The organism is Petralouisia muris, assembly GCF_004793545.1.
Taxonomy (GTDB): domain Bacteria; phylum Bacillota; class Clostridia; order Lachnospirales; family Lachnospiraceae; genus Petralouisia; species Petralouisia muris.
This window is the reverse complement of the sequence record NZ_SRYA01000007.1, coordinates 1-57,671: the sequence shown is the minus strand read 5'-3', so window position 1 is coordinate 57,671 and position 57,671 is coordinate 1. Positions and strand designations below refer to the sequence as shown.

51 protein-coding genes and 1 pseudogene (1 of these 52 running past the window's edge) are annotated in these 57,671 nt (G+C 44.4%); 12 read left to right on the top strand and 40 right to left on the bottom strand.

What is annotated here, in order from left to right; genetic code table 11:
* The 4 genes from E5329_RS04685 to E5329_RS04670 all read left to right on the top strand — a co-directional run.
* On the top strand, positions 1-1,266 hold the 3' portion of the coding sequence (locus tag E5329_RS04685) for a relaxase/mobilization nuclease domain-containing protein (RefSeq protein WP_135988437.1). Its footprint begins 99 nt before the window's first position; the window shows 1,266 of its 1,365 coding nt (coding positions 100-1,365); the start codon falls outside the window, past its left edge; the stop codon is at positions 1,264-1,266.
* A complete protein-coding gene (locus E5329_RS04680; RefSeq protein ID WP_016306767.1) occupies positions 1,263-1,565 on the top strand; it encodes a hypothetical protein in 303 nt (100 codons plus the stop codon). The genes E5329_RS04685 and E5329_RS04680 overlap by 4 nt, the downstream gene beginning before the upstream one ends.
* A 108-nt stretch (positions 1,566-1,673) precedes the next feature.
* Positions 1,674-3,332 (top strand): DUF4368 domain-containing protein, encoded by a 1,659-nt coding sequence (locus E5329_RS04675; RefSeq protein WP_168356521.1) that lies wholly within the window; start codon positions 1,674-1,676, stop codon positions 3,330-3,332.
* Positions 3,333-3,480: 148 nt separating this feature from the next.
* Positions 3,481-4,848 (top strand): ribonuclease H-like domain-containing protein, encoded by a 1,368-nt coding sequence (locus E5329_RS04670; protein WP_135988435.1) that lies wholly within the window; start codon positions 3,481-3,483, stop codon positions 4,846-4,848.
* 219 nt (positions 4,849-5,067) lie between these two features.
* On the opposite strand, the gene E5329_RS32515 is transcribed toward E5329_RS04670, so the two are convergent.
* From E5329_RS32515 to E5329_RS32790, 17 genes are all read right to left on the bottom strand, one after another.
* The gene (locus E5329_RS32515) at positions 5,068-5,334 is read right to left on the bottom strand and encodes a type IV toxin-antitoxin system AbiEi family antitoxin domain-containing protein (RefSeq protein ID WP_408634640.1); all 267 of its coding nucleotides are present in this window, start codon (positions 5,332-5,334) and stop codon (positions 5,068-5,070) included.
* A gap of 255 nt (positions 5,335-5,589) precedes the next feature.
* On the bottom strand, positions 5,590-8,028 hold the full coding sequence (locus E5329_RS04660) for a DUF262 domain-containing protein (RefSeq protein WP_135988434.1): 2,439 nt from the start codon (positions 8,026-8,028) through the stop codon (positions 5,590-5,592).
* On the bottom strand, positions 8,021-10,678 hold the full coding sequence (locus E5329_RS04655; RefSeq protein WP_168356520.1) for a DUF262 domain-containing protein: 2,658 nt from the start codon (positions 10,676-10,678) through the stop codon (positions 8,021-8,023). The genes E5329_RS04660 and E5329_RS04655 overlap by 8 nt, the downstream gene beginning before the upstream one ends.
* 577 nt (positions 10,679-11,255) lie before the next feature.
* Entirely contained in the window at positions 11,256-12,029 is a 774-nt protein-coding gene (locus E5329_RS04650) for a CheR family methyltransferase (RefSeq protein WP_135988432.1), read from the bottom strand.
* A gap of 11 nt (positions 12,030-12,040) precedes the next feature.
* A complete protein-coding gene (gene rpsA / locus E5329_RS04645; RefSeq protein ID WP_135988431.1) occupies positions 12,041-13,138 on the bottom strand; it encodes a 30S ribosomal protein S1 in 1,098 nt (365 codons plus the stop codon).
* On the bottom strand, positions 13,119-13,976 hold the full coding sequence (gene ispH, locus E5329_RS04640; protein WP_135988430.1) for a 4-hydroxy-3-methylbut-2-enyl diphosphate reductase: 858 nt from the start codon (positions 13,974-13,976) through the stop codon (positions 13,119-13,121). Before ispH ends, rpsA begins: the two co-directional genes overlap by 20 nt.
* A 114-nt stretch (positions 13,977-14,090) precedes the next feature.
* Positions 14,091-14,756, bottom strand: a complete 666-nt coding sequence (cmk, locus tag E5329_RS04635; RefSeq protein ID WP_135988429.1) for a (d)CMP kinase — start codon at positions 14,754-14,756, stop codon at positions 14,091-14,093.
* Between the two features lie 14 nt (positions 14,757-14,770).
* Positions 14,771-16,114, bottom strand: coding sequence for a BaiN/RdsA family NAD(P)/FAD-dependent oxidoreductase (locus tag E5329_RS04630; RefSeq protein WP_135988428.1), 1,344 nt, complete (start codon positions 16,112-16,114; stop codon positions 14,771-14,773).
* A gap of 17 nt (positions 16,115-16,131) precedes the next feature.
* Positions 16,132-17,139: a MurR/RpiR family transcriptional regulator gene (locus tag E5329_RS04625; RefSeq protein WP_135988427.1), complete on the bottom strand. Its 1,008-nt coding sequence runs from the start codon at positions 17,137-17,139 to the stop codon at positions 16,132-16,134.
* Positions 17,140-17,294: 155 nt separating this feature from the next.
* Complete coding sequence (locus tag E5329_RS04620; RefSeq protein ID WP_135988426.1) at positions 17,295-18,710, bottom strand: oxaloacetate decarboxylase subunit alpha; 1,416 nt, start codon at positions 18,708-18,710, stop codon at positions 17,295-17,297.
* A 173-nt stretch (positions 18,711-18,883) separates the two neighbouring features.
* Complete coding sequence (locus tag E5329_RS04615; RefSeq protein ID WP_135988425.1) at positions 18,884-20,032, bottom strand: sodium ion-translocating decarboxylase subunit beta; 1,149 nt, start codon at positions 20,030-20,032, stop codon at positions 18,884-18,886.
* A 17-nt stretch (positions 20,033-20,049) separates the two neighbouring features.
* Entirely contained in the window at positions 20,050-20,430 is a 381-nt protein-coding gene (locus E5329_RS04610; RefSeq protein WP_135988424.1) for a biotin/lipoyl-containing protein, read from the bottom strand.
* A gap of 24 nt (positions 20,431-20,454) precedes the next feature.
* Positions 20,455-21,171, bottom strand: a complete 717-nt coding sequence (locus tag E5329_RS04605; RefSeq protein WP_135988423.1) for an OadG family protein — start codon at positions 21,169-21,171, stop codon at positions 20,455-20,457.
* A 13-nt stretch (positions 21,172-21,184) separates the two neighbouring features.
* Positions 21,185-22,618 carry an acyl-CoA carboxylase subunit beta gene (locus E5329_RS04600; RefSeq protein WP_135988422.1) on the bottom strand — a complete coding sequence of 478 codons (1,434 nt, stop codon included), beginning with the start codon at positions 22,616-22,618 and terminating at the stop codon, positions 21,185-21,187.
* Between the two features lie 280 nt (positions 22,619-22,898).
* The gene (locus tag E5329_RS04595; protein WP_135988421.1) at positions 22,899-24,239 is read right to left on the bottom strand and encodes a D-alanyl-D-alanine carboxypeptidase family protein; all 1,341 of its coding nucleotides are present in this window, start codon (positions 24,237-24,239) and stop codon (positions 22,899-22,901) included.
* A gap of 103 nt (positions 24,240-24,342) precedes the next feature.
* Positions 24,343-24,498: a WCX domain-containing protein gene (locus E5329_RS32795; RefSeq protein WP_456320026.1), complete on the bottom strand. Its 156-nt coding sequence runs from the start codon at positions 24,496-24,498 to the stop codon at positions 24,343-24,345.
* Between the two features lie 42 nt (positions 24,499-24,540).
* Positions 24,541-24,870, bottom strand: a complete 330-nt coding sequence (locus E5329_RS32790; protein WP_456320025.1) for a WYL domain-containing protein — start codon at positions 24,868-24,870, stop codon at positions 24,541-24,543.
* A gap of 256 nt (positions 24,871-25,126) precedes the next feature.
* On the opposite strand from E5329_RS32790, the gene E5329_RS04585 reads away from it, so the two are divergent.
* Positions 25,127-25,426, top strand: a complete 300-nt coding sequence (locus E5329_RS04585) for a YciI family protein (RefSeq protein WP_135988420.1) — start codon at positions 25,127-25,129, stop codon at positions 25,424-25,426.
* A 109-nt stretch (positions 25,427-25,535) separates the two neighbouring features.
* Here E5329_RS04585 and trpS read toward each other — a convergent pair whose 3' ends face one another.
* The 5 genes and pseudogenes from trpS to E5329_RS04560 all read right to left on the bottom strand — a co-directional run bounded on the left by trpS (position 25,536) and on the right by E5329_RS04560 (position 32,973).
* Entirely contained in the window at positions 25,536-26,618 is a 1,083-nt protein-coding gene (gene trpS, locus E5329_RS04580; protein WP_135988419.1) for a tryptophan--tRNA ligase, read from the bottom strand.
* 24 nt (positions 26,619-26,642) lie between these two features.
* Positions 26,643-26,921 (bottom strand): annotated as a pseudogene (locus tag E5329_RS04575) (type II toxin-antitoxin system YafQ family toxin).
* Positions 26,914-27,180, bottom strand: coding sequence for a type II toxin-antitoxin system RelB/DinJ family antitoxin (locus E5329_RS04570; protein ID WP_135988418.1), 267 nt, complete (start codon positions 27,178-27,180; stop codon positions 26,914-26,916). Before E5329_RS04570 ends, E5329_RS04575 begins: the two are co-directional and overlap by 8 nt.
* A 227-nt stretch (positions 27,181-27,407) precedes the next feature.
* Positions 27,408-30,011, bottom strand: a complete 2,604-nt coding sequence (locus E5329_RS04565) for a transglutaminase domain-containing protein (protein WP_168356519.1) — start codon at positions 30,009-30,011, stop codon at positions 27,408-27,410.
* A gap of 64 nt (positions 30,012-30,075) precedes the next feature.
* Positions 30,076-32,973, bottom strand: a complete 2,898-nt coding sequence (locus tag E5329_RS04560) for a transglutaminase domain-containing protein (RefSeq protein WP_168356518.1) — start codon at positions 32,971-32,973, stop codon at positions 30,076-30,078.
* Positions 32,974-33,179: 206 nt separating this feature from the next.
* On the opposite strand from E5329_RS04560, the gene E5329_RS04555 reads away from it, so the two are divergent.
* From E5329_RS04555 to E5329_RS04545, 3 genes are all read left to right on the top strand, one after another.
* On the top strand, positions 33,180-33,791 hold the full coding sequence (locus E5329_RS04555; protein WP_135988415.1) for a TetR/AcrR family transcriptional regulator: 612 nt from the start codon (positions 33,180-33,182) through the stop codon (positions 33,789-33,791).
* A 69-nt stretch (positions 33,792-33,860) separates the two neighbouring features.
* A complete protein-coding gene (locus E5329_RS04550) occupies positions 33,861-34,742 on the top strand; it encodes an ABC transporter ATP-binding protein (protein WP_135988414.1) in 882 nt (293 codons plus the stop codon).
* Positions 34,739-35,524 (top strand): ABC transporter permease subunit, encoded by a 786-nt coding sequence (locus E5329_RS04545; RefSeq protein WP_135988413.1) that lies wholly within the window; start codon positions 34,739-34,741, stop codon positions 35,522-35,524. Before E5329_RS04550 ends, E5329_RS04545 begins: the two co-directional genes overlap by 4 nt.
* Before the next feature lie 87 nt (positions 35,525-35,611).
* Here the strand turns inward: E5329_RS04545 and cdd are convergent, their stop codons facing one another.
* Together cdd and deoC are read right to left on the bottom strand one after the other, a co-directional pair.
* Positions 35,612-36,088 carry a cytidine deaminase gene (cdd, locus tag E5329_RS04540; protein WP_330571960.1) on the bottom strand — a complete coding sequence of 159 codons (477 nt, stop codon included), beginning with the start codon at positions 36,086-36,088 and terminating at the stop codon, positions 35,612-35,614.
* A gap of 22 nt (positions 36,089-36,110) precedes the next feature.
* Positions 36,111-36,776, bottom strand: coding sequence for a deoxyribose-phosphate aldolase (gene deoC, locus E5329_RS04535; protein ID WP_135988412.1), 666 nt, complete (start codon positions 36,774-36,776; stop codon positions 36,111-36,113).
* Positions 36,777-37,076: 300 nt separating this feature from the next.
* Here deoC and E5329_RS04530 point away from each other — a divergent pair, with 300 nt between their 5' ends.
* The 3 genes from E5329_RS04530 (at position 37,077) to E5329_RS04520 (ending at position 38,923) form a co-directional block, all read left to right on the top strand.
* A complete protein-coding gene (locus E5329_RS04530) occupies positions 37,077-37,664 on the top strand; it encodes a hypothetical protein (protein WP_135988411.1) in 588 nt (195 codons plus the stop codon).
* 23 nt (positions 37,665-37,687) lie between these two features.
* Positions 37,688-38,128, top strand: a complete 441-nt coding sequence (locus tag E5329_RS04525) for a hypothetical protein (RefSeq protein ID WP_135988410.1) — start codon at positions 37,688-37,690, stop codon at positions 38,126-38,128.
* Between the two features lie 132 nt (positions 38,129-38,260).
* Complete coding sequence (locus E5329_RS04520; RefSeq protein ID WP_135988409.1) at positions 38,261-38,923, top strand: hypothetical protein; 663 nt, start codon at positions 38,261-38,263, stop codon at positions 38,921-38,923.
* 221 nt (positions 38,924-39,144) lie between these two features.
* On the opposite strand, the gene E5329_RS04515 is transcribed toward E5329_RS04520, so the two are convergent.
* The 13 genes from E5329_RS04515 to E5329_RS04455 all read right to left on the bottom strand — a co-directional run bounded on the left by E5329_RS04515 (position 39,145) and on the right by E5329_RS04455 (position 54,254).
* A complete protein-coding gene (locus tag E5329_RS04515) occupies positions 39,145-39,627 on the bottom strand; it encodes a MarR family winged helix-turn-helix transcriptional regulator (RefSeq protein ID WP_135988408.1) in 483 nt (160 codons plus the stop codon).
* Between the two features lie 218 nt (positions 39,628-39,845).
* The gene (locus E5329_RS04510) at positions 39,846-41,168 is read right to left on the bottom strand and encodes an APC family permease (protein WP_135988407.1); all 1,323 of its coding nucleotides are present in this window, start codon (positions 41,166-41,168) and stop codon (positions 39,846-39,848) included.
* Positions 41,169-41,241: 73 nt separating this feature from the next.
* Positions 41,242-42,441 carry a MalY/PatB family protein gene (locus E5329_RS04505; RefSeq protein ID WP_135988496.1) on the bottom strand — a complete coding sequence of 400 codons (1,200 nt, stop codon included), beginning with the start codon at positions 42,439-42,441 and terminating at the stop codon, positions 41,242-41,244.
* Between the two features lie 197 nt (positions 42,442-42,638).
* Positions 42,639-43,271, bottom strand: a complete 633-nt coding sequence (locus E5329_RS29620) for a type II toxin-antitoxin system antitoxin SocA domain-containing protein (protein ID WP_168356517.1) — start codon at positions 43,269-43,271, stop codon at positions 42,639-42,641.
* A gap of 1 nt (position 43,272) precedes the next feature.
* Positions 43,273-43,533 (bottom strand): type II toxin-antitoxin system HicA family toxin, encoded by a 261-nt coding sequence (locus tag E5329_RS04495; protein WP_135988406.1) that lies wholly within the window; start codon positions 43,531-43,533, stop codon positions 43,273-43,275.
* A 192-nt stretch (positions 43,534-43,725) separates the two neighbouring features.
* Positions 43,726-44,907, bottom strand: a complete 1,182-nt coding sequence (gene dnaJ, locus E5329_RS04490) for a molecular chaperone DnaJ (protein ID WP_135988405.1) — start codon at positions 44,905-44,907, stop codon at positions 43,726-43,728.
* Positions 44,908-44,909: 2 nt separating this feature from the next.
* On the bottom strand, positions 44,910-46,775 hold the full coding sequence (gene dnaK, locus E5329_RS04485; RefSeq protein WP_135988404.1) for a molecular chaperone DnaK: 1,866 nt from the start codon (positions 46,773-46,775) through the stop codon (positions 44,910-44,912).
* Between the two features lie 95 nt (positions 46,776-46,870).
* Complete coding sequence (gene grpE / locus E5329_RS04480; protein ID WP_275442996.1) at positions 46,871-47,572, bottom strand: nucleotide exchange factor GrpE; 702 nt, start codon at positions 47,570-47,572, stop codon at positions 46,871-46,873.
* A gap of 20 nt (positions 47,573-47,592) precedes the next feature.
* Complete coding sequence (gene hrcA, locus E5329_RS04475) at positions 47,593-48,633, bottom strand: heat-inducible transcriptional repressor HrcA (RefSeq protein WP_275442995.1); 1,041 nt, start codon at positions 48,631-48,633, stop codon at positions 47,593-47,595.
* 196 nt (positions 48,634-48,829) lie between these two features.
* Positions 48,830-51,223 (bottom strand): ABC transporter permease, encoded by a 2,394-nt coding sequence (locus E5329_RS04470; protein WP_135988403.1) that lies wholly within the window; start codon positions 51,221-51,223, stop codon positions 48,830-48,832.
* Positions 51,224-51,225: 2 nt separating this feature from the next.
* Positions 51,226-51,984: an ABC transporter ATP-binding protein gene (locus tag E5329_RS04465; RefSeq protein WP_135988402.1), complete on the bottom strand. Its 759-nt coding sequence runs from the start codon at positions 51,982-51,984 to the stop codon at positions 51,226-51,228.
* A 276-nt stretch (positions 51,985-52,260) separates the two neighbouring features.
* Positions 52,261-53,577, bottom strand: coding sequence for a sensor histidine kinase (locus E5329_RS04460; RefSeq protein ID WP_135988401.1), 1,317 nt, complete (start codon positions 53,575-53,577; stop codon positions 52,261-52,263).
* On the bottom strand, positions 53,574-54,254 hold the full coding sequence (locus E5329_RS04455; RefSeq protein ID WP_135988400.1) for a response regulator transcription factor: 681 nt from the start codon (positions 54,252-54,254) through the stop codon (positions 53,574-53,576). Before E5329_RS04455 ends, E5329_RS04460 begins: the two co-directional genes overlap by 4 nt.
* Positions 54,255-54,928: 674 nt before the next feature.
* Here E5329_RS04455 and E5329_RS32505 point away from each other — a divergent pair.
* A complete protein-coding gene (locus E5329_RS32505; protein ID WP_330571959.1) occupies positions 54,929-55,153 on the top strand; it encodes a hypothetical protein in 225 nt (74 codons plus the stop codon).
* On the opposite strand, the gene E5329_RS04445 is transcribed toward E5329_RS32505, so the two are convergent.
* The 3 genes from E5329_RS04445 to E5329_RS04435 all read right to left on the bottom strand — a co-directional run bounded on the left by E5329_RS04445 (position 55,134) and on the right by E5329_RS04435 (position 57,523).
* The gene (locus E5329_RS04445; protein WP_135988399.1) at positions 55,134-56,774 is read right to left on the bottom strand and encodes a recombinase family protein; all 1,641 of its coding nucleotides are present in this window, start codon (positions 56,772-56,774) and stop codon (positions 55,134-55,136) included. The genes E5329_RS32505 and E5329_RS04445 overlap by 20 nt on opposite strands.
* Before the next feature lie 73 nt (positions 56,775-56,847).
* Positions 56,848-57,273, bottom strand: a complete 426-nt coding sequence (locus tag E5329_RS04440; protein WP_275442993.1) for a type II toxin-antitoxin system VapC family toxin — start codon at positions 57,271-57,273, stop codon at positions 56,848-56,850.
* The gene (locus E5329_RS04435) at positions 57,257-57,523 is read right to left on the bottom strand and encodes a hypothetical protein (RefSeq protein ID WP_135988398.1); all 267 of its coding nucleotides are present in this window, start codon (positions 57,521-57,523) and stop codon (positions 57,257-57,259) included. The genes E5329_RS04440 and E5329_RS04435 overlap by 17 nt, the downstream gene beginning before the upstream one ends.
* Positions 57,524-57,671 lie beyond the last annotated feature (148 nt).

Genomic DNA, 57,671 nt, shown 5'->3' with positions numbered 1-57,671 from the left:
GACTTCTTTGACGTGTTCTCCTATGTGAAGAATCCGTTAAAAACAAACGAGGGCGAGTATGTTTCCGCAATCAACGCTCTGAAAGAAACCGCCTTGCAACAGATGATTTTGACAAAGAAGCAGTACCAAAAGACAGGCGGATATATTGCATGGCACGGATACCAGAGCTTCAAACCAGACGAGGTAACGCCCGAACATTGCCACGAAATCGGATTAAAATTAGCAGGGGAAATGTGGGGCGATAAATACCAGATAATTGTTGCCACTCATCTTGACAAAGGGCATCTGCACAATCATTTTTGTTTCAACTCTGTTTCTTTCATAGACGGACAGAAATATAATTACTCAAAATCAGAACAGAAAAGGTTGAGGGAAGCGTCCGACCGCTTATGCCGAGAGTACGGTTTATCGGTGATTGAAAACCCCAAGAAAGCACCATCCAGACCGCTTTATCTGGACGAAAAGAACGGAAAACCCACACGGTACAATGTCTATCGGGAGGATTTAAGGGAGGCAATCAATGGGAGCAGGGATTTACAGCACATGATGAAATACCTTGCCGATAAGGGATATGAGGTTGATTTTTCGGGCAGCCATTGGAAAATGAAGCTGCCGAAATACAAACATTTCACGAGATTAGACACGCTTGACGAGCGGCTAACCCCCAATTTCATACAGTCATGTTTAGGCGGGGCTTCCCGATATGGGAACTACAAAGCAAAGATTTCCTACTCTCCCCATATGCCAGAACAGTATAAAAATGCATGGAAACCACATCAAAAAACCACGGGGATTTTAGCGTTGTATTACTACTGGTGCTATCAGTTGGGGATATTCCCCAAAGGCACGGACTACAAGCCGACAAGCCCGCTGATGAAAGAGGAATTGCGGAAGTTAGATGCAATCACCACACAGGTACGGTATATGTCCAAGCATAACATTTCCACCCTCTCCGACTTACACGCCGACAGGGAGAAAAACCAGACCGAAATGAATAAACTGATTGACTACCGCCAGCACGTGCGGAACAAGGTACGCCGTGCCACACCAGCCGAAAAAGAAAAAATTCGGGAAGAAAAACGGTGCGTGACGGAGCGGATAACGGAGCTTAGGAAGCGGCTGAAATATGCAGACAGGATTGAAAAACGCTCCGCACACATTGATGACTGCTTAAACCAAATCTACGACACGATTGAAAATCAGCGGTCAAACCGACAGAAACAGCCAGTTAAAACAGCACGCAGGAGGGAGGAACCATTGCGATGAGCAGACTGTCCGAGGAAGAAATACAGGCGATTATGGAGGAATACAAGGACGTCCCTATGGTAAATCCAGACAAAATATATCCCCCTCTGCCGCCTGTCCAGAACGTCACGCCCCTTGTCCGCATCCCAGAGCCGATGAGCCTTACCGAGAAAATCGGCGGCACGGAATACACCGTCAACGCCCATTTCCGAAAAGACGGGCGGGACTTGCTTGTAATGCTTACGGATATTTTTCGGCGCAGCGCACAGGGATATGGATTTTATGATAATGAGAATTGGGGTGATGACGACGGGGAATAACAGGCAGCGGAAGAATTATCACTTTAAAGCGTTGAAGTTTAAGGGCAGATGTGGTATACTGTACCTACACTTCACAATACCGTGTCTGCTGTCGGAAAGGAGAGCTTTATGAAAAGACAGCAGGAAGAATTCACGGCATTATATTGTAGATTAAGCCAAGATGATGGGCGGGAAGGTGAAAGCAACAGCATTGTAAACCAGAAAGAATATCTGATGAAATACGCAAAAGAACACGGTTTCCCTAACCCGAAATTCTACGTGGACGACGGCTATACGGGTACGAATTTTGACCGCCCAAGCTTTAAGGAAATGTCGTCGGACATTGAAAAAGGGTTTGTAAAGACCGTCATTGTCAAAGACTTATCACGCTTCGGCAGGAACTATATCGAGGTCGGCTCATACTCCGAAATCATCTACCCCGAAGCGGGCGTGAGGTTCATCGCCATCATGGACAACGTGGACACGGGCAGCCTTGAGAGCAACGAATTTGCCGCCTTTACCAACCTTTTTAACGAATGGTATCCCAAAAGCACGAGCAAAAAGGTAAAGGAAGTCAAGAAAGCGAAAGGGCTTGCAGGCGAGCATTTGGGCGCACCGCCTTATGGGTATTTGCGGAATCCAGACGATAAAACACGTTGGCTTGTGGACGAGGAAGCGGCGGCAGTTGTCCGCAGGATATTCTCACTCTGTATACAGGGAAAAGGCGTGTCAGCCATTGCCACAGCCCTCTGGGAAGACAAGGTGCTTACCCCGTCAGCCTACAAGGTGTCAAAGGGAATCGGCGTTGCAAAAAAATCGGAACATCCCTATAACTGGGAAACGTCTATGATTGCATCCATTCTGGAAAATGTGGCATATATCGGCGTGACGGAAAGCTTTAAATCCACCCGTTTAGGCTTCAAGAGCAAAAAACGCATCCCAACCGCAAAGGACAGGCGGACGTATATCGAGGACGCCCATACGCCCATCATTGACAGGGATATGTGGGAAAAAGTGCAGATGATACGGGCGAACAAACGCAGACCGACCAAAAGCGGAACGACAAGTATCTTTTCGGGGCTGCTCTATTGTGCCGACTGCGGGGCGAAACTCAGCTTAGCCACAGCAAACGGATATGAGCATTTCCGTTGTTCCATGTATAAAAGGACGAGCAGGGCAAAGGAATGTACACAGCACTATATCCGAGAGGACGCATTAAAACAATTAGTTCTGAAACAGCTCCAGCAGTTCCTCTCCTATTTACAGCAGTTTGAGCGTGTGTTTATCCGACAGCAGATTGACGCCACCCTTGCAGAACGCAGATACGAGTTATCCGCAAAGCAGAAACAGATAGAAAAGGACGAAAAGCGGATAAAGGAGCTTGACCGCCTGTTCCGCAAAATCTATGAGGATAATGTCAACGGAAAGCTGAATGACGAACGCTTTTACAAGCTGTCGGACGGATATGAAGCCGAGCAGGAACAGCTAAAGCAGGAAATCGAAACCTTGACAGCCGAGGTCAGCGAAGCCGACACGGAAGCGACCAATGTCACCAAGCTGATAGCCGTCACCAAGAAATACACCCGCATCGACGAGCTGACGCCCGAAGTCCTAAACGCATTTGTGGATAAAATCGTAGTCCATGAGCGTGAGAAAAAAGACGGGAAACGGACACAGCAAATCGACATCTACTATTCCTATGTCGGGATTGTGGACATCCCCACGGATGCGGAAATGCGGCAAATGGAACGAGAATATACGCAGCGTACCAAACGTCAAACCGCCTAAATACAGGCGTGGCAGGAGAAAATCTATGCTCCTGCCGATACATATCTATTTTTTATCCCTATCTGGTTTAACCCATATTTGAAAATTCAAGAAATTAATCATATAATAACGACAGATATTCGATAGATTTATAGAACGGAGGCCCCAAATGAAAACCTGGCAGACAACATTCACTCCCACAATCGGGAATCCCTATATAAAAGAATACTTCACCCCAACCTCAATTTTTTTCGACATTGAAACCACCGGCTTTTCCGCCGCCCGCAATCAGGTATACATGATCGGATATGCTTTGCAGACAGACGGCAGGATATGCATCACGCAGCTCTTTGCGGAATGCCCTGATCAGGAACAGGAAATCCTCTCTGCATTCCTGGAATTATTGTCCCAATACGATACCCTGATTTCTTTTAACGGGACAGGATTCGATGTGCCTTTCCTGAAAGGCCGCTGTGCCTATCATCAAATACCGGAACAACTGGATTCTTTCTGTCATCTTGATATTTACAAACAGCTCTCCAAATATAAAACCATCCTGAACCTGGATAACTTAAAGCAGAAAACTCTGGAAGAATTTCTCGGCATTGCACGGGATGATTTATATTCCGGAGGAGATTTGATTTCCATCTATTTGGAATATGCAAAACTCTCTTCCGGGGAAAACTACAACTTTATAGAACCGCATCGCAACAATCACAAAAAAGTTGAAAATCCCGCAGATTCTACGGATACCTGTACTCTCCCAAAAGCGCACAGGAATCATGGGAACAGCAAAAATGCCGCATTATCTCCCCAAGACGCCTGTGCCCTTTTAAAACTGCATAATTATGAAGATATAAAAGGAATGATACAACTCCTTTCTTTGCTCTCCTATTCCCGTTTCTTTGGAGGGCATTTCCAGGTCTCTTCCTGGGAAACACGCAGCTGGAACACCTATGAGGGAACCAAAGGCTGGGAACTGATTCTATATTTAAAGCCGGATCTTCCCTTTCCCAAGCCTTTTACCTGTACGCTTGGGAAACTCTACATTTCTGTCTCCCGCAACCAGGCTGAATCTTGCACTTCTGGCTCCTGCAATCAGGCTGAATCTTGCACTTCCGCCTCCCGTAATCGGGCCGAATCTTGCACTTCCGCCTCCTGTAATCAGGTTGAGCCCTATGCCTCCGGCTTATGCCATCAAGTTACGCTGCGCATTGAACTTTTTACAGGGGAATTAAAATATTTTTATCCCAATTACAAAGATTATTACTATCTTCCGGCAGAAGATACAGCCCTGCACAAAAGCGTCGCCGCATACGTTGACAGGAATTACCGCACTCAGGCAACTGCCGCCACCTGTTACTGTAAAAAATCGGGCCGATTCCTGCCCCAATACCAGGATTTATTTTCTCCCGCTTTTAAGCAGAATTATAATGATAAAACATCCTGGTTCGAACTGACAGAAGCCTTTACCGAAAATAAAGAAAACCTGAATAAATACGCAATGCATTTTATAAATTATTCCTTTTCCTTATAGGGATAATTTTCTTGCGGAATTACTTACTTTCTGGCAATAAAGCGCTAATAATTTCCATGCCCCGTGCCCTGCCACACTAAATCTGCCTTTGAAATGGTCTGCTTCCATTTATTCCAATCACAAATAGAAGCAGACCATTGTCTAATGTATTCTTTGTTTTCTGCTACCGCTGAAAACGGCTTCGCAAGAAATGTATTTATTTTAAGCACTATGCTGAAATCATCCATTTTGGTGCCAATGTTCTTGGAACAGCGATAGAACATTGTCTTGGTGCAAAATCACTGTATCCATAATAAAACAGCGCAGACTCAACGCAAACAACGCCTTCTGGAAGAAGTGAGCAAATATTTGCTCCTCTTTTATATCTTCTTTTTTGACAAGCTGATAATAGCCGTGTCGTATACGCTCGATATATCCGACATTGCACAAATTGGCTACATCAAAATTCGAAAGACCTGCTGAAGCAAATTCAGAGACTTTAGCAATACCGCCTGAATTACTTATTTAAGTTCTCATCTTCCCTCTGCTAGAGCATTATGCAACCAATTGCGCTGTGTATTCTTTAGAGGCAATTATCGTACGAATTTCCTTTACGGCTAAGGGAATGCATGATTTCTTTACTGCTCAGGCAATCTTTAAACACCTAGCTCATGTACTGGCTTCCAAGGCTGCTGTGCAAATAAAAGCCGTGCAGGTACTTAAACCTTACACGGCTGTTTGTTAGTCTCTCCTCACTAAAAACTACAATATAAACTCCTTGGCAACCATTCCTCCTTCAAAATGAACTTCTCGAACTGTCTTTTTCCACACAAACTTGCGTCCTTCCCTAATCCATATTTGGTTCTTCCCTTCATAGATTTTCAAAAAATCCTGCCCCTTCATATCATCCAATTCCTGCTGTTCATAATTCCAGATTTTATCCCTCCTGTCTAATTCATTTTCTATTAAATAGCACACCTCTTCAAACTTGTATGGGGTTGTTGCCCGATATACCGTATACTTACCTTGATTCTTTTGGGAAACATGCAGACATTCATCTTTATTATAATTCTCATTAATATTCGTAATGGCAACTGGTACGCGCAATCTTATAACAAGTTTCCTGTCCCCGGCAGTAAATACATAAGTTCCATCACTATATGCGTATCTTGTATTTGCCTCAAAATCATATTGGGAACTGGCAAATACAGTCAGAGTTTCATCTAAACCATACTTCAATTTAGGATTAACAACCTTCATCACATACACATCATACCGATACTTTCTCGAGTACGAATAACCACTGTATTCGGTTACTGTTACAATATCTGTATGTTCATCCCATGTCAGCTCTTTATCTAATAATTCTTTCTTATGGTATTTTACTGCATATTTCAACCAACACCTGTCATAATCCGGATTTTCAGGCAATGTTTTTATAATATTTTCAATCTCCAGCTGATTCTCATATGCCGTCTTTATGATTTCCAGCGGCTCTAACGTAGAGAGTTTACCATCTCCTTCATCATCCCAAAAATAATATTCCTCATTCCAAACATGCGACTTGCCGCACTTTCGATTGATATTCTCTGCTGGCATAAGACAATTTCTGTCGCCAAACCCTGACGCAACCGCATAACATTCCCGCCATGTCGAATCATTATTTGAAATCATAAAATATTCCTTTGCAATCTCTATGTATTCCTGGAGCTTTTGGAAACTGCCAGAACCTTCCCAATATCCTGAAAGGTAGAGCAGATACTGTATTTTTCTCCTGCGGGACTGCTCTTCCAATTGATCAAAATATTTCCAAGAAAGATTCTCTGTCTTCACAATATCTGCCTTTATTTTCTGTTCTTTAAATCTGACGCCAAGGTCTGTTAAAATCCCAGAATATTTATCTCTTATCTTCTCTATATCTTTAAAGTCCAGATTGTTAAAATACTCAAATACATCCTCACAGGCTGCAGAAGTTTCTGCAAAATGACGGATACATTCCAAATAATTCCCTGTCCAGTTCCCATGCCCCAGATTTCTGAGCACATAATCATATTTCTGTACATGTTCTTTTGTTATACTGAAACCTTTCTTTGCAATATACAGTACTGCTGCAACTACAGATTTATTATTTTCCGCATAAAAATAACCTCCGGGGGCAAATACCCTTTTTATAGGCTCATATCCGCATTCCTTTTGGAAGTAACAGAACACCGCCCTCACCATATGAAAATACTGTTGGAAGAACTCCTTCTCATCGTCGTCAAGTTCTTTTTGACTATACTCATACATTTTATTTACAAAATCAGCGTCAGCCTCCATTGTCGCTCTGTTTTCATGAAGCTGCAAATTTAAATTATATAAATTTTTAAAACAATCCAGGCTTTTCTGGTTGATTTCCTCTGTTTTCCTTTTCAAACTAACGCTGCCGCAGTCATCATATAACAAATCCATATATACACTGTCATATTCTTTTACTATATCGAGGGACTCGTCCAATTGCTCCTCAATACTGTCAATCATAGCTTTCAGGTTTTCAAACGGCTCTAAAGATTTACCCCTGGCATTCATCCGTATATAGCTTTTTGCCGCCTTTTCTTCTGCGCTGTTTCCCTCCTCCACAATATGGTGAAATGTAATTGCTCCGCATTCCAGCCTGTCATAATACCTTGCTGCATTTTTCCTAAAATCCTGATCCACAGATAAATCATCAAGAAATGTCAATACACTGTCTACAGTGGGATCATACCCCCATTCCGCCTGGAACCAGGGCTGCTTTTCAACCTCTTCCCTAAAATTTACACTTTCTTTCACAAAATCTTTTAACTTTGTATTGGACTGCTTCATCAATGCAAAGAATTCTGCTGCTGAATTCCTGGTCATATAGCTAAATCCCTTTAACTTAGAAAATTCATGGAATCTGCCGCAATTACAAGCCAAAAACCAATGCAATAGATAGAGTGTTGTCAAACGCTGCTGTCCATCCACAGGATAAAAAATACCATCTGCAACCGTTCCATAGACGAAATTGAAATCAATCGCTGAGTCCCCTTCTAAACAGATCTTGATGTCTTTGATTAGATTTCTCCTTATCTCATTGGATTTTCCGTCCTTCCTCCCATGGGCATAATCCCTCTGTATGATTGGTATTCGGATCTCATATATTTCCAACAGCTTAAGCAATGTATCTATTTTATTATTCATTTCCTACTCCCTCACTTTCCCCCAAAAAATCTGAAATGGTTTTGACCATATCCTTAAGATATTTCAATCTGCTGTTAGGCAGCCAATATTTCGCCGCATTTCTTTCCTGAGTGTATTGATCTGTAAATACAAGCAGTGTTCCAATTGGTACGAACTGGCCGCTTTTATAAAATTCATAAACAATTTTTTTCTTTTCACAGTACGCTTTATCACTGACCGCTTGGTTTTGCCCTCTGCTGCTTATATTGTTTTCAATTCCGTCTCTCTGCTTATTCCCAGTTAAGAGAGTCATATTCCCCATGCTGTTATCCTTCATCAGTTCCTGAAAACTTCCCTTGAAAAATTTATCTATCTTTTTCTCAAGTGTGATCTTATTTAACATTAGCCCCGCATAGATAAACCTGTCATTTACGCCATCAAAAATATCTGATATATCCTTTAATCTCCTTATATTATCTGTTGCCTGCTTATAAACTGCCCTTTCCAACTTGCTTTGGTAATGGTTCTTTATTGTTTCCAACAGAACTATATAATTTGTTCTTCCTTCTTCGTCCCTCTCGTACAGCCATCCTGGCCAATGATCTTTATTTTCCTGATACTCTTTACAGGTATAGGTAAATTCTGCCGATGTAAATTCAATATCTGGTAAAACTGCTGTTTTTATTGTTTCCTCACAATTTTCCAGAGAAGCAAAATCTATATTTTCAACAAAATGAAAATTCCCTTCAAAGCTGCTGATATATTGATATGCAAGTAATTTCTTTAATTCCCCTTCTTCCCTGAAGATTCTTCCAATCTCATTGATTTTCCTGCAGCACTCTCTCAAATACCCTGCCTCTCTTTTAGCCCTGAGCGCACGAGCAAAACTCACATTCTTTCCATTTCCATCTGAAGAACGGCTTGCATCAATAAACAAATCCCTGATTTCTTCATCCATGGTATCTAATGACAGATCCAGTTCATATCCATTGCCTTCATGGGTAAATTCAATCCTATCGCCAGTATCAAATAAATATTTCACATAACCAATATAACCGTCTCCGCAAAGGATATTCAAAACCTCATCACAGTCTAACATATCCTGCAGTCCTTCTATATTTACGTCGGTCTTAACATTGCTGGCAAAAATATGCTCCCTTTCCCATTTATTTCTGGCATTTTCCAGGAAATTGAATCTCTCTCCCGTCCCTTTAGAGGAAGAAAGCAGCGCTATATTGTACACCAATAAAACTTTTATGATATCAGAAGATTTCCCTTCATTATACCTAATACCTTTTATCATCCTCTCAATGCCACTTTCTTTTTGAAAGACTTTGTACCGCACAAGTTTTTTTAATGCATTCTCCCTTTCATCCCTTGGCAAATTCAGCACATTGCTAAGCTCATGGTAAACATATAGATACGTGTCATAATTATTTTCTTCATATTCATCTACATTTTCTGGTCTTCTATTGCACAAATTTATGTATAACCCTGCCGTATTATAAACCCTGCTGTCCCCAAAATACAGTTCTTTTAAACCAGAGAATATTTTTCCTATCCTGCGCCAGCACTGATCCATAACGGCTTCTGTTTCGGATAAATCACCCAACTTGCTATTTATCCATGATTCTACTTCATTAAAAATATACTTATCGGAAGCGTTTAAATTTCTAAAACTAATATAATCCTCTACGCATTTATCCTGATGGGTTTCCAGCCAAAGCTCCATAATAAAAAACTCAAAGATAACATCAATCCGTGTGCTATATTGCCTGGAAGCAGTCTCATACTGATTAATATGGGGAACAAATGCCCAAAACTCCGGTTCATGCAGTTTATTCTCAATTTCATCCCATTTTTCCGATATCACAATCTGCTTGTCCTTCACAACAGAGTGATTGTAATTAGACGGATTCATAAAGAGAGCCTTTATAAGCTCCGCATTAGTCAATTCTATCTTACCCGTATTAAAGTTTGCAAACACCTTTTGCGGATCAACATGATCCTTTACTTCATACCAGATAAACTGCGTATTCTTACACAGAACATCATCAAGATAATCTGCATATTTTTTTCTGACTTTATCATCCTCAAATTTCTTCAATAGTTCATCAAAATAACATTTAGAAACCTCAAATGCCTGCAGCATATGATCATAATCTATATTCTCACCTTGCGGCTTTTCCCGCATTCCATAGAGATATTGGCGGAATTCCCTGCTTGTCTGCCTTGACTCATAAGAAATTTCAACGATTTCTTTTCTTACTAAGGTCAATACTTCTTGGCTGTTTTTTGAGACCAATGTTTCCAGGCTTCTCTTTAACGCCGCACGGATAATTGCAATTGTTGTTAAACGCTGTTGTCCATCAATCACATCATAGACACCCTTAGTCTCCATTACAACCAATGGCTGAATGCAATAGGTACATTTGGGAATAGAAAACACGAATAACCCTTCCTGCATATCAAACACTTTGGGATAAAAAATATTGTATGCATTATTTTCATTCAGGCAATCATCTTTACCAGGTTCATACAGCCTGCCTTCATATATATCTTCCAACAATTTTATAACATTGTCTTCGGTCCAGCGGTAACCTCTCTGGTATTTCGGAATGCGGTATTTCTCCTTTAAAACCTCTTCTACATATTGATGTCCATTCTCCATATTTTTTCTCTCCTCTATTTGTAATATTATGATCATAACCCCTGATTTCTATTTTTATGTATTCATATTCCTGCCGCCCTTGCCCTAAGATTTTTACATTATTCTGCTTTCCAGTATAGAGAATTTTCTTTGATAACGCATATGTTTTTGCCTCACACCCTTATATGAATAATTTACTTGCAGTATTACTTATTCTTTTGCAAAAAAGCACTAATAATTTCCATTCCACGCTCCCTGCCCGGCAAATAAATATACTGAGAATAATTGAAATAATAAAATCCACAACAGGTTGAAACTCAACAATTCTCGACAATGCAGCAACGTATTCCTGCTCTTTATCTGTAAGGAAGTAATATTCTCACAGCGGCAAGCCTTCTGCTCCTTACTGAAAAAAAGAGGAAATGCATTCCTCTTTTTATTTGTGATTTCCAATCATTCATATTCATCGACTGCACCTACTTGAAATACAAGGCACTACACAGTATATCTATTGTCAATAGTAAATCAAAAAAATGAAAAACAAATCATAATCAAACAAGCGCACAGACATTATCCATGCACTTGTCTTCTTACAGCCTTAAACCTTCTGGAAAAAGAAAGACTGCTTCCTCTGATAATTCAATTCTCTGTAGTTCATAATCTGCTCTGTGCTGCCGATAAACAGAATTCCATCTTTGGTCAGGGCAGCATTGAACTTCTTGTAAATCTCTTCTTTGGCGTCCTCCGTAAAATAAATCAGCACATTTCTGCACACAATCAAATGGCATCCCGTAGGATAGGGATCTTTCAGCAGATTATGCTCCTTAAATTCTACCTGACGCTTGATTTCATCTGCAATCTTATAAGAGTTGCCTACTTTGGTGAAATATTTCTTCTTAAATTCCGGCGGGACAGCGGCAATGCTCTTCTCGTTATAGAGACCCATTCTCGCTTTATCCAGCACCTGCTTATCAATATCCGTCGCTGTAATCTTAATCTGATTTAACGGAATATGCTTTGACAGAGCCATCACCAGAGAATATGGCTCATCCCCGGTGGAGCAGGCTGCGCTCCAGATTTTCAGGCTCTTCCCAAACCGCTGAACCAGCGCGGGAAAAACTTCTTTGTCCAAAATTCCCCACTGTTCCGGATTCCTGTAAAATTCTGATACATTAATGGTAAGGAAATTCACAAACTGCTCAAATTTCTCCGCATCCTTCTTAATTAATGCCACATAATCTTTGTAACTTGTGATATTGTTCTTAGAGATCAGCGTCTCAATTCTGCGCTTCATCTGTTTCTCTTTGTAAGCATTCAGATCAATCTTGGTTAATGTAAAAATATCCTTTTTGAAATCCTCATATCCTACCATGCCAGATTCCCCTATTCTTCTACAGATTCTTCTGCATCTTCCTGCACTTCTTCTGTGGAAGACAGCAGCGCCTTGATGCTCAGGCTGATTTTCTTATCTTCTTCATTGAAATCTACAATCTTAGCTTCGATTTCCTGTCCGATGTTCAGGACATCGGAAGGTTTCTCCACATGCTCCCTGGAAATCTGAGAAACGTGCAGCAATGCGTCAACGCCGGGAGCCAGTTCCACAAATGCTCCGAAATCTGTCATTCTGGCAACCACGCCTGTTACAATATTGCCCACAGCATATTTGGATGACGCATCTTTCCATGGATTCTCGTCTTCAAATTTCATACTCAATGCTATCTTATTCTCATTGATATCTTTGATGAATACTCTCGCAACATCGCCTACTTTAAATACCTTCCTTGGATTCTCCACTCTTCCCCAGGACATCTCAGAAATATGCAGCAGGCCGTCAGCCCCGCCTAAATCAATAAATGCACCGAAATCTGTCACATTCTTAACGGTTCCTTCCAGAACGTCTCCTACATTGATTCTCTCAAAGAGGGCCTTCTGCAGTTCTGCTTTTTTAGCGAGAAGCAATTGCTTTCTGTCTCCGATAATTCTTCTTCTGCGGGGATTGAATTCTGTAATCACGAATTCGATTTCCTGATCTTTGTATTTGCCCAGATCCTTCTCATATGTATCGGACACCAAGCTTGCAGGAATAAAGATTCTTGCTTCATCAATCACAACGCCAAGGCCGCCGTCTAACACCTGCGCTACCTTTGCAGTCAGCACTTCCTGTGCATTAAATGCCTCTTCCAGACGTTTGCTTCCCTTTTCAGCAGCAAGCCGTTTGTAGGTCAGCATAACCTGACCCTCACCATCATTTACTTTCAAAACCTTGGCTTCCATGGTATCACCCACGGATACAACGGTAGTCAAGTCAACATTCGATTCGTTTGTATACTCATTACGGGTAATAATTCCATCGGATTTGTAACCAATATTTAAGATGATCTCGTCTGGTTTCACATCAATAACGGTACCTTCGACTACCTCTCCATTCCTTATTGTTTTAAATGATTCTTCCAGCATTTGTTCAAAACTCATTTCTGACATTTTTTTGAACCTCCTCAATAATTTTGTTTGGGGTAGAAGCCCCTGCGGTAATACCTACGCTATTAATGGACCGTAATTTAGACAAATCCAAATCTTCCAGTGTCTGTATATAGCAAGTATTTTCACATTCTTTTTTACATATTTCAAATAGTTTTTGCGTATTGGAACTGTTCTTCCCTCCCACCACAATCATGGCATCTACATTCCGGGAAATTTCTTTCGCCTCTGCCTGCCGCTCCTGGGTGGCATTGCAAATCGTATTTAAAACAATTATATCATAACCTTTTTTTTGAATAATTTCAACTAGTTCTTTAAATTTCTTGTTGTTAAATGTCGTTTGAGACACAATACACACCCTTTTTTTCTCTTTCAGGGTAAATTTTTCCGCTTCCTCCTTTGTAAAAATCACCGTAGTCTCCGCTGCATCGCTGCTCCAGCCTTTGATTCCCTCCACTTCCGGATGGCTGCCGCTGCCAATAATTACTATATGGCATCCTTCTTTGCTGTTCTGCTCCACAATCCGGTGTATCTTCCGCACAAAGGGGCATGTAGCGTCCACATAGGAAATCCCTTCCTGTTCCAGCAGATCATAAATTTCTTTTTCCACTCCGTGAGAACGGATAATCACAGTTCCGTCCCTGCATTCCCGAAGCTCCTCAGGCGTTTCCACCACCCAAACACCTTTCTGTTCCAGATCATTTACCACTTCTTCATTGTGTATTATCGGACCGTAGGTATAGATTCTGCCGCTACTTTTCTTTGCCTGCTCATATACCGTATCCACCGCGCGTTTCACACCGAAACAGAACCCGGCGCTTTTTGCGAGAATTACTTCCATACTGCTATTTCCTTTCACAGCTCTGCCCTTTTCCTTGAGCCATTTATTCTCTTATAAAGCGGCCCGGCGACCCGACTTCTATTTTCTTCCGGATCCAACCCGGCAGCATGCCTTCTATCTTCTCTCCCGGACCAGTTTCAGAATCTTCTCCGTTACTTCCTGAATGCTCATATCAGAGCTGTCTATCAGCACAGCATCCTCTGCCTGGCGCAGCGGGGAAATCTCCCGGTTCATATCCTGTTCATCCCGTTTTGCTATATCCGCGCAGATGGTTTCCAGACTGCAGTCTATGCCTTTTTCCTGTAATTCCAGGAACCTGCGTTTTCCCCTGGTTTCCACGCTGGCCGTCAGATAAATTTTTACCTGGGCCTTTGGCAGCACGCTTGTCCCGATATCTCTGCCGTCCATAATCAAATCCGTAGTCTGGGCCATCGAACGCTGAAGATCTGTCAGTTTTTCCCGAACCTTCCGGTAAATACTGGTGGCGGAAGTCATCTTTCCCACTTCTTCGGTGCGAATCAAACCGTTAACATTTTCCCCGTTTAAAAATACCTGCTGTTCTCCGTTTTCCATGGAAATTGAAACCGTAATTTCCTCACAGGCAGCGTTGACAGACGCTTCGTCATCCGCTGCAATGCCTTTCCTCAGAAAATACAATGCCATGGCCCGGTACATAGCCCCGGTATCCACATAAATATAAGATAATGCCTCTGCCGCCTTTTTGGCAATTGTGCTTTTACCCGCCCCGGCGGGGCCGTCAATTGCGATATTAAATGCCATAATTTCCTCCATTTTCAAATGATACTGCTTCCTGCCAGATATCCGGTGGACCAGGCAATCTGCAGATTGAATCCGCCAGTCAGCGCATCCAGATCCAGCACTTCTCCGGCAAAGTACAAGCCCTGGGCCAGTTTCGATTCCATGGTAGAGGGGTTGACCTCTTTCAGGGAAATGCCGCCTCTGGTAATAATCGCTTCATTGAAATCCCGAAACCGGGTCAGCGTCACCGGAAATGCCTTAATCAATTCCGCAAATTCTATACGTTCCCCTCTGGTGATTTCATTTACCTTTTTATCGGGATGAATCCCGCTTAACCTGAGAATTACCGGGATTAATTTTGCCGGAAACAGCTTCCCCACCGCATTTTTAAACTGCCGATTCTGATTCTCTTCAAAATCCCGCAGAATCCGCCTGTCCAACTGCTCCTTTGTCAATGCCGGCTTCAAGTCAATTTCCATAGATAAAGGCATCCTGTCCATATAATCATTCACAATGCCGCTGGCGCTCAAAATCAGCGGGCCGCTGACTCCATAGTGGGTAAACAGCATTTCCCCAAACTCTTCATATAAGACTTTTTTCTCTTTCCGAATGCGCACCTTGATATTCCGAAGAGACAGCCCCTGCAGATCTTTGATCCAGGGTTCCGCCGCCTCAAACGGCACCAGTGATGGCTTAAGTTCTGTCACAGTATGTCCCAACTTTTCGGCAAAACGGTAGCCGTCGCCGGTGGAGCCTGTGGAAACATAGGAACAGCCTCCGGTGGCAATAATCACTGCGTCTGCTTCCAGTAAAGTTCCATCTTCAAGCCTGACTCCTGAAACTTGGAACTTGCGCAATTTCCACTCTTTTGCTCCTGTTTTTCCTGCCCTTTTGGTGTTTTCCGGAAATTCTGCCTGACTGCCGTTTTCTGGATCATCCAGCGCCTTTTCTTCGTTTTTTTTCAAACATGCCGTAATTTCTTTCACCTGGGTATTCAGGCGCACTTCCACCTTTTCTTTTTTTAATATCTGCTGGAGAGTCCGTATCACATCGGAAGAGTGATCTGACTGGGGAAATACCCGCTCTCCCCGCTCTGTTTTCGTGGCAAGCCCGTAAGACTCAAAGAATTCAATCACCTGCTGATTGGTAAAGCTGTAAAATGAGCTGTAGAGAAATTTGCTGCCCCGCAGCACCTGTTTGAATAACGCTTCTGTTTCACAGGCATTTGTCAGATTGCATCTGCCCTTTCCGGTAATATAAATTTTCTTTCCAAGCTTTTCATTCTTTTCCAACAGCAGAACCCTATGCCCTCCCCTGGCTGCCCAGACTGCCGCCATCATGCCTGCCGCCCCGCCGCCAATTACAATTACTTTACTCATATGCGCCCTGTACTTTCTCAATTATTTTCGCATGCCTGATTATCTCTTCCGGCATACCTGAATTTCACGGAATCATCCATCGTATCAATTTCGTCATTTCCATATGCCCGATTTTTCTCTCCGGCATATCGGAGTTTCACGGAATCGTCAATATAATCAATCTCGTCATTTCCGTATACCTGATAGTCTTCCCAGACCTGCTCCAACAATTCCAGATTTTCCACCACGTCTTTCTGCCGTCTCATACAGACTGCCATAATCAGCGCATTTATCAGGCTTAAAGGCGCCACTAAGGAATCCACGATAGAGGACATATCGCTTTTTGCAATCAGATTGCAGGAGGAATAGAGGTTCATGGGAGAATGCACGCTGTCCGTCAGCGTAATTACGCCGGCGCTTCTGCTGTTGGCAAGCTCCATTGCCTTTAACGTCCGCAGAGAATATCTGGGAAAGCTGATTCCAATCATCACGTCTTCTTTGCTGATACGCACCATCTGTTCTAACAATTCGCTGGAACTGCTGGTATGTATCAGCCGTACATTGTCAAACATGAGGTTCAGATAAAAAACCAGAAATTCTGCCAAAGCGCTGCAGCTTCTCACTCCCAGCACATAGATATGCCTGGCCTTTAAAATCATCTCCACAGCCTGCTCAAATGCCTGCTCATCAATGTGCTCCAGAGTATGCCTAATTCGCTCCATATCTGATTTCAACACCGTTTCCAAAATCTCAGACTGGGCAATTCTTCCATAGGTATCTTCCATCCGATGCGCCGCGTGAAGCTTGCTGCGCACCAGTTCCTCCAACGCCCGCTGAAATTCCGGATATCCTTTGTATCCCAAATGTGCGGCAAAGCGGACCACCGTAGACTCACTGACGCCTACCGTCTGTCCAAGCCTTGCGGCAGTGAGAAAAACCGCTTTGTCATAATTATCTGTAATGTAAGCAGCCAGAAGCCTCTGTCCTTTGCTCAGGCTTCCATACCGTTCATTGATCCGGTTCAATAACCCGCCTGTGCTGCCCATCTTCTTACCCTCATGATTCAAAAATTTCGAAAATTCCTCCTGCGCGCTTATGCCGGCAGGAGGAATTCTATGATATGCAGCCGCTTTTACCTATCAGCAGCCGCGCCTCTTATATTATTATATCGGTCATTCCGTTCCCTGCTGCAAACTACGTTTTATACCGGATACGCTCCGTTCTTTGTGTCTGCAACAGTGGCATCTACTTTGGTCTGCTGCGCCTCTCTGTATTTAAAGAATTCAGTTGCAACCTGCGGGAACAATGCATAGGAAAGCACATCCTCATCCTGCTGCTTCCACTGCTTCATCTCTTCTTCAATCTTATGAAGCTCCGGCTCTAACAGGTCCGCATAACGGCAGGTAATGGCATTCTTCTTATCCTCACCCAATACCTTGTCAATGACTTCCGGATTAAAAGGCTTCACGGTCTGGCCGTATTTTCCAAGCAATACGTCCTTGGTCTCCTTAGTGGCAACCTTATAGCGTTCTCCCATCAATACGTTAAATACTGCCTGCGTACCTACAATCTGGGAAGAAGGGGTAACCAGAGGCGGCTCGCCCAGGTCTTTTCTTACCCGCGGGATTTCCTCCAGCACTTCCATATACTTGTCTTCTGCATTCTGCTCTTTCAGCTGGGATACCATGTTGCTGAGCATACCGCCCGGCACCTGGTACAGCAAGGTCTGAATATCCACGCCCAGCACCTTGGGATTCATCAATCCGCTCTTTAACGCTTCCTCTCGCATCGGACGGAAATAATCTGCAATTTCTTTTAACAGCATCTGGTCAAAGCCCGGGTCCATCTCTGTTCCCTTAAAGGCTTCTGCCATAACCTCTGTTGCCGGCTGGCTGGTGCCCAGCGCAAAGGGAGACATTGCCGTGTCGATAATATCACAGCCTGCTTCCACTGCTTTCATGTAAGTCATGGATGCAACGCCGGAAGTATAGTGGGTATGGAGCTCAATGGGAAGGCTGGTGGCAGATTTCAATGATTTCACCAATTCTTCCGCCTTATAAGGAGTCAAAAGACCTGCCATATCCTTGATACAGATGGAATTTGCTCCCATCTCTTCAATCTTCTTAGCCATTTCCGTCCAGTATTCCAGGGTATAGGCGTCTCCTAACGTATAGGAAAGGGCAACCTGTGCATGCCCTTTTTCTTTATTGGTTGCGGTAACTGCCGTCTGCAGATTCCGCAAGTCATTCAGACAGTCAAAGATACGGATGATGTCAATTCCGTTTGCAATGGATTTCTGCACAAAATATTCCACCACATCATCTGCATAAGGACGGTAGCCCAGAATATTCTGTCCGCGGAACAACATCTGTAATTTTGTATTCTTAAATCCGGCTTTTAATTTCCTCAGGCGATCCCAGGGATCTTCCTTCAGGAAACGCAGGGATGCGTCAAAGGTAGCTCCGCCCCAGCACTCTACTGCGTGATAGCCTACTTGATCCATTTTATCAATAATCGGCAGCATCTGTTCTGTTGTCATACGGGTGGCAATCAGAGACTGATGTGCATCTCGTAATACGGTTTCTGTAATCTTAACCGATTTCTTATTCTCAGCCATGACTTATCCTCTCATTCTGCCGCCTGGCGGCTTCTAAAATTTCTAACTGGACTGCTTAAAACATCCCCTGGCAATGGTTCGTCTGCCTGTTTGCCGCGAAGCTTCCTTACATCCTTCCCATGGAAATGCAGGCTCAGCTCTAAACAGCCCCTGTCATATGTCCAAAATTCTTCTTAAATACCAAAGATTGCCATAAATACTCCGGCCGCTACTGCAGTTCCGATTACTCCGGCAACATTCGGTCCCATTGCGTGCATCAGCAGGAAGTTGGTAGGATCTTCCTCTGCGCCTACCTTCTGAGACACACGGGCAGCCATAGGCACTGCAGACACTCCGGCGGAACCAATCAACGGATTAATCTTTCCTCCCGTAAGCTTGCACAATGCTTTTCCAAACAGAACGCCTGCCGCTGTACCGAACATAAATGCAATCAGGCCAAGAGCAACAATCTTCAAAGTAGTTATGTTCAAAAACGCCTCTGCACTGGTGGTTGCGCCTACAGATGTTCCCAGCAAAATAACCACGATGTACATCATCGCATTGGATGCTGTCTCTGAAAGCTGACGAACCACGCCGGATTCACGGAACAGATTTCCAAGCATCAGCATACCAACCAAGGGCGCTGTGGTAGGCAGAATAATACATACCACTGTGGTAACCACAATCGGAAACAGAATCTTCTCTAATTTAGATACAGGCCTTAAGTTCTGCATCTTAATGGCGCGTTCCGCTTTGGTGGTAAACAGCTTCATAATCGGCGGCTGAATAATGGGCACTAACGCCATATAGGAATAAGCCGCCACTGCAATGGGTCCCATTAGCCCTGTCTGGCCTAATTTTCCTGCAAGGAAAATAGAGGTCGGGCCGTCTGCGCCTCCGATAATGGATACAGCCGCCGCTGCCTTGTCATTAAATCCTAACAGAATTGCCATGAAATATGCGCCAAAAATACCAAACTGAGCTGCCGCACCCAGCAAAAAGCTGATGGGATTGGCAATCAGGGGACCGAAATCCGTCATCGCCCCTACTCCCATGAAAATCAGGGATGGGAGAATGGACCATTCATCCAGGGAATAGAAATAATAAAGTAAACCACCTACGCCATTGCTGGTTTCTTCCGGTGAAGCAATAATATCCGGATAAATATTTACCAGTAACATACCAAACGCAATCGGAACCAGTAACAGAGGCTCGAATCCCTTTTTAATTGCAAGGAAAAGGAATACAAATGCCACCAGTATCATGACATAATTTCCCCAGGTCAGATTGAAGAATGCTGTCTGGTGCAGGAGGTTTGATAAAGTTTCTCCTACGTAACTCATATTTTACCTCCAAATAATTAATTGTTTAAAGTTGCCAGCAATGCGCCTGCTTCTACCGCCTGTCCGACAGTCACATCAATACTTGCCACAGTTCCGTCTTCCGGTGCAACTACAGGCGTTTCCATCTTCATAACTTCCAGTACCAGAATGGTATCGCCGCGTTTTACTGCATCTCCCGGCTTACTGTCAATGCTGAATACCTTTCCTGCTGCCCCGGCTTCAATCTTCACATTTCCTGCTCCGCCTGCTGCTGGTGCGGGAGCTGCCGGTGCCGCCGACGCTGCTGCTGGCGCCGCTGCTCTTCTTGGTGCTGCTGCCGGCGCTGCAACGCCTGCGCCATTTTCTTCTACAGTAACATCATAAACGTTTCCATTAACGGTAATTGTATAATTTTTCATTTTCGTTTCCTCCTGAATTTACAATTAATATCTTCTTTTGATGGAACGCACTACAAAGTCATCTGTAGAAGTTCCGGTAGATGCTGCGATTGCCGCTGCAATTACAGCTGCCAGTTCCAAATCATCCTGCGCTGCGATTGCCTCTTCCACTGCCGGCGGAACGGGAGCTACAGGTTCTTTTACTGCAGGCTTGGCTTCTTCTTTTCCTTTCTCAAAGCGGGAAAGGAATTTGAAACAGCTGATAATCAAACTGATTAAAATTAAAACGGTAAACACCACACCCATTCCCATCAGGGTATTCAACGCCGCATTGGTCATCTTCTCTCCAAGGGTCTGTACCTGATCTACGGTGATGTCTTCCAGTTCCATATTATGGTACTTATATACATAAGTCAGAATAACCGGACGGTTCTCATATATAATTCTCTGTTCACAGGTTAAGGTCTTGCCGGATTTGGTAATGGTAAATTCTCCCAGTTCCACAAATTCTCCGACATCCTCCATTGCTTCCTCCCAACGGCTGACCAGATGCTCTAACGTCTCTTCTCCGGACGCCAGATAAGCTGCCTTCTCTGATTCCGACATATTCTGCAGAATATTCACGGTATTCTCACATGCACCTTTTAACTGATCATAGGTAAGGCCATTATAATCAACTGTGGTAGGATCCGCTTCTCCGCATGCTGCTAAACCAAGTACGATGAGACACATACTCAGAATCAGCAATATTTTCTTTTTCATAAACTTCACCTTTCTATTTTGCTACATGTTTTCTAACCGGTTCACCTGTTCCTTTGGTATAGAGCATCTCAAATGCTGCTGCTGCATATTTTCTGGTATCATCCGGCGCAATAATCAGATCAACCTGTCCCCGTCTTGCTGCTGTCTCTACGGAAGACTGAAGTTCTTCGTATGCTTTCTTCTTCTCTGCGATTACATCTGCAGGCTTGCCGTCATACATAATCTTTGCAGCCAGCCCTGCGTCCATCATGCCTACCTTGCTTCCTTCCCATGCATAAACCAAATCTGCCCCGATGGACTTACTGTTCATCATCACATAAGCGCTGCCGTAAGCATTTCCAATAATAATATTTACCTTCGGAACGGTTGCCCCTGCAAAGGCTGCCGTCATCCGGGCCATGGCTTTGGCAAGATTCTTCTCAGAGCACTCGGTTGCCGCAAAGCCCTCCACATTGGTTAAAGACAGCACCGGAATGTCAAAGGCGTCGCAGAAGCTGATAAATTCCGCCGCTTTATTGCATCCTCTTGCAGTGAGGGCTTTGTCGAAGCTCTCCGCCTTCTCCCCGTTTTCATCATAAACTGCGGAAGCATTGGCAACTGCGCCGATGGTTCTGCCATTTAATTTAATAAAGCCTGTTACCATGTTTCTGGCATAGTTTTTCTTTGTTTCAATAAATACATTGCTGTCTGAAATATGTGTCAGGGTCAGACGGGCGTCTTCTCTGCATCCGGAAAGATTCTCACATACCCGGTTCAAATCGTCGGTGCATTCATCTTCTCTTCCGCATTCTGCATTATTGCCCGGCAGCAGGCATACCAGCTCACGGATTGCAGCCAGAATCTCTTCCGTGGTTCCCGTGCCGTCAATGTATCCGTTATTGCTTCCCTGATATTCTGCGCTTGCAGTATCGCACTTGGATACATGATTGCCCTTAATGGCATTGGGAGAATTTACAAATACTCTTCCATGCTCCTTCTCCACAAATGCAAAATCGCTTAAAGCCGGAACTACCGCCAAACCGCCGCCGCAGGAACCGAATACTGCGCAAATCTGAGGAACTACCCCGCTTGCCTTGGCCTGCGCTGCATAAATCTCACCGAATCCGTTCAACGCGTCAACGGATTCCTGCAAACGCATTCCTGCGCAGTCAATCAGCCCTATCACCGGCGCTCCCATCTTCACTGCCATCTCATAGATTGCGGCAATTTTCTTGCTGTGCATTTCACCGATGGTTCCGTTTAACACGGAAGCATCCTGGCTGTACACATACACCAGATTCCCGTCAATCAAACCGTATCCGGTGATGACTCCATCGGATGGAGTTTCAGACTGACTTAAATCAAAATCTGTGTTTCTTGCAGTTACCAGAGCTCCGATTTCCATAAAGCTCTGCTGATCAAGCAGACCGGAAATTCTCTGTCTTGCTGAGTTGGTAGAATTACTCATTTGCTTAAACCTCCATATGTATTTTATTAAATTTTTCGAAATTTTCTTCCGATTGTAATTGTATCTCTTTTGACGGAACTTTTCAATAGATATTTCTCATAAATTTGTTAAAAATTTCACTATTTTTTGATTTCTCATGAATATTTTAGTAAAATATGTCTTTGCAGAAGTTTTACTTCTCCGGTTACGGCAAACGGAAAGCTGAATCTTACGGCTAACTCTCAGTTCTGTCAACTCAGCGGCAAAAACATCTTTGCAAACGGAAGGCTGAGAATGGAAGCTAAGTCTCTGGCTGTTCAAAATACAGCTCTTTTTCCATGAAAAACAGTTTCAGAATATATTCTTTGTACCAGGAGGGCTTCAGCTTTTTGGCGGCTTTCGCGGCATAAACAGGGATTTCCGCTATCTGTCGTTCTCCCAGATAGTAAGTGGCCCTGCCAAGCTGCTGCCCCTCCTTTACTGGAGCCTGCACACTCTGGGGAATCTCATAAATGGTCCGTATCTCTTCATCTGTACGCTTCAGCACCCGGATTCTTTCTTCTTTGATTTTCAACGGAACTGTCACTTCCTGATAGAGCCTTCCATTTTCCGGCTCCGCCCCTTCCACTTTCACAGGAGCAAATTCTCTGTCGTATTCGTATACATCCTCGCAATAGTAATTCTCCAGCCCGTAATTCATAAGAGCGCGTGTATCTGACCATTTATAGGTTTTGTTGTTCGGCCAGCCACAGGCTAACAGTGCCACAATAAACGTGCGGTCGTCCCGGCGCAGCGCCCCCACATAGCAGTAGCCTGCATTGCCGGTAAATCCTGTTTTGCCAGACAGCGCCCCTTCCATCATCTGCAAAAATGCATTGTGGTTATTGCAGTTATAGTGTTTTGTTCCGGCCAGATTCGTAAACTGATAGCTAGGGGTACGGGTAATTTCCAGAAATTTTTCATTTTGGATGCAATAACTCATAATGATTGCCAGATCTTCTGCCGTAGTTCCGTGCACTCCCTTATCATCGCTGGCGTCCAGTCCGTTGGGCGTGATAAAATAAGTGTCTTTGCAGCCCAATTCTTTGGCCTTTTGGTTCATTTTATCTGCAAATTCCTCCACGGAACCGCCGATATGCTCTGCAATCGCCACGGCAGAATCATTATGGGATTCCAACATCAGAGAGTGCAATAAGTCTTTCAGCAAAAAGCTGTCACCCTTGCTCATTCCAAGACGTACCTGAGGCATAGAGGCGGCATAACTGCTGACATTTACCTCGCTTTCCAAATCTCCCTGTTCCAATGCCAGAATGCATGTCATAATTTTGGTGGTGCTGGCATTTGGCATATGCTCATAACCATTTTTTTCATAGAGCACCCTGCCGTTTTCTGCATCCATCAAAACGGCGGATCTGGCATAAAGACTGAAATCGGGCTGTTCCTGCTGTGATTCCTGTGCCTGCGATGGAGCGTTTTCTGCAAAAGCATCTAAGCCGCCGCTTACGATCAGCGCAGCAGACAAAACAAGGCCAAAAAGAGCGGAAGCGTATTTTTTCTTTTTTCGGAATTTCGTAATTGGAAATCTCAGAGATTGCCTGACTTTGGAAAATTTTGCTTTGTTTTTGCTGTTTAATTGTTCCATTTTCATATTCTTCCCTGTTGGGTTTGTATTTTTCCATTTATTATATGAAAAAAAAGCCGGACATAGACTCCTGAGCGCCTATGTAATTCTGAACAGTTTTATATTATTTCGGTTTACAATAATGCTGATGTAATTCGTATATTTTTTGTTGTATTATCTCTATTAGTTCCGCTGGTTCTAATACAGTGGCATTGTTCCCAAACGGCAAGATATAATCGGCAACCCACTCTAAAGCAGAATGATTTATTTCCATGTCAATAATCCCACCGCCTGTTGAAAATATTTTTAATCCACTTGCCAGTTAACATTCACTTTCACAGCGTTTAACTCCTATGTCCGTCAGTTGGATTTTCATGCGGCAGTCATTTTTAACCTCTGTTTTTTCAAGATATTCTTGAATAGACGCAGGAATCGGATATTTCCCTTTTGGATAGGGTTTTTCTTCTATGATTTCTTTGATACGGTCAACCCGGAATACTCTGATTTGTTTTGCTGTTGTACAATAAGCAGGGCAATACCAAAGTCCATTCATAGCATATAAGCCGATTGGTATAATTGTACGCATACTTTCAGAATATGTTGACGAATACCGTATGGTTGCGGCATGATGGTTTATGACAACAAGAAACATTGATTTAAGTAATGGTGAATCGCAATGCCTGTCTGGAATCCAAAACACTACTTTTTTGATACGGAAAATTCATTTGCTAATTCGTCGGCTGTAAAATCCTTTTTTGCATTTATTGTTATCATCATTTCAATAAGCCGTTCTGCTTTTGACATTTATAAACTCCTTTCCGAATAGTGACAACTTTTGTCACTATTCTATGATAAACTATCTATATTCCAAATGCAATATGACACCATAATGGAAAGGAGAATATCATATGGAAAAGTTAATGTACATGATGATGATTAAAAAAAGCAAAACCTATCAGAAGATGACAAAACAGATAGTCACGGAACACGTTGAGAACATAAGAAAATTGGACGATGAGGGAAAGTTGGAAATCTGCGGCGTCTTTAAAGGTTACCCAGGAATGGCAGGAATGTATATCCTAAAAACAGAAAGCCGGGAAGAAGCGGAAGAGATTTGCAATGCGGAGCCGCTGGTTATGGGAGGATATGCATCCTATCAATTAGTTGGTTTGCAGATTGCAAATCGGGAAAATAATTACCTGCTGTAATTTCAATTTTCCCCTCCCCCCAAGTTCCTTTGCTGTCCTCATATATCTATTGAATCCCTGTAATGTAATAAGGAAAAAGGATATTACAATCCTTTTTCCTCTCTATCTTTCATTTAAATTTCTCCGACTGCTCCCGGATTAATTCTGTATCTGCAAAATAATTGATTCTCATGGCAGAACGCACTTCATCCAGGGTCCTGGCTGCTGTTTTCTCGGCTTCCTCGCTTCCCTTTTTCAGCACTTCATAAATATAAGGGATATCCTTCTGCAGCTCCTTCCTTCGGCTGCGAATTGGTTCTAATACCTCCTGCAATACGTTATTTAAGAACTTTTTCACCTTCACATCACCCAGGCCGCCCCGCTGATAATGTGCCTTCAATTCATCCAGATTAGCATAATCCGGCAGATACCGTTCAAAATGCTCATCCCGGCAGAAAGCATCCAGGTAGGTGAATACCGTATTGCCTTCCAGTGAACCGGGATCTTCTACTTTGAGATGATTGGGGTCTGTGAACATGCTCATGACTTTTTTCTTAATTTCATCCGGCTCTTCTGACAGGTAAATGCAGTTTCCCAGAGACTTGCTCATCTTTGCTTTTCCGTCTGTGCCTGGAAGCCGCATGCATGCCTGGTTTTCCGGCAGCAGCACTTTAGGTTCCACCAAAGTTTCTCCATATACTGTATTAAACTTGTGCACAATTTCCCTGGTCTGTTCAATCATAGGCATCTGATCCTCTCCTACCGGAACCGTCGTTGCTTTAAACGCCGTAATATCTGCTGCCTGGCTGATGGGATAAGTAAAAAATCCAACGGGAATGCTGGCTTCAAAATTGCGCATCTGAATCTCCGCTTTTACCGTAGGGTTTCGCTGTAATCTTGATACGGTAACCAGATTCATATAGTAAAAAGATAGTTCACATAACTGGGGAATCTGGGACTGGATAAACAGTGTTGATTTCTCCGGGTCCAGCCCGCAGGCCATATAATCCAATGCCACTTCCACCACATTCTGACGGACTTTTTCCGGATTATCCGCATTGTCTGTCAATGCCTGTGCATCTGCTATCATAATAAATAATTTGTCATATTCTCCGGAATTCTGCAGTTCTACTCTGCGCCGCAGGGAACCTACATAATGTCCCACATGGAGTTTTCCGGTTGGCCTGTCGCCTGTTAAAATAATTTTGCTCATAATTCTATTCCTCACTATTTGTAATTAAAATAAATCACTGTGGCTTCCTGTTCGAATCAATTTCAATATCAGCATTTCCTGCTCAACTTTGTACACCAAGAGCCAATCCGGTTCAATATGGCATTCTCTCATATTTTTGTATTTTCGAGACTAAGTCAGGGCATGGTCTCTGCACCGTTCCGGCAACGGCTGTTCATTCATTAGAAGACTGACTATTTCCTGCAGTTTATCAGGGCTGCACCCACGTTTCACAGCTAATTTGTAATCCTTTTTAAATTGTCCTGTAAATTCCAGCCTAAGCATTCAATGCCTCCATCATTGCCTCAACGCTATCATAAGGCCCATACATATCTTCATTATTCTCAGCCGACTCCATAGCAGCCTGCGTTACCGTATTAGGGACATTTCGGCTAATCACAAAAGGCATTCTCTGCTCTCTTACCGACTGTCTTAAAAAGATGTTAAAGGCTGTTGACAAACTCATTCCCAAATCAGCAAAAAGCGAATCTGCTTGCATTTTCAACTCTTCATCTACATGAAAAACCACATCTACATTTTTCATAAATTAATCCATCTCCTTCTTCCCTCTATCACTGCCGCAGCTATACTCAAATAGGAACAAAAGCAATATTTTCCTTCCATCTTATTCTAATCATACTTTTCTCTTCTGTCAACATGCTTCTCCCAAGCTTCAAAAGCAGCTGCTCCAAAACCATTGCACGTACCCGGCAGAAAACAAAAAACGGAACAAAAATTTATTTCCTGCTCCGCTTTTTGTTTTCATATTACTTATTTCATTTTCAGCGTTTTCACAATGCTGTAGCTTCCGTATGCTTTCCCGGCGGCTGATTTCTTATAGGCACGAATGCGGAAACTGTAGCTCTTTCCCTTTTTCAGCCCTGATTTTGTACATGAAATTGTCTTTCCCTTGGTGATAGTCTTGATTTTCTTATAGCTTCCTTTTCCGGTGCGCATGAAAACTTCATAACCATCGGCTCCTGTGGTCTTCTTCCAGGCAATTTTTACCTTGCTGCTTCCTGTTTTCTTCACAGAACTTAACTTTACTTTTCCCGGCGCCGTAGCCGCTTTTAAGGTTGTTTGCGAGGAAGCATAAAGTTTGGTTCCGTTATTTTCCACATATGAGGTTACTTTTACGGTGTATGCTGTGGCCGCTTTAAGCTTCTTGCAGGTATAAGAGTTATTTTTGGTATATACAGTGGAAACAGCTTTGCTTCCCTTGTAAAGCACCAAACGGTAACTGGCTCCTTTTACGGTTCCCCAGGAAAACTGTAAGGAATTGGCGTTTGCCTTGGTTACTTTCAGGCTGGAAACTTTTTCTGGGTTCTGGGGAGTTCCTGTGTCTCCTGAGTCTCCAGTTCCTCCGTTACTTCCACCGCCTCCGGAATCTCCAGTATTTCCACTGCTTCCAGAGCCTCCAGTATTTCCACTGCTTCCAGAGCCCCCAGTATTTCCACCAGTTCCTGTGCCATCCGATTCTAATTTAGGAAGCGTTTTATTCTCTGTATGTCCGCACAAACTACAAGTAAGAATTGACTGTCCCTGCTGCGTGGTGGTAGGTTCCTTTATCACGTTCTCTGTATAATTATGACCTGGACAAGCCACTGTCACTTCTACTGCAATATGAGAAACTGTCTCATAATTCTGGGGATCGCCCGGCACATACGAAACATAAAAAGTTTGTTCTCCTACTTCCTTTAATTTGACAGTTCCATTTTCCCAGGAAAATCCTTCCGGCAATTCAATTTGACTTAACAGATTGCCGCTGTATCCTTTCAAATCAGCCATCACCGAAAGATCCGGCGTCTCTGTTTTTGCCTTTCGGATCGTCACTTTAACTATTCCAAAATAATTTTCATAACCTTCACGCGCCACTCGATACAATATCTGATATATTCCGGCATTCTTCAGCTCCGGCTGTTGCTGCTCATATTTTCCTTTAAATTTATATGTTACTATGTCTCCTTCTATAGTTCCTGCAACTGTTATTTGTTTTGCATCTCCATCATATACAGTATCTATCTCCTCTGCGGTAATTCCCGTAATTGTCTGAAGTGAAGTTCCCTCTGTTATGTCATATGTCTGAATCTCCTGTTTCCCATTCAGATTTGGATTTGCCTGAAGCGCATAACACAAACTGGAACCTCTTACTGTAAATCCAAAAGTCAACTGCCCCGCCGGAAGTTCCGGCTGATACACTGTGGTAATTGTCCCGTCCGCCTCTATTTTGCGTATGTCGGTTCTGGTATTAAAGTAAATTTCATCCTTTGCAGGTTCCAGATCCAGATACATACCGCTCATAAGATAATTATTCCACGTTCCGTTTTCTGTATAAACCACAGCTTCCTCTGTCCCCAGAAGTTCCGGCTTTTTCATCAGATTCGTGCTGGAGCCCGCATTATATTTTGAATAATACCAATTCCCCTGCTGATAGCAGAATGCAGAATCAATCTCGGACCAGAACGCATTATCATAGCTGCTGGAACCTGCCGTATATTCACTTACCCAGCCTTCATGTTCATGGTTCGCATCCGAAATTGCCGTATCGCTTAACATAAAATAAGAATGCTTTGCCCGCCCAATGCTGTCCCAGGCGGGATCATCCCAGGTGGCGTCCACATGATACCAATTCCCGTCAACAGAAACCAGATTCCAGGCATGATTCATACTGTCGCTGGCTACTATTTTACTGGAAATCCCAAGTTTTTCCAGAATGGCGGCATAAGCCTTAGCATATCCGTCACAAACGGCTATATTCTCTATCAGCGCACCATAGGCAGTATGGGAAACGTCAGGCACTGTGCCTGTGCTAGTCAGCCTTTCGTAATCATATTCACAATTTAATACAAGATAGTCATGCACGGCCAGCGCCTTCTCCAAATCGCTCATAGCAGGATCCGTCCATGCCAACGCCAGACTAACCGCCCTGTCAAAATCCTCCTTCTGTACCCGGATATTCTCTTCCGTGTCTGTGTATTCCACATTGTAAGTCATTGCCATGCCAGTAGTTGCATTGCTGTTCCATACAATATGCCCATTCACAAAAAACAGAGAGGGATGATCATTCAAAATCTGAAGAAATACATCTCCAGCCTCCTCTTTGGGAATATGATACGCCGACACATCAATGGTTGTCTGGAACTCTTCCAATGCGTTTACCACATATTCTTCCAGCGACGCCTGGGCCGTACGTCCCATCCCGGCATCCAATGACGGATACCTCTCTTCCGGCTCCTGATAATACGCCGGATTATAACGGTTCTCCTCGGTTACCGTAAAAGTTTCCTGCTGCTCCTGTTCCACCGGACTGGCGTATGCAGTGCTTCCAAAAAGGCAAAGCAACAATAAAATGGGAAATAATACTCTTTTCTTCATAAATCTGCTCCTTTTCTCTGCCATATGTTCCTGGAGCGCACAAGAACTACGCTCCAGCTCTCTGTCATTTTCTCTTCCAGGTTTTCACATTGCTGTAAGCTCCGTACGCCTTCTTTCCTCCTGATTTCTTGTATGCACGAATCCTAAAACTGTAATTCTTCCCTTTTTTCAGTCCGGATTTAGTAAAAGCGACGGTTTTTCCTTTGGCAATGGATTTTATTTTCTTATAACTGCCTGTTCCAGTTTTCATAAAGATCTCATAGCCGCCGGCTCCGGAAACTTTTTTCCAGGTGATTTTCACTTTGCCGGTTCCCTGGCCTTTCACAGAGACTAATTTTACCTTTCCCAGCGCTGTGGAGGCCTTCACGGAAGCTTCCTGATCTGCATAATATTTTCCGCCGTCAATTTCCCGGTACGCAGTTACCTTCATTTGATAATCTGCAGCCGATTGTAATTTGCTGAAGGCGTAAACATTTTTATCGGTATATCCCGTTGCAACCACTGCATTTTTCTGATAAAGCACCGCGCGGTATTTCACGCCCTCTGTCTTTTTCCAGGAAAATTGCAGGGAATTGGCGCTGACTTTGGTTACCTTTAAGCCGGAAACCGGTTCCGGCTTCTTTGGCAGCTCCAGACTGATTTCTCTGGTATACGCATTTCCGCAGATTTCACAGGTAAATGTCTCCTGACCCTTTCTGGTTCTGGTAGCCGCCCTGGTTACTTCTGAAATGTAACGGTGCTCCGGACAGATGACCTGCACTTTTACCGGAATATTGGAAACGGACACATATTTCTTCGTATCCTCGGGAACGTATTTCACATAATAGGTGTAGCTTCCTTCTCTCCACAAACGTGTGCTTTCTGAGGTCTGCCAGACAAATCCTGCCGGCAGCTTTACCGAGCTTAACATTTTGCCGCTGTGCCCGGACAGTCCCTTTGGAGGAGTAAAAGAGGGCACTTCTTTTTCCGTGTCCTCCGGATTTACTTCCGAAGGAATGCTCGGCTGCTCTTCTCCCGGCGGAGTATCAGGATTCTCTTCCTCTGGAGAATGATCCGGTTGTCCCGGCGTTCCCTCTCCTCCCGACGGTTCATCCGGTTCTTTTGGTTTTTCCTCTCCTGGTCTTTCTCCTTCTGGCGGAACGTCCGGCTCTTCCTCTTTATCCCCCTCTGAAGGAGTATCCGGCCCTTCCTCTTTCACCACCGTTACTTTCACCGGAATATGGGAAACCGTCTTATAGTTCCGGGAATCCTCCGGTGAATAAAGGACATAACAGATAACCTCTCCCTCTGTCCGCCATTTCTTTGCGGTATCCGTCTCCCAAAAAAACCGCTCCGGCAGCTTCACTTCTCCCAATGCCTGGCCCTTTACAATCTGCAGCCCTTCGGGAACGGCATAAATCGGCTCTGCCTTTTCAATCACAATCTGAGCCTGACCCTGAAAAGGCTGGCATCCGCTTCGTTCCACTTTATAGGAAACCTGATAGACGCCGGCATCTTTCATCTCTGGCTGCTCTGCTCCAAACATGCCGTTTTCTCCGGCATATGTAACATAATCTCCGTTTTTTGTGCCCTTCACCTGAATCAGCTTCCATTTGCCATCATAAACGGCCGTCAGATTTTCTGCCGAAATGCCTGTAATCTGAGACAGGGCCTGTTCCGGCACCGGATGAGTGCGTAAACTTTGCTTACGCGACACATTGGGGGAATTCGAAAGCCAGTAACAGAGCTGATCTTCTTTTATGGTAAATCCAAAAATATACTGATTGGCGGACAATTCCGGCTCATATACCATTTCTGCCCATTTCTCGTCCTCCAACCGGAAAATGGAAGTTCCGCTGTTAAAATAAATGGCATTCCTCCCTGCATCAAAATCCAGATACATATAATTTCCACCGTAACTCCCCCACAGATTGCTTTCTGAACAGACAGTTTCTTCTCCGCTGCCCAAAAGCTCCTGCTTTTTCAGCACGTCGCCGGTACGGCTGGTTCCGTTGTATCTGGCGTAATACCAGTTTCCTCTCCAATAGCAGAAGGCTGACTGGATTCCTGTCCAAAATGCCTGCTTATAAGTATCGGACACCGCCGTATGGCCTGCGCTCCAATTTGCATGTTTATGGCCGCTGTCAGAAATCACCTGATCGCTCAAAAGAAAATAACTGTGCAGCACACGTCCAATACAGTCCCAAATGGGATCATCCCAGGTGACGTCCACATGATACCAGTCTCCGCCAATAGAAACCATATTCCAGGCATGATTCATGCTGTCGCTGGTCACCAGCTCACAGGGGATCCCCAGCTTCTCCAAAATATAAGAATAGGCGTGAGAATACCCGTCGCAGACTGCCAGCCTGCTTACCAACGCTCCATAAGCAGAATGAGAATAGGCCGGAACTGTGCCGTTTTGCAGGCGTTCCTGGTCATACTCGCAGTTCAGAACCAGATAATCGTGAATGACCAACGCTTTTTCCATATCGCTCATAGAATCATCCACCCAGGTAAGGGCCTCATTCGCCGCCGCTTCCAGCTCCTTTTGCTGACGCTGGATATTTGCCTGGGCGTCACGGTATTTGATATTGTAATATTGAGTTACCATGCCGCTGGAATTATATCTCCAATTCACAGAACCCTCCACATAAAACAATTCCGGATGGCTGTTTAAAATCTGGAAATAAGCGCTCCCTGCTTTCCCATTGGAAATCCCATAACCGCTTACATCAATGGTAGTGGCAAATTGCTGCAACTGCTCTATGATGTACGTTTCAAAATCCAGGCCCGCCCTGGCAGACCTTCCTTCCCCTCCCTGTGACGCATAGCGCGCCTCTGGCTGCCGGTAAAATTCTGGATCAAAGCGGTTCTCATCTGTGATCCGCAAAGAATCGGTTCCCCCGCCAGAGCTGGCCGATACCGTACCGCCACACAAAAACAGCAGTAAACAGAGAATCAAAAAATATTTTCCTTTCATACCTTTCCCTCCCTGCAGGATAAACTGCGTCCTGAAAAACTGTTGCATGTCATCTCCATCTTATCGCTTACTCCCATTGTATAACTTAACTAGAAAAATATCAAATAAAAATCACCATATTTATAAATTTCTGCAACAAGGCCTTCTCAAAATCGGTCAACGGACTTACAATATGATTAACCGAATCGGTTCACGGAGGTATCGCTATGAATGAAAAGTTCTTTTCTTTACCTGCGGAAAAACAACGGACCATTATAAACGCCGGATACCGGGTATTTTCGCAGAACTCTTATAAAAACAGCCCCATGAGCGAGATTGCTGATGCAGCAGGAATCAGCAAATCCCTGCTGTTTCACTATTTTCACAACAAGAAGGAGTTCTATCTGTTTCTTTGGGACAAATGCGCGACAACAACCATTGAATATCTGACCAGATATGACTGCTATAACCAGAAGGAACTGTTTGATAGCATAGAACGGGGCATGCAGGCAAAGATGGAAATCATTCGCCTGTATCCAGATATGGCAAACTTTACCATTAAGGCGTTTTACGAAAAAGACGCTGAGATTTCCGCTGCTGTCCAGGCAAGCTATCACAAATATTTCAATTTGAAAGCAGACAAAGCACGGCTGAATTTTGATCCGGCGCAATTTATCCCGGGCCTGGATATTCCGATGATGTACCAGGAAATGTATTGGGCGTCAGAGGGGTATCTCTGGGAAATGGTTCAGCGGGGTGATGTGGATATGGCCCAAATGGAAAAAGACTTTACAAGGCTGATAGAATTTTGGAAAAACATCTATCTTCGGAAGGAGTAAAAATCATGAAAAAACTTTACGTCACAGACAAAATTTCGGAAAAACATCTATCTTCGGAGGGAGCAAAATATGGAAGCAATTAAAACAAGCAGTCTGACAAAATATTATGGAACATCCAGAGGTATTGATGCACTGAACCTGTCAGTGAGGGAAGGAGAATTCTTCGGCTTTATCGGTCCCAACGGCGCAGGAAAATCCACAACCATCCGCACCCTGACAGGACTTATTTCACCCACTTCTGGCAGCGCGCAGATTTTTGGAAAAGATATCCGGACAGAGCGGGAAACAATTTTAAAAAACATTGGCTACCTCCCCTCCGAAGCAGTCTTTTATCCTGGCATGAAGGTAAAAGATATTCTAAAGCTGTCCGCCCATATGCGAAAAATAAACTGCAGCAAAAGAGCAAAAGAACTCTGCGAACGGCTGCAGCTGGATTCCTCCCGCAAAGTAGATCAGCTGTCTTTCGGCAACCGCAAGAAGGTGGCAATCGTCTGTGCGCTCCAAAGCAATCCAAAGCTTTTGATCCTGGATGAACCCACCGGGGGACTCGATCCCCTGATACAGCGGGAGTTTTTTGAGATTCTCAGAGAACAGAACCGCAAAGGCGCCACAATATTTCTGTCCAGCCATGTATTGTCCGAGATCCAAAGAAACTGCAGCCGGGCGGCGATTATCCGGGAAGGCAGAATCATCGTCTGTGACCAAGTGGATGCACTCTCAAAAACCAATGCCAGACGTGTAACCCTACACGGCAGCGTGGCCTTACAAGGTCTGGACGGAATCCGTGACAAAACAGACGGAAACGGCTTCACAAGCTTCCTTTACAGCGGCGATATGAACCTTCTCTTACAAACACTTGCAGCAGGGCATATTACAGACCTTTCCATCTCAGAACCAGATCTGGAAGAGATCTTCCTGCACTACTATGAAAAGGATGGTGACAAAGCATGACAATTGTAACACATGAGCTTCGGCAAGGCAAAGCCGCTTTTCTCATCTGGACTGCGGCTATTGGATTTCTGCTGGCAGTCTGCATTTTCCTGTTCCCGGAAATGAAGGGAGAAATGGAAGGGGTCAGCGATATGTTTTCTTCCATGGGCTCTTTTACCGCTGCCTTTGGTATGGATAAACTGAATTTCGGTACGCTGATTGGATTTTACAGCGTTGAATGCGGCAATGTATTGGGCCTTGGCGGAGCATTTTTTGCAGCCCTGTGCGCAGTGAATATCCTTAGCAAAGAGGAACGCTGCCAGACGGCCGAGTTTTTGCTGACGCATCCCGTCAGCAGAGTTCGCATTATCACAGAAAAGCTGATTGCTGTCCTGATTCAGATTATAGCAATGAACCTGATCCTCTATGCCCTCTCTGCAGCCTCTATCACAGCAATCGGAGAAGATATTCCCTGGAAAGAGCTGAACCTGCTCCATTTGGCCTACTGCACGCTTCAAATTGAGCTGGCCGCCATCTGCTTCGGCATCTCCGCATTTATGCGAAAAGGAAGCGTGGGAGCAGGCCTTGGGCTGGCTGCTGTGATGTATTTCCTGAACCTGATTGCAAACATAACAGAAGCTGCAGAATTTCTAAAATATATCACGCCGTTCGGATATTGTGAAGGCTCTGATCTGATTACTAACGGCAGCCTGGACAAAACTATGGTTGCCGTTGGCACAGCAATGGGCGCTATAGGCGTGATTGCCGCCTATCTGAAATACGCCAAAAAGGATATCCATTAAAAAAGGCATGATTTGAAAGGAATATACGCAGCATATCTGTTGCAGGCGCTGTAACTTTCACTGCTGTACAGGCACAGAATCTGTTTCTTAAAGGTTCTCCGGCCCAAATCCAAGAGGCAGCAGTTCTTTTAAGGAACGCTGCAGGCATCTGCCCTTCCCGTCTGCCAGAATTATCTGAAAGGTTTCCGGATTGCAGAATTCCATCATCACCTGGCGACAGACTCCGCAGGGAGGGCAGACCTGGTCTGCTTCCTTTCCTTCGGGACCTCCTGCAATTGCAATTTTCTCAAACTCCCGCTCCCCTTCATAAACCGCCCGGAAAAATGCCGTCCGCTCCGCACAGTTTGCAGGCGAATAGGCCGCGTTTTCAATGTTGCAGCCATGATATATTTTCCCACTCTTTGTCATCAGGGCTGCTCCTACCTGAAAATGGGAATAGGGTGCGTAGGCGTGAATTCTGGCTTTTTTCGCTTCTATTAGCAATTCTTCATTCGTCATTTTCGGTTCTATTAGCAATTCTTCATTCGTCACTTTCGGTTCTATTAACAATTCTTCATTCATCATTTTCAGTTCTCCCATAACTATTTCAGGACTGCCCGTCTTCTGCCTGCTCGATAAGCTTAATGATTCTGCTGGTTCCCAGTCTGTCAGCCCCCAGACAGATAAATTTCTCAGCATCCGCAAGGGTTGCAATGCCGCCTGCGGCTTTTACTTTCACATCTTTTCCAATATGCTTTTTCATCAGCTCTACATCCTCAAAAACGGCGCCGGACACGGAAAATCCCGTGGAGGTCTTGATGTATTCCGCTCCTGCCTTTGTGACAATTTCACACATTTTGATTTTTTCTTCCTGGGTGAGCAGACAGGTTTCAATAATCACTTTCAAAATTTTTCCGCCGCAGGCTTCATGTATCTGGCAGATTTCCTCCTGAATTTCCTGATATTTCTTATCCTTCAGCCAGCCGATATTGATTACCATATCAATTTCTTCAGCGCCGTTTGCAATGGCGTCCTTTGTCTCAAAAACCTTCGCTGCCGTAGTGCTGTAACCGTTCGGAAACCCAATTACGGTGCAAATCGGCAGCTTTCCTTTGACATATTCCGCGGCCTGCTTTACATATGCTGCTGGAATGCACGCAGACGCTGTCTGGTATTTCATTCCCTCATTCAAAATTTTTCGAATTTCCTCCCAGGTGGCTGTCTGGGTAAGCAAGGTGTGATCTACTGTTTTTAAAATCTCTGTTTTCTCCATAAATTCTCCTTTCCGGAACGCTATCTCTGTTGTGCCATATTTATAAAGCAACGCCCCCTAAACTCCCTTCTTACGCTATTCTTCCTGTAATGTTACTATGCCTCCTGAACATTATTTTTTACAGTTAAAACTAACTTAACAAAGATTTTACAGTCTGTCAATTTTCTTCTATAGACCAAAAAGATGCAATGTGCTATCATAGATTCAGCGGTGATTTCCCTATGGGCAATCTTCCCCGGTTTAAGCGCCCATAAGCCTGAAATCACTCAAAATACAACTCGAGAAAGGAACACACATACTATGAACTCTGAACTTGTAAAGAAAACGAATGTACCGTACCTCTTATCTTACATATTCGTGCCTATCGCAATCACTGCCCTCTGCTTCCTTCTGGGCTATATGTTTTTCCGTGACGGCGGCATGGGAGCCGTCATTCTGTTTATGGTTCCTCCTATCCTGTCTGTCCTCTGGTGGATTTTCGGCGGAAAGATGATTTTTAAGGGAAAACGCAGGCAGCTGACGGGGAACCTGGAAAGCAGCGGTTTTCTGCCCAACCACACCTTTGACAGCGATTTCTGTACGGTGATTGTGGATATTGAACATGGGAAGATTGCCTTGATTTTCTTCTGGAATCCTTTCCGGAACTATGTTCTTCCTGCCAGCCGGATCAGCAAAATCTGGACGGACGATGGGAAAACCGGCATGGGACCCTTAACTGGAAGCAGCAGAGTCAGCTTTTTATTCACCATAGACGGCATCCGCATCCGGGTCAACACCTTTACCTCCAATAAACGCTGGCGGATGGACAGCAACTACATCCTGACGGGAATCTCTAAGGCAGACATGATGGCCGGAGTACTGACAGAAGCGAAAGAACGGTCAGCATAAAAGGAAAGAGAGGTCGATATCCTATGGGACTTTTTCGAAAAATCCGCTCCATCTTCCATGAAAACTGGTGCAATCTCTGCCAGAGTGAGATGGACGTGCTGCACAAACAATTATACGCCCTGCCGGATTTGACTGTTGGGCACTACAGTTCCCACGAAAATCCTGAATATTACCTGAAACATCTTGTTCCGGTGGAGAAAAAGGCTCAGATTCCTGCTGGAATCTATGCCTGCGGGCTTCATTCCTACCGATGTCCCCAGTGCGAAAACCGCCGGGTGCAGCTTACCATTTTCCTTCCGGTGCGGGAGGAAGAAAAAACAGAAGAAATTTTGTTTTTTGACCACGGAGAGCTGGACGGCCTGATTTACCAGCAGGACTGTGCCAGAGCTGACGTGAAGCAGAAAAACCGCCGCCGACAGGATTCTTATGAGTGTAAGCAGGGGGGATTTTATGATTATGAATGAAAGAGTCAAAGACATTGATAGAATAACTTAAATAACGCAAAAATTTTCTTCAGCAGGCACGAAATTCGAAAAGATCTTTCTGGCTAGAAAAGCGTGCTGTCTTATGCTATTATATCTTTGGAGGTGATTTTTATGCGCTATCGTCATCTGCGCTTTGATATTTGGCTGTGCCTGCTCTTCTCATTGTTTGTCAGTATTTTTCCTGCCAGCCTTACAGAACGTATCATGGAAGAAAAATACAAAGGCTATACCGAAGAACGTACGGCGGCAGAAGGAGAAATCGGCGGTATTGCAGGAGATGATGTATTCCGCGCCCAGTCTATAGAAGACCTGGAAACACAGGAAAGGTTCACCGTCATCTCACCTGGAATCGAGTACCGCAACCGCGGCGCAGGATACTATAAAAACCATTATCTGTACGCCCTTACGCTCCCTTCCGGCGAGCGGGTGGCCGCCGCCATCAATATGGAAAATGTCAGGACAAAAGGAGACTATTATTCTGGGGAGGCAACGCTGCCGGTGGGACAAATTGTCCGGGAAGATCTGACTCTGGAAAAAGCGTTTATGAGCCAGATAGAATTCAGCGAGCCATTAAGCAGAAAGGACTTCTATGTTGATATGATGGGCAACGCAGAAAAAGCCAGCCAGGAGAATTACACAGAACCTGCCGTCATGCTGGCGCGGGTATTGACTGTTCTTATTTTCTTTCCTCTGTTTCATGCCCTGGGCGCAAAATTCGGGATATTCCCGCCGTTTTTTGTAAGCAAAAAGAAAAAGCCTTCGGAATGGGACTGATGCGATTCCGATTTTTACTAAGGAACTGTCCAGAAATGACTTTTAAATCGTGCGCAGAATTTTTCTTCAAGAGTACCATTCAAAAATCAGGCGCATAGCGGGCTATGTAACTGATTTCTGAGCGGTGCTGTCGGAGAAAAAGGCAAGCAATATCACAGGTTATTTTTTAACACTTCCTAAAAGGGCATCAATTCAATTTCTGCTCCATGCGCCGCATTTCCTCAATTTTTCTCCGGCAAAGTGCGGTCTCTCCCCAGCCAATCTCCAACATAACGGATATATTTCTCCAGAACATAATTGGCGGTTGAAATCTCTTCCCAAGAAAACTCCAGTTCTTTCATCCAAAATCCAATCACCTTTTCGTCATATTCCAAATGACATTGATGCACCCTTTTTCCCTTTTCCGTCAGATACAGCCGAAGCGCTCTTGCATCCTTTTCATCTTCTTCCCTGGTTATCAGTCCCTTCTTTTCCAGCTTTTTAATCATTACGGAAGTGGCGCCCTTTGTCCGGAGCATCATTTCTGTCAGCTCCTTCTGGGTAATTCCCTCCTGCTGCGCAACCATCTTCAAGGTATGCACTTCATTGGCATAGAGCAGCTCTTCTGTTCCGTAATATTTGGGTTCTTTTTCCATTGCTGTAACAATCCGCTCCACCGCATACAAATTTTCCATTAAACGGATTGATTCTTTCATTTCTTTCATGGGGTTCCCTCTTTTCTATTGTTTATTGCTCTTCTTTCTGATAAAGGGTTTTCCCTGTAAATCCACCTGCCCCATTATAATTTATCGGGAGTGAAAAGAAATGTCAATATATTCCATCCACTTAATTTCAAAAATAATATCAGCCATCCATGTGGGGAAGTATACCTCTCCTCCACATGGATGGCTCTGAATCTAATAATACTTTATTACATTTGCCTTTACCTGGAATTTTCAGTAAAGCTGGGATTAAGGGTCACCCTCTTATTGACCAAAAGAGCCACCACAATGGAAAATATAAGAATCGCAATATTTCCAATAATCTGTACCATGGAGGTGGAGATCAACAACACCGCCACAGACAACGCCGCCAGGGCCATAGAAAAAATGCACATAGCTTTCAGCTTGCCATTATTGACATAGAAGGATGATTTTCCCCAAAGCTCCGGAAGTTTTTTCGGAAGCTGCATGGCAGAAAATGCAATGACGCCCCGGATAATTGTAAACAATATTACGGTGCTGTTTGCCACAGTGTTCAAATCCAGACCGATTAAAATGGGCACTGTGCCAATCAGATAAAATAACAGCAAAATATAGTGGGCAGAACCGTATTTCTCATTTTTTACAGCCAACTTCCTGGGAAGCCATCCGTCTTCGCAGGCGCGCAGAACCGGATACACAATCATGCCGATATTGAAATTCAATGTAGTCAGCAAAGCAAACATGGCTCCTCCCACCACAAAGAATGTGTAAACCGCCTTAGGCATAAATGCTGCCGCTGACACGCTCAAGGGCTGATTCGCCACCTGCTCCACTGGAAGCACACCGACTGCAACTGTTGCCATCACTGCATAAATCAGCACAACAATGCCGGTGGACGCAATGATAACAAAGGGAATATCCTTGGTGGGATTCTTCGCTGCAGAACTGTAATTTACCACATACTGTGCTCCGCCTGCTGCAAAGGTCAGGTAAATGGACGCCAGCACAAATCCTCCCGAACCGCCTGCCAGAAATCCATTGGTAAAATAATCGGGCTGAATATGTCCAACCCCCAGCACAATATAAGAAGCAATGGCAACGGCAAGCACTGCGCACAGAATATTCTGAAGCCTTGCCGCTTGTTTTACCCCAAGCAAATGCATGCCAAACAAGACTGTCAGCACAATGGTGCAAATCAGCTTAGAAGGCACCCCCGGAACCAAAGACAGAAAATAATCTGCAAAGGATAAGGTATACATACTGATTGCCAGCGCACTGAACAACTGAATATACAGATATATGCCAGCCATTTTTTTGCCGCTTAAGACCGCAATCTGAGAATACTGGCCTCCTACAAAATTTGCGGTTCCTCCAATATAAATCTGAGGGATTGCCCCGATAATCGTGATAAGTCCCGCAGTGATATAGGCAATATTTACGCTTCTTCCGGTAAATCCAATAGCGATACCAGTCATGGTCATAATTCCCACGCCAATAATCTGGCCTACCGCCATGGAAAACAAGTCGCCTCTGCTTAACAGGTTACTCTTTTTTTCTTCCATACTTTTCTCCTTTTCACTCAATCCAAATAAAGCTTCTATCTTCCCCATCCTGCATACGAATGTCTCATGCCACTCAGGGCGTTTCTCGATATAATTCTTTTCGCATCCGCTCCAAAGCTTCCGTCAGAATGCTTCTGGGACACCCTATGTTCAGCCGGAAATGTTCTTCTCCGCCCGGTCCGAACCAGGGCCCCGGAACGCAAATAACCGCCGCATCTAACACAATCCGCTGAAACAGTTCCTGATCCCCCAAATGAAGGCCGGAAAGATCAAGCCAGCACAGGAAGGTTCCCTCTGGCCGAATCATTGTCACCCCCGGCATATGCTCTTTCAAATATTCTTCCACATAATTCACATTTTCCTGCATATATGTCACTTCCTGTTCTGCCCATTCTGCACCCTCAGGGGTATAGGCTGCAATCACGCTCTCGATGCCAAAGGTATTTTTCACATCCAGAGACATGGCAATCTGAGTCTTTACAAAAGCTTCCCGCACACTCTGATTAGGGATTATCGACATACTTGCCTTCAGTCCGGCCACATTAAAGGTCTTGCCCGGCGCTGCCAAATGAATAAAATGCTCTGCATACCGCCCATCCAGGCTAAGCAGCGGATAATGAGTATGCCCTTGATACACAATGTCTCCGTGAATTTCATCTGATACAAGCATCACATGGTGTTTTAAGCAAATATCTGCAGCCTTGGTCAACTCTTCTTTTTTCCAAACCCTTCCGGTAGGATTATGGGGACTGCAAAGAATCATCATGGTATTTTCCGGCCTGGAAGCCAGTTCCTCCAGTTCTTCCAAATTCATCTCAAAATGTCCATCTCGGCAGACCAGCCCGTTATTTACAACCCTGCGGTTATCATTTTTCACAATTGACGCAAAGGGATCGTATACTGGCTGCTGGATAATCACTCCGTCCCCTTCCTTGCTGAAGGCACGGATTGCAATATTAATCCCTGCCACTACCGACGGGATATAAGTAATCCATTCCGGCTTCACCTCCCAGTTAAAACGCAGTTTCTGCCAATAGCATACTGCCCGGTAAAAGCTTTCCATAGGTGCGCAGTAGCCGAATATCTCCTTCTCCACCCGGTTCTTCAGCGCCTCCACAATCACTGGGGCACAGGGAAATTCCGTGTCGGCAAGCCACATGGGAATCATATCCTCCGGAATGTCCATGTGCAGATAAGAACCCACAGCCTTTGCATGCCACTTCATATCATTGGTCTGCTTCCTGTCCACAATACGGTCAAAATCATACTTCATAGTCTCCACCTTCTCCTTCCTTTAAAGTTTAATATATAAACTGTTTATGAGTTAAACTAATTATATCTCATTTGTCATATTTGTCAATAAAAAAATAGAACTCAGGGAATTTTTGTGAGTTGTGCACAAATTCTTTCACCTGAGTTCGGTAGTATTTCCTTGTAATTTTGGTAAATCTAAAAAAACTTCCCTGATTGTCAGTTATGATAATATTCTATCATAAGGGAATTAGCGATATCTTTATTATCACTCTCGCCGTCATTCAATGTCCCCCTTGTCTCTCTCCAGGGTCTTTCCTGATGAGTGTACTGCCTTAACGTATCCCCATCTTCATTTCCATACGTTTCAATTACATGATCCATATGTCTCTTTTCGGATTCTGAGAATGAATGTGAAAGGCAATAATCCTCTTTTCTTACAATCCTTCTTCCCTTATGAGTATCAAACAGCCGTTTATTTACCGGGCCGTTTGCATAATCCTTAAAAGTATCATTAATAAATTCTGTCTTATAAATTCCAAGGCACCATGCCTGACAGTAATATACCAACTTTTGAAGCATCCAGGTATCGATAGCACCCATTCTGCCAAGAATATAAGATGCTACATCCAGAGAGGTAGGATTGGTGGATTCCATCACGTCAGAATCCTCTTTCGGAATTTCCCTGCCCAATTCTCTTGCAAAACTAATCCATTCCTCAATCATAATATCAGCATTTGCAAGAGATTCTTCGATGGTGTCCCCATCTGCCATGCAGCCGGGAAGAGCGGGAACATTCGTAATATAAGCTGCATCATCGTCACTCCAATAGAACATTTTATTATATGCCATATTACCTTCCTCCTTCTCCAAGCTTATACTTTTTCACTATGTTCCTAATTTCTTTTACCTGATAGGGCTTAATCTGCCCATTTTTAGGCTGAATATTGATCAATTCGGGAACATTGTCTATCGTATATTGCATATGAGAGCCGTTCGTTCTTCTGTGCATTGCACCAATTTTATCCAGAAAAAACCTCATATCTGTCTCTGATATATTCTTATCGCATTTACCGGATAAAATATCGGAACGTATCTTGTCGTATCGGCTCATTTGTTTATAATCTCCTGTTTCTAATTAGATAGACAACAGCACTGTCTGCTGGCATATTAATGCTAACATATGTATGTTCGATTGTCAATGTAAGATGCCTCATACGCCAACAAAAAAGCCGGGGATTCCTCCTCAGCTTTTTCTATCTTTGATACTATATTTTTTCTAAACTTTCCTGAAGTTGACGGATGTTTACATATCTTCCAGGGACTCCTTAATCTTCCCCATAAAACCTTTTTTCTTTCCATGCTTCTCTGCATGTGCAGCCCCATTCTGCTTCTTTAAAGACTGGCCGCAGGCTTCGTCAAACCTGCGCAGAGCCTCTTTCGCTTCTTCGTTTAAGCCTGTGGGCACCTGTACGACCAGGGTTACATAGTGGTCGCCCCGGATGGAGGAATTCCTGAGGGACGGAATGCCCTTGCCTTTCAAGCGGATTCTGGTATCTGTCTGGGTTCCCGGCTTCACATCATAGAGGATATCCCCGTCAATGGTGCTGATGCGCACCTCGCCGCCCAATGCCGCCTGGGCAAAGGAAATCGGCGCAGTGGAATAAATATTCATATCCTGCCGCTGGAAAATCGGATGCCTGCTTACATTTACCTCTACCAGCAAATCGCCTCTCGGTCCGCCGTTGGCGCCTGGTTCCCCTTTCTCCCGGATACGGACGCTCTGGCCGTTGTCAATTCCTGCCGGAATGGAAACTTTGATTTTCTTGCGTTTTGCAATATATCCGGTTCCCCGGCAATCGGGACATTTCTCTTTGATAATTTTTCCGGTGCCGTGGCAGTCCGGACAGGTCTGCACATTCTGAACCATTCCAAGGAACGACTGCTGAGTATAAACCACTTTTCCTTTCCCGCCGCACTTACTGCAGGTCTCCGGTGAAGTTCCCGGCTTTGCCCCTGTGGTATGGCAGGTTTGACATTCGTCTTTTAAGGTGATTTCAATTTCTTTCTCGCAGCCGAAGGCCGCTTCTTCAAAAGTAATCCGTACTGCCGCCCGAAGATTTGCCCCTTTCATGGGGCCGTTATTGGCAGAACGCCGTCTGGAGCCGCCGCCGAATAAATCCCCGAAAATATCGCCGAAAATATCGCCCATATCCATATCGGAAAAATCAAAACCGCCTCCGCCGCCCATGCCGCCGTCAAAAGCTGCGTGTCCGAACTGGTCATACTGGCGTTTTTTATCTGGATCGCTTAAGATGGCATAAGCCTCGGAAGCTTCTTTAAATTTTTTCTCTGCCTCAGCATCACCCGGATTCATATCCGGGTGATATTTTTTGGCAAGCTGACGGTATGCTTTCTTGATTGCAGCATCGTCTGCATTTTTGTCCACTCCAAGGACTTCATAGTAATCTCTTTTCTGTTCTGCCATGATTATACTTCCTTATAATCTGCGTCTACCACATCATCATCTGCGCTTGTATAAGATGCATTTCCCATATCCGGGCCTGCGCCTGCTGCGCCCTGAGCTGCCTGCGCATTCTCATACATCTTTGCAAATACCTTCTGCGCGCTTTCCATCAGTTTTTCCTTGGCCGCTTTCATTTCGCCAACCTGATCGTCTGTCATCTCTTCTGCATTCTGGTGTGCCTCCACCAACGCCTTCAATGCATTCAGGTCTGCTTCCACTGCTGCTTTGTCCCCTGCGTCAAGGTTATCGCCAACCTCTTGCAATGCATTTTCTGTCTGGAATACAAAGGAATCTGCATCATTTCTGGCGTCAATCGCTTCTTTCCTCTTCTTATCCTGAGCTTCAAATTCTGCCGCTTCTTTCACTGCTTTTTCAATATCCGCATCAGACATATTGGAACCTGCAGTAATGGTAATGTGCTGTTCTTTTCCGGTTCCCAGGTCTTTTGCAGATACGTTTACAATACCGTTGGCGTCAATGTCAAAAGTAACTTCAATCTGAGGAACGCCGCGTCTTGCTGGCGGAATTCCGTCTAAACGGAACTGGCCTAAAGATTTGTTATCTCTTACAAACTGTCTCTCACCCTGTACTACATTGATATCTACTGCAGTCTGATTATCTGCCGCTGTGGAGAAAATCTGGCTCTTTTTCGTAGGAATCGTTGTATTTCTTTCAATCAATCTGGTTGCAACGCCGCCCATGGTCTCAATGGATAAGGACAATGGGGTAACATCCAGAAGAAGAATTTCGCCTGCGCCTGCATCTCCGGCTAATTTACCGCCCTGAATGGAAGCTCCCAATGCCACACATTCATCCGGATTCAGGGATTTGCTTGGCTCTTTGCCGGTTAACTGTTTTACTTTATCCTGGACAGCCGGGATACGGGTGGAACCGCCCACTAACAATACCTGGCCCAGTTCGGAAGCAGTAAGCCCTGCGTCCTTTAACGCGTTCTGTACTGGAACTGCAGTCCGCTCTACCAGATCATGGGTCAGCTCATCGAATTTCGCTCTGGTCAGGTTCATATCGAAATGCTTGGGGCCTTCTGCCGTTGCAGTGATAAAGGGCAGGTTGATGTTGGTTGTGGTTGCAGAAGACAGTTCTTTCTTTGCCTTTTCAGCCGCTTCTTTCAATCTCTGCAATGCCATTTTATCGCCGGAAAGGTCAATGCCTTCTGTCTTCTTAAATTCTGCCAGCATATAATCTGTAATCTTCTGGTCAAAATCATCTCCGCCCAGGCGGTTGTCACCGGAGGTGGACAATACTTCGATGACGCCTTCTCCGATTTCAATAATGGAAACGTCAAAGGTACCGCCGCCTAAGTCGTAAACCATGATTTTCTGTTCTTTTTCGTTGTCAAGGCCGTAAGCAAGGGCTGCTGCCGTAGGCTCGTTGATAATACGCTTTACGTCCATTCCTGCAATTTTGCCTGCGTCCTTGGTTGCCTGACGCTGCGCATCATTAAAATACGCCGGAACAGTGATGACTGCATCTGTTACTTTCTCCCCAAGATAGTTCTCTGCGTCTGCTTTTAATTTCTGAAGAATCATAGCGGAAATTTCCTGGGGAGAATAATTCTTTTCATCAATGGCGCGTTTGTGGTCTGTACCCATTTCCCTCTTGATGGAAGAAATGGTTTTCTCTGCGTTGGTAACTGCCTGACGCTTTGCAGGCTCTCCCACTAATCTCTCTCCTGTCTTGGTGAACGCCACAACAGACGGCGTTGTCCGTGCTCCTTCTGTATTGGCGATAACCACAGGTTTACCACCCTCCATAACTGCCACACAGCTATTTGTTGTTCCTAAGTCGATACCAATAATTTTGCTCATAATAGAGACCTCCTTAATATAAACTATTACCATTATCTGCTGCTTTATCATTGTAAACGGCTATGCCGCATCATAAAAACTTTGCATGGCATCTGTTACTGAACCACAGCCACCATGCTGTGCCTTACCACACTTTCCCGGTACATATACCCTTTCTGCAGCTCCTGGGCAACAATTCCAGATTCATATTCTTCACTTTCCACCTGCATTACCGCATTGTGGAATTCTGGATTAAACTCTGCCCCCACTGCTTCGATGGGCTTTACTTCCAGGCTTTCTAATTCTGTCATTAACTGCTTATATATCTTATCCATTCCCTGTACAAAAGGATCTCCCTTTGATTCTTCAGGAACAGCGGATAATCCCCGTTCAAAATTGTCCACCACCGGAAGGATTTTCTCTATCACACTTTTTGCCCCTACTTCAAACATCTGGGCTTTTTCCTTCTCCGTCCGTTTGCGGAAATTGTCAAATTCTGCCATCTGCCGCTGTACCCGGTCGGTCAGCTCGGCAATTTTCTCTTCCTGTTTATTCTTCTTTTCTTTCTTCTTGAAAAATCCTTTTTTCTCTTCTCCCTGATTTTCTCCGGAAGGCTGTTCTTCCCCAGAAGGCTCTTCTTCTCCAGATTCCTCTTCTTCTGAAGAGCTTTCCTCAGGTCTTTCTGTCTCTTCTGTTTCCGGCGGGCCGTCCGTCCCGCATTCTTCTTTGGAATTGCCGGCAGATTCCTTTGTTTCTTCCGGCTCCATGTTTTCCGTTTCCTGGCTTTCCATTGCTTCCATCTCTCTCTGTTCTGCCATATCTGTTCACCTTTCTATTATTATGTTTTCTTGGGCTTTCGGAATACGGTGTCAAGCTGAACTTTTAATATTTTCAAATTGTCCATAACGTTTTCATAATCCATGCGCTTAGGCCCGATAATCCCGATGGTGCCTGTCATCCCTTCCCCTAACTGGTAGGTTGCAGTTACCACACTGCAGTCTTTCATATTCTGGATGGGGGATTCGGAGCCGATATATACCTGAATCCCGGTTTCCTCCTGAGAAGACAAACTCTCATTGACCAGACTGATTAACTGCTGCTTCTCTTCAAAAGCATCTAAGAGCTCCCTTGCCTTCTGGGAATCACTTAATTCGGGATATTTTAAAATATTCGTGGTTCCGCTGGTATAAACCTCCAGTTCTTCCTCCTCCTGGATGGCGCCTGCCAGTGCGTCCAGCACATCGCTGACGATGTTGCTGTGGATGCCTGCCTGCTCTTTTAACTTTGCAATGGTGCCCAGGTTGATTTCCTCTGCCGACAGGCCGTTTAAGCTGGTGTTTAACAGAATATTCAGCTTTAATATGGTTTCATTATCTAAGGCTTCCCTGGTGGAAATCATCTTATTCTTCACCAGATTGCCTTCCATCACAATCACAGCCAGAAGCTGCTCTTCATCTACCTGGGACAGCTGCAGGAACTTCACCTTATTCTTATGGTAAGAAGGAGAAGTAATCATGGCGGTGTAATTGGTATTTGCCGCAAGCATTTTCGCCATCTGCTGCAGTACCTGTTCCATCCGCTCTGTGTGCTCAATCATAAACTCCTTCATCTCAGTGACTTCCTGATCCTTTTCCTTCATCAGGTTATCCACATAAAACCGGTAGCCCTGGTCAGAAGGGATCCGTCCTGCGGAAGTATGGGGCTGCAAAATATATCCCAGTTCTTCCAAATCCGACATCTCATTGCGGATGGTGGCGGAGCTTAAGTTCAGATCCGAATATTTGGAAATGGTTCTGGAACCTACCGGCTCCCCGGTATCCAGATAATTCCGGATGATTGCATTTAAAATTTTTCTTTTTCTTTCATCCAGTTCCTGCATTTCCAGCCTCCTGTGTTCCTGTTCTTTTTCTTTTGTTAGCACTCAGCTTGCAGGAGTGCTAACATCTATGTACTTAAAATAGCACTAACGATTTTTATTGTCAATAGTATTTTTCCGATTTAATAATTTCTTTATAATTATCAGCAAATACTCCGGAGGCTGTCAATCGATGACATACAGCCTCCGGAGTAATCTCTTAATCATTCATCAGCAGCGATCTTGGCACAATTTTTTTAATGCGTAAAGACATCAAACAGGCAATCCCAAAAGCCAATACAATCATCCCAAGCCCTGCAGCGGCAAGAAACCCCGCCGGTATATGAAAGGTGCAGGTGACAATTCCAAGATTTCTTAAAAACACAGCCGTCAGCGGATTTATAATAAAGCTGCTGACGATAAGCCCTGCAATGGCGGAAAGAATGACCGCCGGCATAAAGCTAAACGCAGTCTGAATCACAAGCTGCGTCGTGGTAAAACCCAGCGCTTTTAAAATGCCGTATTCTTTCTTTTTATTGCTCAGCATGGCCCGCACCAGAAGATACAGCACAAATACGATAATCAGAACACTAAGCAGAAGGATTGACGACACAATTACCGTCATCAGGGAAATATAAACTGCCGAAGTCCCATAGACAATCTCAAAAATATTCTGGGTCTGGTTGACCTTTCCTTCCAACCGCCTGCTTATTTCTTTATTAAAATCATCCACCTTTACGTCTGCGGAAAGATTTGCGCAGTAACTCAGGGTCAGGAGACTTCCCAGCCGCTCATATCCCTCCCGGGTCAGAAGGCAGTCCTTCCCCAGATTATTGGAAATCTGCGTGAAACCTGAAATGAGGTAAACTGCCTCCTTCTCTCCCAGGCTCAGCCTGATTTCATCGCCAATTTCATAGCCCTGCTCCCTGGCGTATTTTACAGCCAGCGCCATTTCATTGTCAAACTCCGGGAACCTGCCCTGGATTACAATCTCTTGGTTATTGATCTGGGAAAAATCCCCGCAGATATTGGTCAAAAGTTCAGCCCCTCCCGTATGCTCCACTTTTTGGGTGTGGAAAAGATAAACTTTTTCCACACGGCTGTCTTTTTCCATTTCCTGCAAAAATTCCTCTTCTGACCCTGCATTGATATTGATGCTGGTATCCGCAGTTTCTCCTACCACAAGATTAAGAAAAGGAGTGATATCCACAATTACATTTTCCAGCATCAGCCCGGAAAATACCAGAACCAGGGACAGCAGAAGCATGGTAACGCAAATAGTAAGATTATATTTTACCCCTGATAAAGTGGTTTTCAGCGAAAGAGCCAGACTCAGAGGCGCTCTAGTCCGTTCCAGCGGAACATAATTGTGAGAAAAGCTGTGATTAGAAACCCCCTGGCGGAGGGCGTCAATGGGCGGAATTCTACGGATTCTTCGGGAAGACAGCCACACGGTCAACGCTACGGCGCTGCATAAAACCACCCATGTAATCAGAATCGGAACAGGCAAAATATGAATCTCATAGGGAATGCCTGTCTGGGAAACCATCATATCATTCACCCCTGGAAACAAAAAATAGGAAACCGCCGCACCCAGAAACGCCGCCAAAAGAGTGACGCCCAAAAACTGCAGCATCAGCATGCCCATCAACTGTCCGCTCCTATATCCCATTGCTTTCCATATGCCCAGGCTTTTCATATTTTCCTGAATATAATTGAGAATATTGGAAGATACCACAACCAGCACAATCAGCAGAACAAAGAACGCCATGGCGCTGACAACGCCGGAACAAATCATCTGGGAAATGTAGCGTGACTGAGAAACCAGAGCATAAGAATTACTTGTATAAAACACTCCCGGATACTCTGAAGAGATGGCGTGATTCAGCATGCTTTCATATGCTTCGCTTTCCGATTTGTCTGCAATCCGCACAGAAACCAGGGTGGAATCCTGCGCATACCCTTTTTCTTCTAGTTCCTGATACATCTGTTCGGTCATCAGAATTTCACACATTCCGCAATTGTGGGAACCTGCCATAACGCTGTTAAAAAAACCGCATACCTGGCAGCTTACCTTATGGTTTCCAATCGTAAGTTCCACCTGTTTCCCTACTGCAATGTCTCCTGTTTTATAGATCATGGGAAGATATACGCCTTCTGAAAATTCACTGTCCTCCACAAGCTCCGTTTTTCCAACCGGACGCTTTTGCCCGTCCTCTTTTTTCATCATGACAAAGTTGGTGACCGTCTCTCCGCCGTTGTAGGTCATCCTTCCTTCGGCACACATCACATCATCCATGCAGAATTCCAGAGTACGGGCGTCTTCTTTCAATATTTGGGAAATATACTCTTTGATTCCTCTGCGCTTGTCCGTTCCTGCAATTCCTTCTGATGCTGCTCCTCTCATTCCGCTGCTATCATCCGCCACACAGACTGTCACATGTTCCGCATGCAAGCGCTGATGCCAGCGGTCAAAATTCTGCTTATAATCCAGGCTTAACATCAGCCACAGGTTCATCATTCCTGCTGCCAGAAGAATCAGCACAATTTCTGCCATGGTCTGTCCTTTTGCCCTGCGCAGGTTAGAACGGATTAAAAACAAACTGTTTCGCATATTTACCACCCCATTTCCGTAAGAAAAGCAGATAATTTTTCGTGTCTTTTTTCATCTCCGTGCACATACCTGCCCAGACTGCATTCCCCTAAAATAGCTCCGTCCTTCAGATATAAAATACGGTTCCCCCGGCAGGCAGAACGCATGTCATGAGTTACCATCACAACACTCTGCCCCTGCTCATTAAATTTGGTCAAAGTGTTGAGCACGTCCAGTCCTGTTTGAGAATTTAAGGCCCCTGTAGGTTCGTCTGCAAAAAGAATATCCGGAGCATTAATCAGGGCCCTGACTATTCCCACACGCTGGGCCTCCCCGCCGGATATCTGCGTTGGGAATTTTCTCTGAGTCTCTTCATTGACGCCTACAGCCTGAAATAATTCCCTGGCCCGCCGAAGCAGCGCCTTTTTGTCCCTGCATACCAGAAGCCCTGCACATAGCACATTATCCAGCACGCTCATACTGTCAATCAGATATATCTGCTGGAACACAAATCCGCAGTGTTCCCGGCGGAATACCGAAAGCCCGTCCTGGCTTAAATCAGAAATTACTTGTTTTCCGAAGGTGATGGTGCCGAGGCTTGGGACGTCCATACCGGAAAGGGCATACAATAGTGTGGATTTTCCTGCTCCGCTTGCGCCCATAATCACCGTAAAATCTCCCTGGTAAAGTTCCAGGTCAATGTTTTTAAGAACGTGTTGCAATCTCCCTCCGCTGGAGAAGGATTTGCTTAAATTTTCAGTTTTATAAATCACTTTTTTCATTGGGAAGCTCCTTCCATTCAAAATGTCTATGCACGTTTTATTTTATTTTTCCAGTTCTTAAATGTCTTTATGGAATCCTTAACGGTTCCTTAAATCATAAATTTCAATATTCTTGTAATGCGCTGTTTTCGAAATATCCTGTCATTACTGTCATATTGTTAAAACGCTCAATTTATAGAACAAAATGGCAAGTTCCGCTCCTTCTCTCTTATTCCTTGTCCTTCTCTTTCCTGCTTTTCTTTCCCTCTGCCGCCTCAATACACTCAACAATTGTTCTTACATTCCGCCGCTTAACGGCACAGACACCCTTACCTTAAGCCCCTGTTCTCCATTTTCCAACGTCAGCGTTCCCTTCATAGCTTCCATAAAATAATCAGAAATAAACAGTCCCAATCCTGCTCCATCCACAGCCCCGGCGTTGCTTCCCCGGCGGAACTTCTCTTTGATAAAGAATATCTCCTCCTTCGGCATTCCGCCACCGGCGTCTTCCAGTTCCACCGTCAGCCAGCCGCCTGATTTCTCTGCCTGCACCTGTATGGCTGTGTCTGCATATTTATAAGAATTTGCAAAAATATTGTCAAAAACCTGCTGAAGCCTGAGCCTGTCTGCCCAGACCAGGCAGGGAGGAATGTCCGGAATCTCAGCCTGATGGAGATAGTCTGCATTTTCAAGCAGCATCTTTATCTCACTGCTTTCCATATCCCCAGGCATTACGGTAAGCTCCTGCAATTCCTCCAGCGTTGCAGTAAACAGGTTGGTCACCAGGCTGTTAATCTGATCCGCCTTTTGGATAATCTGGGTATAATTTTCCCGCATCCTTTCACTTTCTGCAAGGGCAAATCCCACTTCAGATGCGGCTTTTATGCTTGCCACAGGCGTTTTGATATCATGGGACAGCTTGGCCACCAGTTCCTTTTTTTCTGCATTTGCTTCTGCCTCGGCAAGCCTTGCTTTCTTTAATTCTGTCCGCATAATGTCAAAGCTTTCCGTAAATGCGCCAAACAGGTTCTGCCTGTCCATTTCCAGCGGAATATCCAGATTTCCTCCAGCAATCCGCTCTGCAAATCCTTCCAGTTTGCGGAAGGGTTTTACCAATGTTCCATAAAGACATGCCGCGTAGCCTGCAAGGCACACTGCCTGAATCAGCAAAAGCAGCAGCAGGCACAGAATGGCTCTGCGTTTTCGAGTCACCAAATTCTCCTCCCATGAATTATAGATCATAACTTTTCCCACTGCAGCGCCGGATTGCTCCACATCCAGTATGGTGTCCCTGTGTGAAACCGCCTGGCTTATCGTTTCGCTTAAACGGTCTCTGGTTTTGAATAATACCTTTCCCTTATCATCTATCACAACATAGTCAAATGGCTCCAAATCCCCATTGTGATTTCGGTTCAAAACATAATCAAAATCAGATACAAATCCGCTGGAATCGCTGTGGCCTTTCAGACTTTCCCAGTTATTTTCCACTATTTTTACGATTTTATTGACTGCCACCGCATCCTGAGACGCTTCCTCTCTTCCTTCCATAAAAACAACTGCCGCTTCCAGCAGGAAAATCAGCAGAATCGCAAACACAAACCTGCGCTTTTTCATTTGCCGCCTCCCTCGAATCTGTAGCCCTTGCCCCAGTAAGTGACAATATACTCCGGCTGGTTGGGATTTACTTCAATGGCTTCGCGAATTCTGCGGATGTGTACGTTCAGCGTTCCGTCTCCTGTGAATTTATCTGCCCATACATTTTCAAAAAGCTCCTGTTTTGACACTACTCTATCACGATTTCGGATCAGATACGCCAAAAGCCTGAATTCCATCATCGTTACTTTCACTTTGCTGCCGTCTACCAGCAGGCTCTGCCCCAAAACGTCAATTTTCAGCCTGTGATCTGAGTAATTTCCTTCCCTGCATCTCCCGTAACGCTTTAAGACTGCCTGAACCTTGGCCAGCAGCACCCCCAGGGAACAGGGCTTTTGAATATAGTCGTCGCCGCCGATATTCAAAGCGGCAATTTTATCATCATCGCTTGTTCTGGCAGAAATAAAAAGTATCGGGATATCTGTCTGCTCCCGCAGCTCCCTGCACAGCGCAAATCCGCTCCCATCCCCCAGATTGATATCCAACAGCAGAAGCTCCGCCGTATTTTCTCTCAAAAAACAGCGGCTTTCCTCTGCACTGTAAACGGCCGCTGTTTTTACTCCAAATATATTAAAATATTCTGCTGTGCTGTCTGCAAGTAATTTTTCGTCATCTATGATTAAGCAATGGTATTTCATTCGGGTTCCTTTCCTGTGTACTGTTTTGGTATTTCTATAATTATACAATACTTTACAGGATTTACAAACATTAACCCGGCTTTCTTTTAAAAAATTATAGACAGAAAGCCCCACAGTTTTTTCTACACTGCAGGCTTTCTGTACATGACAAAAAAGAACTCTGTTGAAGCAGATCTTATTGGCGCGTCTCCTCTTCTTTTGCAAAACCAGCTTTTACTAATCCAACAAATGCAAGAAAAATTGTGGGAGAAGTGTGTGAGACAGGCAATGTACAGACGAAATTATAAATTCATCCAACGAAGCCCCCCTTGAAGCAGTCATGCGCTTAACAAATGGCAAAGGAGCAGTTAAAGTAATACTGCATCCATGGGACTAATGTAATTAATGCATAATACTGCATAATACACAATGTTGCCGCTTACTGCTTAGACAGCAGAGATAAGCGAACATAAATAAGCCTACCTTTTTACTTGGCAGTACCAGGTAGGCTTATCTTTCAATCTTGGGAGGCTGACCACTTTGTGGGCGGTTGTTCTTTTCTTTTCTTTTCTTTTCTTATCTTATCTTATCTTACCAATAATCTTTCCTATCACACATATACGGACTGGCTGCAAAAAGCACTCTTTCCATCCCTGAATCATACTATATCAATAAGCAACAATAAGGAGAACTTTATGGAAAAATTAATGGAAATCAGCCATGTGGGTTATTCCTATCATACTATGCAGGGAGAAACTCCTGCTTTATTCAATATAAATTTTACGGTTCATAAAGGGGATTTTCTGGCGGTTGTGGGCCCCAGCGGGTGCGGCAATGGGATGGTTCTGCAGGGGAAACAAATTACGCGGCAGCCACTGATATCTGCTGATTCTTGCTCCATCAATGGCTGCCATAGATAAAAATATGGGCTTCTTTTCCGTCCCAGACAACTTTATCCAGAATCATCCGCAGATATTCCCGCTTTTCCGGTACCGTTAATGTGTCAAAGAGACTGCGGAAGCTGGAAAGCTGTTCTAAGAGAACCTCCATCTGCTGTCTGTCTCCCTGAATATTTTTTCCTTCTTCTCCTGATTTTGTGCGTTCTTTTTCCAGAAACGCACATTCTTCGTTCAGCTTTCGGATTTCCTTTTCTATCTGTTGAATAAAGGCTTCCTCACCACCAGATTTTGCCAGGACAGAAATGAGATTCTGTACTTCTTTTTTTCGTTTCTGTATCTCCTGCTCCATCAGGTCTGCTGCAGTTACTGTCTCTTCTTTTGTGTCATCCATTCTTTCCATAACTTCCTTAAGCATACGATGGATGTCGGAATTTTCCTCTGTATAGCGCAGCACTTCCCTACACACCAGTTCATCCAATGTATTTCCCTGCACATTCAATACTGAGCATTTCTCCCCATGGGTCATGCCTTTATAGGGACAGAGATAGGAAAATTTACGTTCTCCTGATTCTGTCACCTGTTTGGAAGAATAATATTTTGGGCGCATCAGATGTCCGCAGGAGCAGTACAAAATTCCAGACAGCAATGCTACCGGGTTCTGAGGCTTATGCCATCCTTCCCCTTTGGAACTGTTTTTCGCCAGAAGGTTCTGGATTTTGGAAAAATCCTGCCCGGATATGATTCCTGGATGCTTTCCCTTCGCCACAATCCATTTTTCCGGAGAATTATTTTTATTCTTATATTGAGTAGAGGAAGTTTTCGCATAGGCAATCAGACCATACTTTCCATCTGCCTCCTCTTTTTCCATGCATACCTGACAGCCCAGGTTCCAGAAATACTCGTAAGCTTCCTTGTCTGCTGTGCAGTACACAGGATTTGTCAGAATATCCCGGATAGCGGTTGTGGTATATTCATTGCCCCGCTTTGTTTGTATGCCATGGCTCAGGAAATATTTGACAATTCCCATTAAGGACTGGTTTTTCAGGTATTCCCGAAAAATAAACCGGACGGTCTGCATTTCCTGTTCATCTACAGCCAGCCGGAAAGACTTCCTGCTTTTTCCATTGACAGATACCTTTTCCTCAGCTTCTGCCGCAAATCCAAGGGGCGTGTTTCCGCCCAGCCACCTGCCCTTTCTTGCAAGCATCACCATATTGTCCCGGACCCGTTCTGCTATCTGCTCCCGCTCCATCTGGGCAAGAACCCCTGCAAAATAAAGCATGGCTTTTCCGATGGGAGTGGAGGTATCAAATTTTTCCTTGATGCTGATAAAAGAAACATTCAGCTTGTTCAGCGTTTCCACCAAATTGGCCAGATCTGCAATATTGCGGCCCAGCCGGTCCAGCTTGTAGCATACCAGGTAATTACATCTGCCTTTTTTGATTTCCTGCATCATTTTCTGAAATTGGGGACGGTTGGTATTTTTGCCGGAGTAACCTTCATCTTCGTATGTTACGATTTCAGCTTCCCCGGCTCCTTCAATGTTGTACTGTATGTAATCCCGGCACATGGCAAGCTGGTTTTCCACACTTTCTCCCCGGCCGGTCCATTTGGATTTCCTGCTGTAAATAAAAATGACCATTCTCTCTTTCCATCCTTTACGCCTGTTTCCCGTATTTACGCAGATAGGACATGGCCTGTTCCAGGCCGGGGTTTCACCGCTGCGTTTTTCCCGAAATCACAGCCAGGAATTCCTCAGGCGATATTGCCGGAACTTCTGACACATTGAAATCTGCAGCGTTTCGTGTAATAATATATTCTGCATCTACGTTTTTTGCGCACCTGTCCTGCAGACAATCCTCAAAATCTTTAAATTCTGTCATCCTGACTGCCTTTAACACTTCTTCATGATTCGCACCCGCCACTTTCAAAAAGCTGCATAAATCCAAAAGCCACTTTCTTCGTTCCTCTTCCGGTGCTTTCCTCAGTATATACCACAAATTTGGAACTGAATGAAATGCAAGATACCCCTCCACTTCCCCATCCGAACATTTTGTAAGCACTTTTTTAGACGCTTCAAAAAATGGCTCCCTTGTGGTAAGAAAATCAATAATCACATTTGTGTCAATCAAAACTGCCATATCTCTCAGCCCTTGCCTCCTCCAATTCTTTTTCCGGGTCAAAATCATCTGGTAAATACCGTTTCACCTCCGGCCTTGCTGCATCCAGCCTTTGGAAAGCCTGTATTGCTGTACTCTCCTGTTCCGAATAGAGAGCCGCTGTGTCTGCTTCCTGTGGCATCAGCCTTTGAATTACTTCTATCAGGAAACTTATATTATCATCTGACAACCCGCTGATTAACTGCACCGCTTTCTGTTGTAACTCTGACATGGATTCCACTCCTCTTTTTTATTTTCTGCAATCTGCTGTGTACCTACAGCACATTTCTTTTCATTTCCTGCTGTAAATAAAAATGACCATTCTCTCTTTCCATCCTTTACGCCTGTTTCCCGTATTTACGCAGATAGGACATGGCCTG

Bases quoted from the DNA above. Each gene is read 5' to 3' on its own strand.
- E5329_RS04680 (WP_016306767.1), top strand. From the start codon at position 1,263: ATGAGCAGACTGTCCGAGGAAGAAATACAGGCGATTATGGAGGAATAC.
- E5329_RS04675 (WP_168356521.1), top strand. From the start codon at position 1,674: ATGAAAAGACAGCAGGAAGAATTCACGGCATTATATTGTAGATTAAGC.
- E5329_RS04670 (WP_135988435.1), top strand. From the start codon at position 3,481: ATGAAAACCTGGCAGACAACATTCACTCCCACAATCGGGAATCCCTAT.
- E5329_RS04660 (WP_135988434.1), bottom strand. From the start codon at position 8,028: ATGAATAATAAAATAGATACATTGCTTAAGCTGTTGGAAATATATGAG.
- E5329_RS04655 (WP_168356520.1), bottom strand. From the start codon at position 10,678: ATGGAGAATGGACATCAATATGTAGAAGAGGTTTTAAAGGAGAAATAC.
- E5329_RS04650 (WP_135988432.1), bottom strand. From the start codon at position 12,029: ATGGTAGGATATGAGGATTTCAAAAAGGATATTTTTACATTAACCAAG.
- rpsA (WP_135988431.1), bottom strand. From the start codon at position 13,138: ATGTCAGAAATGAGTTTTGAACAAATGCTGGAAGAATCATTTAAAACA.
- ispH (WP_135988430.1), bottom strand. From the start codon at position 13,976: ATGGAAGTAATTCTCGCAAAAAGCGCCGGGTTCTGTTTCGGTGTGAAA.
- cmk (WP_135988429.1), bottom strand. From the start codon at position 14,756: ATGGCATTTAATATCGCAATTGACGGCCCCGCCGGGGCGGGTAAAAGC.
- E5329_RS04630 (WP_135988428.1), bottom strand. From the start codon at position 16,114: ATGAGTAAAGTAATTGTAATTGGCGGCGGGGCGGCAGGCATGATGGCG.
- E5329_RS04625 (WP_135988427.1), bottom strand. From the start codon at position 17,139: ATGGGCAGCACAGGCGGGTTATTGAACCGGATCAATGAACGGTATGGA.
- E5329_RS04620 (WP_135988426.1), bottom strand. From the start codon at position 18,710: ATGGCTGAGAATAAGAAATCGGTTAAGATTACAGAAACCGTATTACGA.
- E5329_RS04615 (WP_135988425.1), bottom strand. From the start codon at position 20,032: ATGAGTTACGTAGGAGAAACTTTATCAAACCTCCTGCACCAGACAGCA.
- E5329_RS04610 (WP_135988424.1), bottom strand. From the start codon at position 20,430: ATGAAAAATTATACAATTACCGTTAATGGAAACGTTTATGATGTTACT.
- E5329_RS04605 (WP_135988423.1), bottom strand. From the start codon at position 21,171: ATGAAAAAGAAAATATTGCTGATTCTGAGTATGTGTCTCATCGTACTT.
- E5329_RS04600 (WP_135988422.1), bottom strand. From the start codon at position 22,618: ATGAGTAATTCTACCAACTCAGCAAGACAGAGAATTTCCGGTCTGCTT.
- E5329_RS04595 (WP_135988421.1), bottom strand. From the start codon at position 24,239: ATGGAACAATTAAACAGCAAAAACAAAGCAAAATTTTCCAAAGTCAGG.
- E5329_RS32790 (WP_456320025.1), bottom strand. From the start codon at position 24,870: ATGTTTCTTGTTGTCATAAACCATCATGCCGCAACCATACGGTATTCG.
- E5329_RS04585 (WP_135988420.1), top strand. From the start codon at position 25,127: ATGGAAAAGTTAATGTACATGATGATGATTAAAAAAAGCAAAACCTAT.
- trpS (WP_135988419.1), bottom strand. From the start codon at position 26,618: ATGAGCAAAATTATTTTAACAGGCGACAGGCCAACCGGAAAACTCCAT.
- E5329_RS04570 (WP_135988418.1), bottom strand. From the start codon at position 27,180: ATGAAAAATGTAGATGTGGTTTTTCATGTAGATGAAGAGTTGAAAATG.
- E5329_RS04565 (WP_168356519.1), bottom strand. From the start codon at position 30,011: ATGAAGAAAAGAGTATTATTTCCCATTTTATTGTTGCTTTGCCTTTTT.
- E5329_RS04560 (WP_168356518.1), bottom strand. From the start codon at position 32,973: ATGAAAGGAAAATATTTTTTGATTCTCTGTTTACTGCTGTTTTTGTGT.
- E5329_RS04555 (WP_135988415.1), top strand. From the start codon at position 33,180: ATGAATGAAAAGTTCTTTTCTTTACCTGCGGAAAAACAACGGACCATT.
- E5329_RS04550 (WP_135988414.1), top strand. From the start codon at position 33,861: ATGGAAGCAATTAAAACAAGCAGTCTGACAAAATATTATGGAACATCC.
- E5329_RS04545 (WP_135988413.1), top strand. From the start codon at position 34,739: ATGACAATTGTAACACATGAGCTTCGGCAAGGCAAAGCCGCTTTTCTC.
- cdd (WP_330571960.1), bottom strand. From the start codon at position 36,088: ATGATGAATGAAGAATTGTTAATAGAACCGAAAGTGACGAATGAAGAA.
- deoC (WP_135988412.1), bottom strand. From the start codon at position 36,776: ATGGAGAAAACAGAGATTTTAAAAACAGTAGATCACACCTTGCTTACC.
- E5329_RS04530 (WP_135988411.1), top strand. From the start codon at position 37,077: ATGAACTCTGAACTTGTAAAGAAAACGAATGTACCGTACCTCTTATCT.
- E5329_RS04525 (WP_135988410.1), top strand. From the start codon at position 37,688: ATGGGACTTTTTCGAAAAATCCGCTCCATCTTCCATGAAAACTGGTGC.
- E5329_RS04520 (WP_135988409.1), top strand. From the start codon at position 38,261: ATGCGCTATCGTCATCTGCGCTTTGATATTTGGCTGTGCCTGCTCTTC.
- E5329_RS04515 (WP_135988408.1), bottom strand. From the start codon at position 39,627: ATGAAAGAAATGAAAGAATCAATCCGTTTAATGGAAAATTTGTATGCG.
- E5329_RS04510 (WP_135988407.1), bottom strand. From the start codon at position 41,168: ATGGAAGAAAAAAAGAGTAACCTGTTAAGCAGAGGCGACTTGTTTTCC.
- E5329_RS04505 (WP_135988496.1), bottom strand. From the start codon at position 42,441: ATGAAGTATGATTTTGACCGTATTGTGGACAGGAAGCAGACCAATGAT.
- E5329_RS29620 (WP_168356517.1), bottom strand. From the start codon at position 43,271: ATGGCATATAATAAAATGTTCTATTGGAGTGACGATGATGCAGCTTAT.
- E5329_RS04495 (WP_135988406.1), bottom strand. From the start codon at position 43,533: ATGAGCCGATACGACAAGATACGTTCCGATATTTTATCCGGTAAATGC.
- dnaJ (WP_135988405.1), bottom strand. From the start codon at position 44,907: ATGGCAGAACAGAAAAGAGATTACTATGAAGTCCTTGGAGTGGACAAA.
- dnaK (WP_135988404.1), bottom strand. From the start codon at position 46,775: ATGAGCAAAATTATTGGTATCGACTTAGGAACAACAAATAGCTGTGTG.
- grpE (WP_275442996.1), bottom strand. From the start codon at position 47,572: ATGGCAGAACAGAGAGAGATGGAAGCAATGGAAAGCCAGGAAACGGAA.
- hrcA (WP_275442995.1), bottom strand. From the start codon at position 48,633: ATGCAGGAACTGGATGAAAGAAAAAGAAAAATTTTAAATGCAATCATC.
- E5329_RS04470 (WP_135988403.1), bottom strand. From the start codon at position 51,223: ATGCGAAACAGTTTGTTTTTAATCCGTTCTAACCTGCGCAGGGCAAAA.
- E5329_RS04465 (WP_135988402.1), bottom strand. From the start codon at position 51,984: ATGAAAAAAGTGATTTATAAAACTGAAAATTTAAGCAAATCCTTCTCC.
- E5329_RS04460 (WP_135988401.1), bottom strand. From the start codon at position 53,577: ATGAAAAAGCGCAGGTTTGTGTTTGCGATTCTGCTGATTTTCCTGCTG.
- E5329_RS04455 (WP_135988400.1), bottom strand. From the start codon at position 54,254: ATGAAATACCATTGCTTAATCATAGATGACGAAAAATTACTTGCAGAC.
- E5329_RS32505 (WP_330571959.1), top strand. From the start codon at position 54,929: ATGGAAAAATTAATGGAAATCAGCCATGTGGGTTATTCCTATCATACT.
- E5329_RS04445 (WP_135988399.1), bottom strand. From the start codon at position 56,774: ATGGTCATTTTTATTTACAGCAGGAAATCCAAATGGACCGGCCGGGGA.
- E5329_RS04440 (WP_275442993.1), bottom strand. From the start codon at position 57,273: ATGGCAGTTTTGATTGACACAAATGTGATTATTGATTTTCTTACCACA.
- E5329_RS04435 (WP_135988398.1), bottom strand. From the start codon at position 57,523: ATGTCAGAGTTACAACAGAAAGCGGTGCAGTTAATCAGCGGGTTGTCA.